Below are 57,671 nucleotides of genomic sequence, written 5' to 3' on the forward strand. Positions count from 1 at the left end.
TGTCCGGGGGCGGTTTTTCTGATCAGTAGGTCGTGGTTTGGCCTGGGCTGATCAGTTTGTTTTCTGGTGGTGGTAGCGCTTCAAGCCCTGGTGTGACGACTGGGTGCCAGGGGAGATGAGCGCGTGGCTGCGTGCTGAGCTGCCATTTGGTCAGGTCGAGTGAGCGTTGGTCAGCTGTGGTCAGTTTGCCCGAGTGGTGATCAGTATCGTTGAGTGTTCTTATGCGCTGGTTGTGGTGTTGATGTTGGCCCAGTACGGGGTGGTGTCCGTGCCTCGTGGAGTCCGGTCGCAGAGCGGACCGGGGCTGTGGCCACCGTCGTGAGGTACCTCAAGGCTGTAGGAATCACGGCCAGATCCGCTCGCAAGGTCGCCATGGCTCTCAAGTACCTGCTCCTGGACCCGGCCACCGCGGGGAAGATTGCCGTTCTGTTGCATAGCGGGGTGGGCTACCGCCGAAACGATGTGGTGGCCCGCTCCGCATACTGATGCGTTCTCGCTGTGGCAGGACACCAACCGTCAAAGGATGGAGTGCAGATGGATGTGGGATCGGTGCTCGGGAGCATAGGCCGAGCGGCGGCAGGGGCGGGCCGACTGGTGTGGGCAGTGGTGACCGCGCCGACCACGGGAACCGAGTATGACGTCCGGTCCAAGATCGACAGTCTTGTGGAGAAGATCGAGAACGAGGTGCCGGAGGAGCTGCGGGACCGGGCATGGGGTCTGGTTCTGGATGGGCTGTACGGGGTACCTCAGGAGATCGATCAGTTGGTGGAGGGACGACAGACGCCCGATGACGAGGAGGCCGGGGGTACGTCGGCCAAGAACTGACGTCGGGAACCGGCGAGCCGGAAGGGCAGGCGTGCCGATCCGATGCTGGTGCGTGCGGAGAGTTGCGTGCGGCAGATGGCTCAGGTGATCACGGCGGAGGATCCAGACAGCGGTCGTGCGTGCGCAGGGCCATGAAAGAGGCGGGCGGGACTGGGGCTGGCGGAGCCGAACGGCATGGCCGGACGGCACTCGGTCTGGAACCTGTTCTCTGCCAGGCAGAAGCTCTTGCCCGTCGCCAACAAACGAGCTACCTCCCCGCCCGAAGGCTGCACTGGAGCGAAGGCAGCAATGGCCGGGTTCGGTCCGCACGGCGTCGCGGTGACGGACCGGACCGCCGCCAGTTCTACCCTGAACCGCCCGGCCCCTGAGGTAGACCTGTCGGAGACGACCCCCACGTAACAGCAGTGGTGGAGCGCCCTCGGTAGCCACGTCGCGTCGGTCAGGCCGGGCGGTCTGCTTCGCCAGCGCAGCGAGCGCCGGTCTTGGCACGCTGTTCGGCTGGCCAGAAGGGGGCGGGTCACAGGCTGTCGGCCCATGTCGGGACGGGGAGGCTGTGGACGTCGCCGAGTGCGATACGGAGCGGACTGAGGAGGCGGTGGGCGAGGCTGGGGGAGAGGTCTTCGAGGGCGAGGGCCGTGGCGGCGAAGCACACGGTTTTCTGTTCGTCTGAAAAGTTCCGTACGCGCTTGCCGTGGATGCGGGCTGCTCGGCCCAGTGCTGCTTCTGTGTGCTTGATCAGTGTGTTCTTCAGCGTGGCTCGGTCGGTGGTCCTGGCGAGGTCCTGGGCCTCGTACCACGCTGGATCTTCGCGATCGGTCGGCCACGCCTTGTTGTAGGAGCGGCGCAGGGTGAGGACTTCGTCCCACGTCAGCTTCTCCAGTCGGGTGAGCAGTGCTGCCGTTGTTCGTCCTTGAGGACCCAGCGCCCACCAGGCCGGTACTCGGAACCAAATTCTTTGGCCCCACGTTCGTCCGGAGCGTTCCTCGTCGTCGTTCGGGACGAGACTGACAATCCACAGCCCGAATGGAATCTCGGTCGCGAAGGGCAAGTAGTTGGCACCTGATGCATGTGGTGCCGCGCGGTGCCATGGCTGCTTGCGGCGCCGCAAAGGCACGCCGGGTGTTTCCTCGATGAGGATGCTGCGGCGGTCCCGCAGGGCGGCGGCGTAGTCGGCAGGGTCGTCGTCGAAGCCACGGCCTGAGGGGCGTGTGACCTTCCATCCCCAGTCGGCCGGCAGACGGTTCGGATCCACTCTCGCGACTGTCCAGTCCTCCCATCCAAGACCAGGCATCTTCTCCTCCTCCGTGACGATGGTGAGGCCCCACAAGGAGCACCTCCGGGGCGTGCGCGGGCGCAAGGGAGTTGCTTATGCACCGAAGGTGACGCTGGGCGTAAGTGCGTGGAAGAGCTCAGTAGCGGAAGCCGAAGAGTCCGCCGGTGGGGGAGTCGGTCAGGACGGTTTCGAGGGTGTACGGCTCGGCGTCGAAGCCCAGGCGGGTGGCTTTGGCGAGGTCGTCGGTGTTGAGGGTGGCGATGTACTGCATGTTCTCTTCGCGGGTGACGTCTGCGGCGAGTTGCAGTGCGGCTCTGAGTTGCCGGTCGTCGACGCCGTCGTACAAGTGGCTGTCGTGGATGAGGAAGTCTGGGCCGCGTCCGTGTCGGTGGGCGAGGACAGCAAGGGTGAGGTCGAAGCAGAAGATGACCATGTTGCCGATGCCGCGGCTGTTGTCGCTGTCGATGCGAGGAGTGATCGTCAGGCTCTCGCGTCCGGCCTGGATGGCCAAGAAGGCCTCGCAGGGCCCGTTGTTGCGGCTCGGTTGAGGGTGAGCAAGGCAAGGGGCTACGAGCTGGGCATTGCTCACTTTGGTGGGCGCATCCTTTAGGTGGAGGTTTGCCGTAGGTGGCCTTAACTTTCCTTAGAAAGGACTCGCTTGAAGATCCGTTGGTCTGTGATTCGTGCCCCGCTAGTCGATGCGGCCTGTGTTACTCACATTGAGCGAACGCTGCGCACCTTTACCGAGCCGCCGGTGTACGTGGTCGAATCCGTGGCTGGAGAGACTGCTTCGGGGGGCTTTCGTGACCGAAGTCCACAGAGTTGGCGGCCAGCGTCTACTGCTCGCCGGAGGCGCCATCCGGCGGCTTCCAGCAGCCGGACATCTCCAGGAGTGACGTTGTCACCTGAGCAGGTTTGGCGCTCCGTCCGATACCGGTCCTGACGAACCATGCCACCGCATGCAGAGGCTGGCATCGCCGCTGACAGTACTGACCGCCGTTGCCGGGACGCAGGCACCGGTGAATGGGCAGGAATCACCTGCGCCCGGCAGGGTCTGTCCGCCAAGGTGGCCAGAGACGCCGCCGGCCCCCGACGGTCGCATAGCGCGGGAACGGAGAGAGCCAGCCACGTGGGAACTGGACAGCGCGGAGGGCCACCGGGGACGGGTGGGAGTGCTGCTGGCAGATGGAACGGTGCCCGGCCCGGTGTACTACGACACCGGGAGCGGCGCCACCATCCAAAAGTCCACGCAGTGATATTCGTACGACGGGACACTCGGCGCGTCTCTTGCGGACCGCATGAGGGCGGCCTGTGCCTGCGGCTGGTACGGCGAGGCTACCTATCTGATCGACTGGGACCTGGCCGGCCGCTATGAGGCGCATGAGTACGACACCAGCGGCCCGCTGGAGGACTGGGCAGAGCACGCCCGCGAGACTGGAGCGGATCGTTGCCTGCAAAGCCCCTACTTTGCGCGGGCCGCCACTGGAACCTTCACTTGGGAAGAGATCGCTCGCTCCCTGGTCAGCACTGGCAAAGCCCTCGATGACCGTCTGCGCCGCTACGACCGGCGGCGCTACTGACCAGCCCGCAGGCAGGGGACCCGGCAGCTCTTCCGATGTGCGTCGGTTGCGCCGCTACCCCAAGGGGGCGCTCGTGGTCCTTGAACGGCGCGTTGCTCCGGTCTGACCGATCTGGTGGAGGACGGGCGGTGGGCAGGAAGGGCGAGCAGCGCGTGGGCCGGCCGGAGGCGCGGCCCCGCGGTGTTCGGGCGCGGTCGTCGGCGCCGGGCGTTGAAGCCGTCCCTGTCGCTGCCCGAGTACGCCACGACCGCCGACGAAGGACGATCTATCCGCCAGGCACCCCGCACGCTCTAACCGAATCGGAGCATGTCGGTGTGGCGGCGGCGTGCTGTTTCACGCAGCAGAGGTATGAGCTCGTGCCGGGTCCGACCCAGGGTCTTGATCCGGTGGCAGTTGGGGCACAGGGCAATCATGTCTACAGCCTCGTCGTCCCCCGTAGCGGCAAGGCCCCCGATGTGGTCGACGTCGAGGAGCGGATCGCCGGCGTCACTGACATCGCCGGGCTCGCCAGGGTTGGCACACTGCGGGTTCTCACACCGGCCGTTGCTGCGGAGAATGACGGCACGGCGTGCCTCCGTGATGCGGACCGGCGCGTCGCTTGCCTTGCGGCGACGGCCTCGTGCCTTGGCGAGCTTGTTCTGCGCCGTTTCCACGAGCTGTCGGTACACCCTGGAGCGGTCCGTGTCCGACATGGGCTTCTTCTGCAGCGGGAGGGCGGTGGCATCCGGGGCGGGCGCGGCGGATTCGGGCTTGTGAGTCCGTGGGTCGGGGCCGAAGTCGATGGGGTAGCCAAAGTGCACGCCCGCGACATCTGTGGGTATCGGCGGTTTCGGAGTCTGATGCCGGGGAGCTGCCGACTGTGTCGGAGCCGCTGTGGAGCGGACGGCTGTGCGCTGAGAGGAGCGCGGCTTGAGCAGGGCTCGCCGCGAACGCAGGTACGCATCGACGGCGTCGGCGTTGTGCTGGGCTCCCTGGCGGGAGCGGTATTGCAGGGAACGGACGTGTTCGCGGACAGTGCGGTCTCGCCAGAAGCCGGAGTCGTCGGCGCCGATCGCGTGGCGCAGTCGCGGTGACTCTCGTACGGCATCGGCCTGTCGGCGGTGGTGCAGCAGCTCCCAGTCGGCGCCGTCACGTCCGCCAGGAAAGTACACGTTCTCCGGCACGAGGGCATCGACCGCGTGCTGTGACCAGCCGGCAGCCACCAGCATCTCGGCCGTGAGCCACTGCTGACCGAGCTCGCTCGGCCTGGCCGGGAGAAGAAAGGTCTGACGGCTGCGACCACTGGCTGTCTTCACAGGTTGCGGTTGCTGCCGGCGGCGGCGATGGGCGGCGCCGGGAGTGTCCCGCCGCGCCTGGGGAAGATTGCGTTCCTGAAGCGAGCGGATACGTCTACGAGCTTCAGCACTCTTGAAGTACTTGGCGAACTCGCCTTTGCCAACCCGTGGCCCAAGGACGGGGTCGGCCAGGACAGCGCAGACCTGCCCCCGGTGATACCGGACCAAGCCGGTGTCCAGCACATCGGGGACGAGGGCGTCGATAGGTGCTTGGCGCCAGCCCATCAACCGCAAGTCCTCACCACTGAGCCACTTGATTTCAGCTGGAGGTGGCGAGACGTACGCCCTGTCGAAACGGGCACCGCTCAGCTTGCGACGTTCAGCCACAGCAGCCGTCCTCGGCTCTGCCGGCAGTACGGAGTATCGGGTGCAGGCTACTCAAGGACGAACTCCTTGGGGGAGAGGGAGACTGAAGGGGCGTGACCCGGACTGGTCCACACTCCTTCACAAGGATGCAGGGTCAGTTGCAGTGGAGACAGTGCTGCCCAAGATGCAGCTCGTCTCGTTCAGTTGATCACCACTTGGCAGTGCTCTAACTGATCGTTTCAGGATGAGGTTCGGAGCCGTCGCAAGCAGATGATGCTGCGAGCGAGTTGAAGCAGGCCGAGGTGGGGATCTGCGCGTATCTCGTAGCGGGTCCGCAGGCGCTTGACCTGGTGGAGCCAGGCGAAGGTCCGCTCCACGACCCAGCGCATCTTGCCCAGCCCCGAGCCGTGCGGGACACCTCGACGGGTGATCTTCGGGGTGATGCCCCGGGCCCGCAGGATGCGCCGGTACTTGTCGTAGCCGCGGTCGGCGAACAGCCGTCGGGGCCGGTGACGAGGCCGGCCGACCAGGCCGCGGATGCGGGTAATCACGTCCAGCAGTGGCGTCAGCTGGGTGACGTCGTGCCTGTTTCCGCCGGTCAAAGTGACGGCGAGAGGGGTTCCGTGTCGGTCGACGATCAGGTGGTGCTTGCTCCCCGGCCGGGCGCGGTCGACCGGCGAAGGTCCGGTGTGAGCCCCCCTTTCAAGGCCCTGATGTGCGAGCCGTCGATCGCGCAGTCGTCCATGTCCAGCAGACCGGCCTTGCGTAGTTCGGCCAGGAGGACTTCGTGCAGGCGGGGCCAGACGCCGGCCTCGGTCCAGTCCCGCAGCCACCGCCAGGCCGTCACCCCGCTGCAGCGGGTCCGCTCGAAAGGTCCGGGCCCGCGTCGAGCACGCCTTCGCCCGCATGAAGCACCACAAGACCCTCCGAGACTGCCGGCAGCGCGGCACGGGCCTCCATCACGCGGTCCAGGCCGTCGCAAACCTGCACAACCTCGCCCTCGCCACATGATCAGACAAGCCGCACCCCCGCTCTGACCTGCCTGATCACAGCCCTCTGCAACACGCTTTAGGCCAGGATGTCGACGCGTTCCGAGCACGCCCGCTGGATGGCCAGCAGGTCAGCGCGCGCAGGGCCGGCGCTTGCGCCGCCGACGGCGGCCCGCACCTTCTCCTCGATCCCAGCGACCACCTCGTCGGTGAGGAACGGCAGGCCGACGCGGCGGTAGCCGGTGTCCACGGGAGTGGACAGCCCGAGCTTGACCGCGTCCCAGGTCCGCAGGACCGCCATCTGCTCGTCGCCGTGACCACCACCCGCCTCCCGCTCGCCGCGCAGCCGGAGGATCCAGGGCTTCGACCTGCTCGCCGTGGTGCGGCTACGCGCCCGGTCAAGCTCGTCGAGATCTCTCAACAGGGTCTGCGTGCCGGTGTGGATCTGCGTACACAGCTTCCGCGCCCGGGCGAACGTCTTGTGGGTGACCACCGCCGCGCCCACCACGAGCGTCAGGCCGGTGGAGATCAGCGGCACCGGGTGCGTGGCGACAAACCGTGCCCCCAGGAAGGCCACCACGGCGAAGATGCCGGTCACGTTCGCCAGCACCCGGAAGATAGCCGCCCGCTGGATACGGCTTGTCAGCCGCTCCAGGACGTGGTCCTTCGGCTCGGCGATCCGCGACAGGATCGTCAGCGCGATGTAGATCAGCGACAGCGACAGCGCGGCCTGCCGGTAGTTGACCGGCTGCGCCGTGCCGTCGATAACCTTGACCAGACCGACGATCGGGCCGGGCACCGCGAGGCTCCCGACCATGGACAAGATCACGAAGATCTTGAGGACACCCTCACGTAGATGGTTCGCCTTCAGGTAGCGGGTCAAGGCCGGCATCCCTGAGATCGCCACCACCCATCCGCCGAGGAAAACGAATTGCCCCACCCCTCGCCGGCCGTCTCGGAAGAGCACGTCGCCGTAGACGATGATCGCGAATCCGAGAGGGAGCAGAGCGAGTCTCCAGTGGGTGCGCACCGTGCGGACCATTGTCATGAGCCCACTGTGTGATGCTGCACCGGCCGACCGTGCTGATTTGAGGTATCCCAGAGGGTTCCGGCCACGTACGACCGTCGCTTCACATACCTGCCCGCCCCAGTCTCAGCCCGCCGCCGGTCCCTGTTGGGATGTATGCCTTGCCGCAGCGTCCCCTTTCCGCTCCGTTTGTAGTACAGCCGGTACCCGCAGGTGCTTCTGCTGAGCGGGTACAGCGTCAGCGTCCCGGCTTAACCGGTGCGTTGCCGGATTCTTCCTCCCCGGCCGGGACGGCGCGGGTGGCTGCGGTCTGGGCGCTGAGCGGACCGCTGCGGTAAAGGATCACGGTGATCAGCAGGCCGGCGGCGAAGAACGCGGCCGACCGCCAGGAGGCGGTGTCGTGCGCGGCGTAGGTGCTGGTCAGGTCGAGGGCGGTCAGCCAGGCAATCGCGGCCGCCACGAGTGCCATGCCGAGCGGCACGATCGGGCGGGGGCCGAAGCGCGGGACGAGCACGTTCTGGGCGGTCATCGAGGTGGCCACCATCATCGCAACCATGGTGCTGGTCTGCAGGGGAGTGTCAGTTGGACGTCGTCATTTAAGTGTCAGTGGCACAAGCCCGGTGACCTGGCGGTTGGCGCTGACGCGTGGTGCTCATCTGCTTCTGACATGACTGACGATGGGGCATGTCGCTCTCGTGCAGACTGCTATAGCGGTTGCTGGGTTTGCGCTGGTCAGTGGCGTTATCTGCCTGGAGTGTCGGAGTCCGGCCAGAGGGCCGCGACGCGTTCCTCCATGGAGGAGATGAGGATCCGTTCCGGACGGCCTGCGAAGAGGTAGAAGAGTGATTCCGGAACGTAGCCCGGGCGGCGGAACCAGTTGCGGACCCGTTCGCCGCGTCCCTGATCATCTGCGATCTCGCCGAGGACTTGTTCTGTGTCCTGGTAGATGTGGGCACCGCGCAGCCGCCCGGCCGATCTGCTGATCATGAATTCCTGTAGTGGGGCCAGCCCGCCGCCCGGGCCGGGGGTCCGTCCCCAACTGCTGAGCGACGGTGTGGACATGAGGATGTCGTTGACGGTGTTAGTGGTCTGGGTGTGATGCCACACCTCCAACAGTGTGGCGTGACGTCCTTGGTTGATGAGGTGGTCGGCGAGATTAGTCAGCAGGCGGCCGGTCAGCATCATGTTGCGGCGCACGTCCACGGGCACTTGCGTGCCCAGTACGGCCAGTGCGCCCTCGCGCAGCAGGAGATCGGCGATGGAGACGGCGCTGGATCCCCGGGGAGCGACGTGACATGCGCTGAGCACGATGACGGGTGGAGTGTGCTGCAGGCCGAGTTCGACGTGCGGCTCGTCGCCGATGACGATGGCCGCCGTGTTGGCAACGAGGGTGCCGTGCGCGCTGATGATCAGCAGGTCTGGTGTGTGCTCGCTGACAGCCTCGCGCAGGGCATCCAGGGAGAGCGTCTGCACCGCGTGGATACTCAGCCCCTTGACGTCTTTCAGGGTGTCCTGAGTGATCCGCCAACCGTCTCGTGAGATTCGGCCCACCGGGTCGCTGGCGGGGATGCACTCCGCCACCAGGACACGGATGCGGTTCTTCCACTCGACACCGACGGCGACGGCACCGGCCTTCTGTACGGTGCGGGTCAGCGGCAGCAGCGGCTCGTACGTCAGGGGCAGGCGCGCCGCCAGCGGGGCGGTGTCGCCCGGCAGGGTGGCAAGGCCCAGCGGGAAGTTGGAGAACACCGTGAGCATCGATGCCCGGCTGATGGCCTCCATCACCGGTTCGGTGAACAAGGGCCTGACGACAGCGTTGAGGCGGCTGAGCAGTTTCTCCACCGAGCGGGGGCGGTCCGCGGCAGAGTCTCGGAAGTGCTTTTCCAGATCGGCCAGCAGCGTGAACGCGCTGGGGGGAACGGAGGGCATCATCAGTCCCAGGCTGTCGTTGGCGACGGCCCGGTGGGTCAGCGTGTACTCGATGGCCGCCCGTTCGACTTGGGCATCATCGCGTTCACCGATCTCGGTCGACCAGGTGTCGCCGGCGTCCAGGGCCGCGAGCGGGCGGACGCGGGCTTTGCGCAGCTGAGGGGGGTAGGCGCCGCGTATGTATGCGGGCGCGACTCCGGGCAGCGCCACTGCAACCGGCAGCCGCAGTCGTGCCTTCTCCTCAATGACCGTCTGTCCAAAGACCGGTTCGGCTTCTTCGATAGTCAGTCCCTGACGCTCCAGTCGGGCGGTGGCCGCGACGAGCGTGTGCCCCTGCAGGGTGCGATGAAGCAGCGTACGTGGTTCCTCATCGGCGGGCGCATCGATGTCCCAGCCCATCCGGCGAGCCATGAGACGCCAGGGCAGGTCCAACGCGGCCAGGTCCAGCCGACGGCTGAGAGCGACCTTCCCCGCCAGCGGAGGGACGTCGGGGTATATTCGCTCCTGGATGGCCTGCCAGTGTTCTTCGAGACTCGCGTCTCCCAGAGACGAGAAGGAGGCGACGGGGAGCTCGACCCCCAGCGCGACCGCTCCCCGTGCGGTCCGCTCGACGAGCTCGTCCGGGCACAACGCCAGCATCGGCCGCCACCACGGTGCCAGAGCCAGGCTGTCGAGCGCGGTGACGGGAACGGGCATCACGTGATGTCCCATCGCCAGCTGCTGCAGCCCCTTCAGCTTCCATGCTTCAAGGTCGACCAGGTCTCCTCGTGACTGCGGCAGATGCAGGCAGTACCACAACCCGGGCAACGCCCGGGCTACGTCGCGTGCCAGTGCGTGAGGGATGGCGAATTGATCGGGGTCCTCAAGCGGTGCGTCGATGACCGGCGAGGTTTCTGAGGGAGCCGTGCCGTCCTCCGGGTCGAACACCACGAGGTAGAGCAGATGTCTGTCGGCATCCGGGGGTTAAGGGGCTGGTGTCGTCACTCCTAGAGCCTAGTGCTGTGCAAGGGCTCCCGGGGTTCACCTATCCGCCTGCGGCATCCTCCAAGGAGGGCACCTCCGGTCGGAGGTCCTCCGTCGATAGCGAGGTAGGTGCCTCCGTCGTCCGCGAGCAGGGTGAAACTGCGGCCCTCAGGTCGTCCAGCGCCCATGCGGACCCGGCGGCGCGAACATAAGAGGCCGTCGTCTTCGCTGCCACCCGCTCTCTGACCGAGGCCGCCCGAGCCGTACAGCGGCACGACGAGCGGATCATCTGGGGAGTCGGCATCCATCCCGGACTCGTCCGCAGCCACACCGGCTTCGACCCCGACACCTTCGCCCAGCTGATCGCCCGCACCCTCTGGTCAGCGAGATCGGGCTCGACGGCAAGAGCCGCGTCCCGATGGACCGCCAAAGGCCACCCTCCGCCGCGTCCTCGACGTCCTCACCCGCACCCCGCGCATCGCCAACATCCGCAGCTACGCCGCCTGCGGGCAGGTGCTGGAGGAACTGGAACGGGCCCGGCGCCCGGCATGGTCCTCCACTGGTGGCTCGGCGACCTGGCTCTGACTACCCGTGCCGTCAGCCTCGGCTGCTACTTCTCTCTTAACGCCTCCGCCGTACGCAAGACCGCGCTGCTGGAGGCCATCCCCCTCGACCGTGTCCTGACCGAGACCGACCACCCTTTCGGTGACTGCAGCTCCGGCCGACCGCTGCCCGGCAACGTCGCCCTCGCGGAGCAGGCACTCGCACGCCACCACCGGACGACACCCGAGAGCATCCGCCCGATCGTGTGGCGCAACCTGGCCAAGCTTGTACGCGACACCCGTTGCGCAGCTCAGCTGACGCGTCCGGTCTTACCTCGCTTCACTCCCGCCGCAATGACCCAACCCGTGCCGCCTCGCGTGACGGGTTTTTTCCCGGAAGCCTTACACCGGGGGTGGCGTCACCAGCTTAGAGGCGCGGGGGTCGATGTCCGCTGCATAGCTCAGGGTTGGTAGATCGTGGTTGTCCAGGCCGTTCATTTCAACGGCGACACGGCTGAGGAGGTGAGCGGCATGGACGGACTGGCCGTCGGCGATGGCGGCGTAGAACCGAGCGGCGTAGGTGATGGCGTCGACGTCACCGATGGAGGCGGGCATTGCGATGACGAAGGGGATGGCGGCGACGAGTTGGGTGATTTGGATTTCAGAGAGGGAGGAGTTGAGCAGCACGATCAGCGGCTTGTCGTCGACGGCCGCGATGGCCCGTGCGAGGGCATCGGCGCTGGCGATGGCGTGCCCGTGAAAAAGGTCCGCGCCCTGCTCGTTGGCGCTATGGCTAGAGAGGTGCACGACGTGCGGGCGGAACCGGCTGAGCGCGTCCAGCAACATGTCGGTGGTCGGAGCCGGGTGGGCTTCGAGCTCGATGAGGTCGCGGTGCGTGGCACTTTGCACGGCCGCACGGATCCTCTGCTGTTCCCGCGCGATACGCAGGTCGCCGTCCGAGGTGGCCCCCAGCAGCAGCACTCGCAGTTTCTCCGGGTTTGGAGCCCGAAGCTTCTTCGGCGCGCTGCGTACCTCTGCCTCGGCTGTCGACAGACGACTCTCCTTCCTGGCCTGACTGGCAGGAGCACGACGCTCGGCCTGCTCCGCCTTGGCGAGCTTTGCGGCCAGGTCCGCCGCTTCCCTGCCGTACCTGGCGGCCTTTGTACTCCAGATACTTGCATCGCGAGCGGCTTTGTTCGCTTCGGCGTCGTGCCGCTGCGCGCTGTGCAGTCTGGCCGACTGGATGCCGACGCTGGTCGTCCTGGCCGCGGCCGACCGATCTCTTGTGGCTTTTGCTCGCCGGTCGGCTTCCTTTGTTCGGAATTCGCTGACCTTCTTCTCCGCGTCGGCGAGGGCCTGGTGTTTCGTGGCCAGTCGATTCCGGTAGGAGCTGGCCGTTGTGGGGGTGTTCTTGCGTGCAGAACCGGCCGCGAGCGCTCTTCCCAGTTCCTCGGTGGATCCCTCGTATAGCCAGCCGGCTTCGGGATCCGGTCGAGCACTCGGCTTGAGCGGTACAAACCGGTCCTTCAGGGCCGGATCCAGCATCTCCGCCATCAGGACGCGCAGGGTGTTGGACACGGCGAAGTGCACGGGTGAGTCGGCGAAAAGCTCCGCCTGGTGCACCTGCTCCCTGAAGAACGTGTTGCTGGCAAGCCGGACGGCCTGCGACACGGCTTCACCGACAAGACCCCGGCGCGTGTCCGCCACCTCTCCAAAGGAGGCCCCGACCTCGATCGTCACATCGTGCTGCGCGGCGACGGCGGTCTGCAGTTCGGCCAACACGCGGCCCATGTCCTGCACGGGCGTCGGGCCGTCGAGCTTCGCCAGCAGATCTACTCTCCGATCAGCCACCACTGGTTCCTCGGCGACTACACCGTCGATACCTGCGCGGCGCATGATCGCGGTCAGGGAATCCCTGATGCTATGCGTCAACTCCAGTTCCAGGTGGGGAGCGTCTGTGTCGCTCCGACCGCTGACAGCGTGCACTTCGACGGCGAGGCATACGGCATTTGGTGCGGTCGAGGAATCGTCGGGCGGCCCGCTTCCTATGTCCTCCAGCTCGTACGGCGTCGTCATGTGTGTCGCCAGTGTCCGGCGGAAGCCCTGGTCCTGGAGGAGGAGCGCAGCAGGCAAGGCCATGAGCTGGGGACGCTGGGGATGCCGTCGGGTGACCATTCCCGCGAAGACGCCGTCGCAGGACACCAGTGCGCCCGGCGACGTCGCCAATGCGCCTGCTGTGAAGGGCTCTGTGCCTTCGATGATGAGGGTCACGTCAGTAGGCCGTGCCTGCCCGCTCAGCTCAGTTGGTTCGCCCGACCGCCCGAAGCCAGCGACGCGTACGGATGACATGAGTCCTTTGGGCAGGCGCCCCCACCTCAATCGGAGCGGCAGGAGCCGCTCCCAGTCATCGCTGTCGAGGATGTTCTCGTCCGTAAGCATCAGGGCGGCGTCCACCCCCTGCCCCTTCCACATGGTTCGAAAGGTGATCTCCGTGCCGCTCGGGCCTACGACTCGCGGCCGCGACCCCGCGGCATCCGCCATGTGGGCGCACGTCAGCACGAGACGGGGGGTCAGCATGATGCCGGCTTCGATGTCTGGGGCTGTGCTGTTCGTCGCTCTCACCATGACGACACGCGGGGACTGATCGAACGCCCGTGACTGGTTCATGGTTGGGGGGTCGGACGCCGGGTCGGTGTCCGTAGCCAGATCCGCAACCGGCGCCGCCAGCTGCTCCGCGGACGGCTGTTCCTCGCCTACCTGGTTGCCGTCTGCCGGGTCAGTGGCGCTGCCGTGGACCTGCTCTCTGAGGCTGTTGGTGACGAGAATCTTGGCCTTCTCGTCAAGGGTGATCATGAAACCGTCGTTGAGCCGAGTGGAGCCGTGCTCAAGATGGTCGAGCAGCTGGCTGGCCGTCAGATCCGTCATGGCCCGGAACTGGGAGTCGAGGCGGACCTCCTTGCGGTGGTGCCCGATGAAGTCGAGCACGGTGAGTGCGGGCTTGCCCGGGAAGGGTGGAAGGCCGACACTCAGCTGCCGCAGGAGCCGAGTGGCACTGGACGGTGGCCGCAGCAGGAGCAGGGTGTCCACCTCAGGAATGTGGACGCCTTCGCTGAGCGCATTGACGCAGAAGACGATCTGCAAGCCGCCGCTCCTGAGAGAGGAAAGCGTCTCCTGGCGCGTTGCCAGACGGTCCCTCGCCGTGAGAGCAGCGGCACGAAGGCCGGCGTCATGGAAGCGCCGAGTCATGAATTCGGCGTGTGCCACGGACTCACAAAAGCCCACGGCCCGCATGACCCTCACGTCGGGAACCGTGTCCCGGACAGCGTGGATGACCAGTCTCGCCCGCGCGTCGTCACCAGTCAGCAGGTCGTTCAGCGAAGCCCGGTCGTACCGTCCCCCCTTCCAGTCCAGCCCTTGAAGGTCGGTGCCGTCCGCAAAGCCAAAGTAGTGGACGGGAGACAGCACACCAGTCGCCAAGGCGTCCGGAAGACGCATCTCCGCAGCGATACGACCTTCGAAGAACACCTCGTGGATGCCGGGGCCGTTCGTTCGTTCGGGAGCCGCTGAGAGGACGAGCAACTCCCTCGGCGCGAAGCGCTCCAGGATGTTGGCGAACGGCCGGGTTCCTATGGCGTGGGAGTCGATGACGATCACATCGAAGTGATCAGGTCTCAGCTGGTCCATGACTCGGTCGAGGGACTGCCACGTGGCGAACACGTGATGGCCCCGCTCGAGATTCCCCGCGCCGTACAGGAACTCTCCGAACTGCGGGTTTGAGAGGACGCCTTGGTAGGTCGGGCGTGCCTGGTCCACTGCTTCTACCGAACCCGCGACGAAGAGCAGACTCAGGTCTTGCTGGTGCTGCTCGCACAGGTGCTGGTAGTCGAAGGCGGCCATAGTGGTCTTGCCGGTGCCGGGAGGAGCGACGAGGAGATTACGGTGCCGGTCGTGGAGTTCGCGCTCGGCGTTCAGACGGTCAAGCATGTGGCGCTGGTGGGCACGCAACATGAGCGCCCCGTCGAACTGAGGTTCGTGCGGCGCGACTTCCACGTCTGGTGCAGGCTCGGGGGGATCGTCCGGCATTGCTGGGGCGGGGGTCTGCTGGGCGTCGTCCTTCTGGCCATCGCCGGACCGGGCCGCGAAGCCGGACAGGGCGTCGGGACCGGAGTAGGGCTCGGTGGACTCGACGCCCAGGAGACGCGCTGTTGCCGCAGCCGCTCGGGCGACGGGCCGCAGCCCGGTGGGCAGCATCTCCTGGCTTGTGGGTGAGTGAAGTGCGGCGACGATTCCGTGCGGGGCCTGAGGGTGAGCCTTGAGGTGGTCGGTGAGGGCGAAGTGGGCGTCCCAAGCCTGGTCGCGGCTCAGCAGTCCGCGCAGGTGTTCCGCCGCAGCCGGGTGCAACCGGTACACGATGTCTGCCCTCTCGTGCCGTGTTGCCGTGAGCAGTCCGGCGGTGAGGAACTCTGCGGTGTCGGCCAGGGCGGCGTCGGGGACGATGCGCTCACGGATCACGTCGAGAACGGGGAGGGTGAACACGTCGAGTGATGAGGCGGCGATCGCCAGCCGGACGGCGGGGGAGTGCAGGTTGTCCGTGAAGGCCTGGGCCGCGGCCGTGACGCGTGCATCGGTCGTCGGCGCATCGGGCGAGGCGGCGCTTGGCCGTGGACTGCGGTTTCTGGGGGGCACTCGCCCTGATGCCGGGACGAGGACGACTTCGCAGCCACTGGGGTCGGTACGCATCACGGCGTGCGCCCAGGCGAGGATCTGGTGGGCATCTATCTGCAGTACGGGCAGCGCCTGCCAGGGCTGCGTCCCTGGGGCGTCATTGCGGAAGAGGCGGGGACGGCGGTAGGCGAGGAGCCGTCCGGGGGATGCCGGGACCGAGGCGGTTGCGGTGGTCCGGGGCAGGTCGAGGCCGGAGCGTTGCCAGAGGCGTTTGGGAAGTGGGTTGATCAGGGCCACGGGTGCCGTCCGCCCCCACGTGTGGAGCGTCTGCCACAGCTTGCTTCGACGCCAGGCGGGAGCCGCGCAGTCGGAGACGACGAGCAGGAGCCGATGGGCGGGCTGGCTGTGGTGGGGATCGGACGGGTCTATGGGCAGAAGCCGGCCGTGCTGGTCGCGCAGTACGGGTTCGGCCTGCGGTGGATGCTCGAGGTGCCACACGCGGATGCTGCGGAAGGCGGACAGAGTGCGCAGCATCTGGGTGAGGGCGAGTGAGGTCTCGTCCCAGACAGCCATGGAGGTGCCGCGATCCACGACCACGACAACCTCCAGCCAGGGCTCTGAGGCAGGCGCGAGCTGGGGGACGAGCACACCGGTACGTGTGTAGTGGTCGACGGTGGCGTCCAGGTCGAGGCGCTGGTGAACCCGGGATGGCCGAAAGCGGCGCAGCGGGCGCAGGGCACGGCCGATGCCGAGAGCGTTCGGCAGGGCCGGGGCGCGGCCGATGCTCAAAAGGCTGCCGGGGATCGAGTGGCTGCTGCTGTCGTCCTTCAACCAGATCGAGGCAACCCCTGAAGCGCCTGCGTCCGAACCGGGTCCAGGAGCCGGCGGGTCATCGCCGGAGTCATCGGTGTCCGCGTCGGGCTGCAGGGGCGCATCGGCGGGTGGCCCTTCGGCGGCCGAGGGCGGACCGGCGGGAATGTCTCCCATCCGGCTGGCGCCGGATCTGGCGGCGGCGAGAACAAGAGCGTCGAGGGCCTCCCGGATGTCCCCCTCCGCACTGGCGTTGATGTCGTCCAGGCCGACACGGGCCAGGGCGGCCAGCAGCTGTGCGGCCCGGTTCTCAGCCACGCCCGAGCCCTTGGAAGAGCAACTCCTGCAGCCGTGTTCGCTGCCCGTCGTCCTGGATGCGGTCGCCGCGCAGGAGGTGGACGGCGCTCAGCAACTGATCGACGGCGAGGTTCTCACCGCGGTTCAGCCGGTCCACGAAAGCGGTCACCAGAGTGTGGGTGGTGTCTTCTTCGACCTTTTCCAGGTGGGCCTCGACGACATTGGTGAGAGTCGAGACCGTGAGCGCGGGCATGTCGAAGCGCACACAGCGCCGCAGGAAGGGGGCGGGGAAGCCGCGCTCGCCGTTGCTGGTGAGGACGATGACCGGGAACTCCTCGCACTCCACCAGGCCGTTTTTGACGTCATGCCGGATACCGGGGTCGGCGGTGCGGACGGTGACCTGCCTTCTCGAATGCCGGGCCAGTTCGGGAATCTCAAAACGCCCGCGTTCCAGAACGTCGAGGAGGTCGCTCGGCAGGTCCAGATCGCTCTTGTCGATCTCGTCGATCAGCAGGGCGCGGGGGAGAGGGCCGGGCAGCAGGGCTGTGCCGAGAGGGCCGAGTTGGACGAAGTCCCCGATGTCGTCGCGTGCGGCACGGCTGGCGAGGCGCGCGGCCCGTCCGCGCTTGGACACGGCGGGACGATCGACGGCGCGGAGGTTGTAGGCGTGGATGCGGCCCAGGGCGTCGTAGCGGTAGAGCGCGTCGGCGAGGGTGCTGCGGGAGGTGATGTGCCAGCGCAGCACACTCCCGAGCCCGAGTTCGGCGGCGATCTGCTCGATGACGGAGGACTTCCCGGAGCCGGCCGGCCCGGTCAGCAGCAGAGGCCGGCGCAGATGGAGCGCGGCGTTGACCGCGTCGACCAGTTCGGGATCCGCGCGGTAGGTGCTCGCCGGGGACGGTGACTGCACTGCGTCGGCCACGCCTGCCGTGCCCGTCGGCGCGCGCCACGGAGGCGGGGGAGGAAGCCTCTGAGGCAGCTCAGGAATGCTTCCCGTACCCGTGTAGTACGGCGTCCAGTTCATGCCTGCTCCTTCGGCGTTACATCTTGCGGGGCGACGACCGCCCGGCCGGCGCGCCGTTGGCAGAAGTCCTGCCAGTGCGCGTCGTGCCATGTCGTACGGATATCAGCCAGATGACCAGGAACGCCCTCCAGCTGCTCCTGGAAAGCGCGCAGGAGTTTCTCCGGCAGCGAGTCCCAATGTTCCGCGACCTCATCCTGCAAGGCCCGTGCGTCGCAGACGCTCCCACGCCGGGGCCAGATCAAGGCCGGGGTATGGATGAGGAGTTCCTCCAGCATGAGGTCGAAATCCTTCTCCGGCAGGGCGCCCACTCCCCATACGCAATCGCCCGCACGACGACGGCCGAGCAGCTCCTGCAGCTTCTCGATGCTGCTGAGGTCGTCCAAGCCGAGCCACGAGGGGCCGCAGCGGGCCTTGCTCTGCAAGGAGGACAGCAAGCGGCTGCCGGCGTCCAGCATCTCGTCGAGGAGGACATCGGACGGGGGCGTCAACAGACCCGACCAGCGGGTCGTGACGTCGTAGTCGACGCCCAGCATGCGTCTGCCGCGGACCACTTTCCACTCCTCCGGAGGGGAATCCAGAAGCAGGGACGTCGGGACCGACACATCGACCGCCACCAGCCGCTCGCCCGCGGCCGTCAGCCAGGACAACGCCCACAGGCGGCCCTCATCCAGCGCGGACACCAGGGCACCCGGCACCGGCCCGGGCTCGCACGGGAACTCTGCGGTGTGCACCACGGCCGAGCCGAACAGAAGCGAGGCCTCCACCCGGACGACGTCCTCACCACCGTCGTCGGCGGCCACCAGAACCAGGCGGGGTGTGGCCGCGCGCAGTTCGATCAGTCGGCTGTTCAGAGCAGAGCTCGCACCCGATCTGGTCGCCCAGACGGCCAGCTGCTGTGGAAGGACCTCACCGGGACTGATCAGGTGGGCAAGGGCGGCGACGAAATGCACCAGCGTCCGGCTCTGTCCCGCAGGGGCGACGGCCGACTGGCACAGGACCGCGTACTCCACCATGTCACGCAGGGAAGGGCAGGGCAGTCGTACCACCACCTCCAGCGGGAACCCGGCACGCACCGCCGCCTTGCGGAGCAAGTCATCGGTCAGGGCGTCCCCGAAGGTCTCCTCGAGGACGGTGACGGCTACAGCGCAGACAGCCAGGTCACGCTTGAACTCCATCACCCGTTGGACCGCGGGGTGGCCAAGGCGTTCCGGTTCCAGGCCGCCGAGCCAGTCCTTCAGCTGGTCCTGGCTGTTGATGCCTTGCGTGCCGTGCAGTCGGCTGAGCAGCTTGTGTAGCCTCTCGCACGCCAGAAGACCGAGAGAGCCGGTGGAGCGTCGGCCTGCGGCCCGGACGTTGTGGGCCAGCCACAGCGAGTCACCGGACATGGCGGCGCCGTCGAACATGAAGCCGCCAGGCTCCTGGGTGTGGATACGGCTGCGCAGTTCCTTGATCAGCTGGTCGTCGACGGTCAGGAAGTCGCCAGCAATGGGCAACCCGTTCTCCAGCAGCTCGGCGAGCTGGACACTCAGGTTCATGTCCCAGGCCGGCAGGTGGGCGGAGGCGGCGAACAAAAGCGACAGACGCAGACCGCCCTGCTGAAGCCCCGCCGTCGCGGACTGCGCATCCGGAAGGGCGGCGGCCGCGTGGCAGGTGTCGATGACGGCTATCAGACCACTGGGTCCGGTCTCATTCGTCACCGTGCCGATCATGGAGGGCACGTGCAGCTGGTGGATCGCTCCGTCCTGGGCGCTGCCCGAGGTGACGAAGTACAACGGGCCACCGTAGCCCCCCATTCCGTGGCCCAACAGCGCCAGGATCAGGGGGCCGCCGTCGTCCTTGGCCCGGCCGACGGCGGTAGCGAGGGCCTTTTCGACAGCCGTTTTGCCCAGGGCGGTGCCCACTAGCAGGGACCCTGCATCACCCTCACCGCGGTCGCGGCAGGCACCGAGATCCGGGTCCACCAGCGCCCGGTGCAGGCGGCGCGCCGCGTCTTCCAGGCCCGGCAGTTCCTCCGCGCCCTGGCACTGAGCTCCGACCACCAGCACATGGCGGGACACCAACGATGTGACAGCGCCTGTCATGGCACAAGAGCCTTGATGATCGGCCCGGCCACCTCCCCGTGCTCCAGATACTTGGTTGCCGTATGGGTCCACGCCCCAGTGGACTTCACGGCCGCGGTCTGCGCCCTCACCCCTCGGCCGCTTGGCGCGATCCAGTCCGCCAACCGGGGACGCCCGACCACAATGTCGTTCCGGTCCCAGAAGTTGAGCCACGCCCCCACCTCTTCCGGGCAGGACGGCGGCCGCGGCACCAGACGCTGCAGGACCACGCCGCCGAGCGCGAGAGGGGAGCCGAGCGTCACCCACAGTGCGACCGGGCCCCGGTATTCATGCAGGGCTTCGTAGGCCACGACCGTGCCCAGGGAATGCGAGACCACGACGAGCGGACGGGCGGGATCCAGTCCCTCCAGCACCCGGGAGCGGACGGCCGCGCCCAGAGCAGCTCTGTCACCGCGCCGACTCAAGTACCGCGCAACCTGAGAGAGATGCAACGCGAACGCCTGACCGTTCGCCCATTGCGCGCTCTGGCGAAGACCAGGCAGCTGCACCAGCGTCGTGGTCACCCAGACCAGCCGCCGTGCGAACGCGCCCGCCCCCTGCGCCTGGCTGCCGGATGAGAGCCCCTCGAGCTGGTGCCGGGCCTGCTCGATGAGCCGGGCGTCGCGCGTACCGGTATCCGGTGGGAACTGCTCGGCAAGCTCATCCACCATCGCCTCCAGCAAGCCGGCAAGCACCTGCTCCTCGAACAGGTCCAACTCCTCGCCCAGCGCGCCTCCTTGGGCTCCCTTGGTGGTGAACAGATCGCTGTAGTCGGCGAAACGCACATCCGCCAGCCAGCCTTTGGTAAGCGCCGAGATCAGTTCCGGCTGTCCGGCCGCCCGCACGCCGGTGGCCAACGCCTTCAGCCATTGCCGTTGTTCCGTCTCCGCGTTCCGGAGTCCGCCGATTCCGTGAACGAGCACGAGTTGCGGATGCGCCGTCGCCACCATGAGCCTCCCCCGGGCCTTACTGTGCGAAGGCCATCCTGCCCTGTGGAGAGCCAAGGACGGTACTTGAAGCGCCGAACACGGCCGCGGCGCTCGCGAACATCGCACCGCTCTCCCGCACCCAGACACCTAGTCAACTACAACCCAGTCAGCGGGCGTTGACGACCGAAAGCAAGGACGGCCCCGGTCCCTGGTCCACGGTTGTCCGGCCAACGGTCGGGCACACGCAGGAAGACGGATTCGCCAGCCGGCGAGCAACCTCCGAGACGGTGCACGCTCTGGACGGTTTCGGGTCAACCCGATCTTCATGGGCCCTGAGCAGGGACAGACGTTCTGTCCGCCGATCCCGAGCCGTCGGCGTCCTGCTCCACCCCCTTCCCGGCCCGTGCCCCCGGCACGGCCGGCTGGGCATCCCCGAGGTGTGGTCGTCGTCGTGGTCGTCCTGGTTCTGGCCGGTCTGGTGGTCGGCAACCGGCCCGTCCCGGCCGCGCTGGTGGTCGCCGCCGCCGTCGCTGACCTGATTGCCGGCCGCCGCCCGACCCAGACCGCGACGCCCTGCGTGTGACGCTGGCGCGGCCGAGGAACGCGCGAGGGTGGACCTTCGACGGACTCGCCGACCGCAGCGGCCTGGCCCGGCGCACGCTCATCGACCTCGAACACGGCCGCGACGTCGGCACCGTCACCACCTGGCACGCCCTTGCACACGCCTTCGACGTCCCCATCGAGCACCTGCTCGACCCGCTCTGCGACGACCACACCCCACCCGGATCCAAGGGCGCCTGACCCGGCCGCGCCGGGCTTGGCGCGCGGCGCGATTAATCCGAACCGGCGAACGCATTCAGAACGCACGTGCGTTACATGGTGCCGGTATTCGATACTGCTGGGCCGCCCGGGGGACTGGCCTACCACCGCGCCGCCCCCGAGGCGTGCCACCTGGCACGGCCCTCGCCATGCGCCCCAACTCCACCCACACCGGCTGCCACTGGGACGGCAGCGCCCGCACCGTGCCGGCACGCCGCCCGCTGCGGGTGGCCGCCACCAGCCCCGGTCGTCTGCTGCGCGCCGGCCAGACCGGCCGCTGCCGCCGCTGCGGCAACCGCATCGACCTCTACCCGCGGGGCCGACGGGCGGCCCATCGCCCTGCATCCCGCCGAAGTGTCCACCGCCCACGTCGCCGCCTCCTGCCGCTGGCACCTGAGTTCCGGCATCGCCCACCCACACGGCGACGGCAGCGCCTGGTGCCGCATTCCGCACGCCGTGTTCTGCCCGCAGCGCACGCCCGTCTGTCGGATCAGCCTGCCGGCCCTCACGTCGGTGCGCCGCCAACTTGTCGTACGAACCCGCCGCCTGATCGACACCGGTGCCTTCACTCCCGTGTTCCTCCCCGCCCGTGAAGCGCCCGCCGGAACCGGCCGCCTCGTCGTGCGGATGCTGCTGGGCCACTACCTCGCCGAAGGCCCCGTAGAGACCATCCGCTGTGTGGCCCAGACCAGCCACCGACACCGCTGCCCCCGTCCCGTCCTGGCCCCGGACGCCCCGCCCGGATCATGGAGGCTGCTGCCGATTGGTCAGCTTCTGCAGATCAACGGTGGTTTCGGGTAGCCAAGCCCATGAGGCAAGGCTCACGGGCACTTCCGGCTGGCGACGGCGCCTGCGTAGGCGGCCCAGTCCTCGGCGGATGCCTGCTGTCGCATCCAGCGGGGTCAGCCGAGGGGGGTGTCAGTGCTGTACGCCATCATCGGCGCATGACCGCTGCCGCCTCGCCGAAAGCCAGGGCTACTTCAACTGTTGAGCCGCCACGCACAGGTGTGCTTGCTCTTCCGAAACCGCTTGTCGGTCTGTGCCGGGCAGATCAGTACGAGCGTCAGAAGAAGTTCTGGCAGGAGCTCACGCAGCAGTGGCGTGCTGAGGTTGCCGCTTCGCTGGAACAGGTACGCGCGAAGATCGAGAAGCAGAACGCTGTCAACCGGGAGCTCCGGGACAACATCCTCAGTGCCATGCAGGCTGCCCCTGATCCGCGCGAGCTGTCGGTGGCCGACGTCATGGTGCTGAATAACCAGTGGGCGGACAGGACGGATGCCGCGCGCGTGGGCGTGCGGGATGCAACCGACAGAAGATGGCGCTGCACTGTGGAACCGGGACACGGATCGTGGATGGCTTCGCCGAAGGACCGCAGCCGCACCGACCGGCCCAGCATGTGCCCGAAGTGCTCCGGCGCGGCGCCGCGGCCAGGAGAGCGACCCGCCCTCGAGCGATCCGTGGCCGCCATTTCCGCGCTGGCCGCTGAACTCCACCCCGACTCTGGTGCGCCAGAGGAGATCAGCTACGGCAGCAACAAGCCGGTGACCTGGTGGCATCAGGTTCCTGCCGTTCGGCCTGGAACCGGAGAATGGTACTGGGCGACCCATGTTTGGGAGCAGCCCCCCAAGAGCCGCACCAGCCTGCGGAGCAGGAACGGGAAAGCGGCTGGGATCAACGGCTGCCCGGTCTGCAATGCCGACCAAGCCGACGCCTCCAACAGCCTGGCTGCGTGGTATCCGGAGCTTGCGGAGCAATGGGTGCGTGGCCCGGCGAGCAGGAACACGCACAACACCACCGTCGGGTCCAAGATCGAGGTGACGTGGCGCTGTACGTCCTCACAAGGGGAGCATGAGGACTGGCCGGCACCGCCCAACCGCCGCACCGCGAAGGCGCTGCGGTCCGGCTGTCTGAAGTGCAGCAAGAACGTCTCCGCCAAGGCGCTGGCGCTCTACCACGAGCTGCGTACCCACCTGCCCGCCTTGGAGCTCGAGGCGCCGATTCCACTCGACCCAGTGCCCGGCAAACGGTACCGCGGCGTGCGGGTCGACATGTGGGAAGAGGCATTGCAACTCGTTGTGGAGTTCGACGGCTGGAAGACCCACGGCCCTGAGTCCTGGCGCGACCGCGCAGCCGACGACCGCCTGAAGACCGAGCGTCTGGCCGCCGCCTGCCAGACGGTGATCCGGGTCCGCGAAGACCTTGACCCGGTTGGACCTCACGATGTCGTTGTCGGCTCAGGCTGGAGCGCGTGGAAGGTAGCCGCCGCAGTCCTGCAGCGTGTTCAGCAGCTTGGCCTGCACCCCCTGCCCGGCCTCGCCAGCTACCTGGAGCATGGCACGGAGACAGCGGCGGCCGATGTGGAGAAGGCTCTGCTAGGGATGCCATACCGCCCCCGCCAGTTTCCCAAGGCATCGAAAGCGCCCGCTGAACCACGGCAACTGAAGGCCACCGAGCCACCTGCGGACAGCTGGCTGACACCGATGGGCCCCCCATACGCCAATCCGAAGAAGCGAGCCGGATCATTGCGGGACTACCAGTGCAGGTGCAAGACGGTCGTCACCGGGCTTCCGCAGGCCGAGGTTACTCGCGGGAACACCAAGAGTTGCGGATGCCGGCAAGATGCGTCCCGTGCGGTCCCGCGAGGCCGGGTAGATCGGGAGCTGACCCAGGCGGCTCGCCAATGGGCGCGGAAGGCGGGAACCGAGGTCAGGGAAAATGGCCCGTTGGACGCTCGAGTCCTGGCTTCCTACCAGCTCCACGCTGTCGGCATGGCGAGTTTCCTCGGCGACGACAATCTCATTCCCGAGGGCGCCGTACGTGGATGGGTCGATGATGAGGAGATCACACTCGGTGCACGCGGACGTCTGCCCCGGCACACCTGGCTCGGCTACGCGGCTTCTGTACTGGCCCAGCTTGCGAAGGCTCCGGACGAGGACGCGTAGGACATGGTGGACGACCCGAACCAACCGTTGCTTCAGTTGCGGTAGCCACGCTTGAAGTCTGCCTCGTGCCGACAATCTCCTTCTTCGAAGATGTCGATGCGGCATAGGGTCCGTCACCAACAGCACATGGGATCGGGTACCCGCCCGCCTCCTCAGGGTGCCGGACGCGTAAGCCAGTCGGTGAGGCGCGTGCGGACATTCGGAACGGGCAATGGCGTGTGCAGTCGCCCCGCTCGGGCTGCTCTTCGATGTCAGGCGTGTCCGGGAGGCAAGGGCGAGCTCGGGGCGGTGGGGTGAGTGTTGATCCAGGAGAGGCCGCCGAGGTCGAGGTGGTGGCGGGCGCGGGTGACGGCGACGTAGGCGAGGCGGGCGTCGGTGTCGCTGACGGGCTCGGGGATGGGGCGTCCTTGGCTGTCGTGCTGGTTGGTGTCCCTGGGCGGGGGAAAGTCGTCGGCAATTCGGATGGTGGGCCATTCGCGGCCTTTGGCGGTGTGGGCGGTGGAGACGGTGACGTCGGCGTGGGTCTCGTCAGTGAGTTGATCGACTGCGGTGAGGATGGCGTCGGGGCCGTGAGTGTCGACGAGGTCGACGAAGGGTTGGAGGTCGCGTCCGGCGGGGTCGTGCGCGGCGTAGTCCTGCAACTCTCCCCAGGAGGCGAAGAGTACGAGTTCGGGGTGGGAGGTGCGGCGGCCGCCCTTCAGGTCGCGGGCCGCGAGGGCGAGTGCGGCGAGTTGCCGGCCGCCGCGGGTGAGGGCGACGCGGTGGCCAGCAGTGAGCAGGCGCATGACTTCGGCCATGGCGCCGATGTTGGTGCGGCACAGCACTGCGTCCGGCCGTTTGAGGCTGCCGGTGTCGGTGGGGATGGTGTCGGTGCCGGTCAGGCGGATGGGGGCGTCGGCCAGCGTGAGCCACCGGTTGGCCTCCTCGGCGATCGCAGGGCCGAAGCGGAAGGAGCGGGTCAGGGTCAGGGGAGTGGCGTCGAAGCCGGTCATCACGTCCCGGGCGCCGCGCCAGCCGTAGATGGCCTGGGCGGAGTCGCCGACCATGACGAGCTGGGCATGGCGGCGCTGGGCGGTGAAGACCTCCTCGAGGACGGGATTGGTGTCCTGGGCTTCGTCGAGGAGGAGGAAGTCGGCGTCGATGGTCGGCTCAGTCAGAGCCCACATCTTCAGGTAGTGGTCGTGTTCGAAGCGGACCACACCTGTCTCGGGGTTGTGCAGGTCGGCCCAGGCCTTGAGGGCGAACGGCAGGACCTCGTGGGCGAGCTGGGCGTGTTCGCCGGAGGTGTTCAGGCCGCGCAGGTGCGGTACGTGATGGCGGGCCAGGGTGCGGTCGGCGGAGTGGCAGTAGCGGGTGACCGTGCGCAGCACAGTGTGGGAGAGCGTCCGGGGGCTGATCTCGTGATCGCCGATGCGCAGGGGGCGGGTGATGCCGAGTGCCTGGCCGGTCTTCCATGCCTGTTGGCGGGGGCTGTTGAGCCGGCTTGTGTAGCGGTGGCCGAGGGCGGCGTAGGCCGTGGCGTGGGCGGTCTTGCACACCACCGTGCGCGGGAAGCGGGCGGCGGCATCGCGCGCGATGTCCTTGTTGAAGGCGAGATAGCGGCCGCGGCTGAGGGTGCTGGCGGCGAGCAGGGTGAGCGTGCTGGTCTTTCCCGTCCCGGCGCCGGCCTGCAGGACGAGATGGTGACCGGCCCGGAAGGTGTCGACGGCGTGGGCCTGTTCGTCGGTGGGCGTGTGCAACAAGGGCTCCGCGGAAGATGAAGAGGATCAGGAGCGCCTGCAGCCGCTGCGTCGGGAGCGGCACGGCAGACGGGGTTACGGCGCTGTGCGGGCGGGATGGTGCCGGCGGCTGTGCAGGAGGCCGGCCACGCAGGCCAGGACTTCTTCGGGCTGGTGGTCGGCGAGCAGACTCTCGAGTCGGACCTCCAGGCGCCGGGGCGCGTTCCTGCTCGTCCCGGGCCAGGGCCGCGGTCACCCGCCGCCGCAGCAGCTCCTGGGGACGCTGCCCCAGGACGGCCGCAGTCTGGCGCAGGGCCCCCACGGCGGCGTGGTCCAGGGCGACGTTGAGAGGACCTGGCCGTGTCGGTCGGGGTAGTGCGTGGTCAGGACGTGGATCGGCAGGCGTGCGCCCAGCTGGCGCCGCAGCGCGTACAAGGCGCCACTGGGACTGCGGGCGCTGCAGACCGCCATCAGCCGGGTGCGGTCCGCACTCGCGGCCAGGCGCACACCGCAGCGCGCCTGGCGGAGTTCACCGGGAGCGGCGGGCTGGGTCAACAGGATCTCGACGGCGTGGTGCGACGTCACGGCCGGGCCGCCTGCCGTGCGCGGTCCGCAGGCCGGGGGCGTCGGGTAGTGGTGGGCAGGCGGGTGTGGATGTGCTCGTGGTGGCGCAGCGGGTCGAAGGGCTCCCAATCGGCCACCGCCACGTCGGCGGCCGTAGGTGCGGCGGCGTGCTGCGGGCAGCGCTGCGCGCGCCAGCGCAGCTGCTCGGCGTAGGGGACACGGTTGAGGTCGTAGACCGCCATGGCCTGAGCGGGCAGGGCCAGTTGACCGCTTGATGCGGTGGCCGGGACCAGCGCCCAGGCGCCGGCCGGAGCGCCGGGGGTGAGCAGCGGGCTGGTGCAGCGATCGCGGCGCCGGGTCTGCGCGACGCACTGGATCTCCTCCACCGGCCGGGAGGCGAGGTAGCGGAGATACAGCAGCTGCACGATGGGCCGGGCCGGTCGGCAGACGGCCTGCTGGGACGCAGGGCCGTCCGGCGAAGCCGGGGGAGGGGTGAAGACGCCGGCGTCGATCAGACGGCGGGTATTCACGGCCAGAGACCGGCGCAGTCCGGCGAGTTCAGGGGGAGTGGGGGGAATGTCCCGGGCGGGGCAGACGACGGCGTGCGGCAGACGACACCAGCTGCTGCCGTCTCCGGCCGGGTGGGCCACGCCGGAGCTTACGTGCCAGCGGCACACGGCGGGCACTCGGGCGGCTGGCAGTTCCTGGGGATGGAGACGGACGGCCCGCTCAGTACTGCGGTGATACCACTCGATCCGGTTGCCGCAGTCGCGGCACTGGCCGCTTTGGCCGCAGCGCAGCAGTCGGCTGACGCCGTCGGGGCAGATTTGCAGGGAGCGGCGCACGCGGTGGGCGAGGACCGGGCTGCCGTCCCAGCGGCGGGGGGCGGGAGGTGTGGAGCGCATGCGCGCGAACCTGCCAGCCAACACGCCGCATTTACGGCAGCGCTGCCGCCGGGTCACCTACCTGGCCGCACGCAGTGCAACGGGGGTGCGAAAAGCCGATTGTGTGTTCGAGGTCGCCTCGCTGGTTTGAGTGATCCGCGGCGGCCGCTCGGACCGGGTATCAGCCTTCGCTCGGCCCAGGCAGGTCGTGCCCGCGGCACAGCGTGCTGAAGAGGTCGTCGAGCGGGGTGTCCAGGGCGTGAGCAAGGGCGTGCCAGGTCTTCAAGGTGCCGATGGTGCGCCCCTGCTCGATTTCGATGAGAGTGCGCCTGGCCAGGCCGCTGCGGGCGGCAAGTTCGTCATAGGTCCATCCGCGCACGGCCCGCAGGCGCGCTAGTTCCAAGCGCAGCGCGTTGAGGTCCGGATCGGGCGGCAAGATCGTCACCCGTCCATCCGACGGGGCAGACCCCTGCCCTGTCAGTGCAGACCTCTGCCCTAATTCTGCAGGTCGCGGCGCCAGCGATAGGGCAGAGATCTGCCCTATGGTGAGTGGCCGCCCACAGCCCCTGATGGGCCCGGCGCGCAAGCACAGGGAGGAACACGCGCCCATGAGGCAGCGCACAACATGCCCGGCGACGCCACGCGCCTGGACCGTGGAACTGCGCTCGCACCCCGGCGGGCTCGTCCTGGTCTGCCCGCAATGCCCGCACGCCAGCGGACAGGTCGCCGCGGCCTCCGCCCGCTCGGCCGCCCTCACCCACCTCGCACGCCACGCACGCAGCGACATCCTCCCGCCCCACCTGAGGATCTGCCAGTGCCATGAGCGCGGCTGCCGCTGGCACCCCCGTCACCGCGGTTGCGACGGCCCCATCCGCCTTCTCCTCGCCTGTGAACGCGGCGGACGAGTATGGCGACTCGCCGACGCCTGCAGTACCTGCGCCGCCGCGACCGCCCAGGCCGCCGTCGTGCCCGACACCACCCCCGCCCGCACGTCGCCGCAACCGTCCACCGCTCGGAGGCGAAAGCGGCGCGCCAGAGGCCCGGGTGAGCGGGCCCGCGTACGCGAAATGCTCAACTACCTGGCGGCCGCACTTCCGCCAGGTGTCTCGCCCGCCGCACGCCTGCTCGCTCTGCAGTGCGCCCTGCGCATGAACGCCACCATGCACGTCCGGCTGCCCCAGGGCATCCCGCGCAGCCTCCGTCTCAACGGCCCCGGCCCGTGGCACGAGTTGGAGCGCGCGCGATGGCTGCGTATCGCCCACGCATGCTCCGCCGGCGAGGTCGTCGCAGAACTGCTCGACATCACAGTGCTCGGCCAGGCCCCAGCCCGCCCCGACCGTGTGCAGGCCGCGGACTGGGCGCTGCGCGCTGGCTCCCCGGCCGGGGCAGAGGCTACTGGGCCACTGCTTCAACTAGCCGTTGTCTACCTCGCGGCACATACCGATCCCGAAACTGGCTCCGGCCTGACCGAACTCGACCAGATGACGCGCGCCTGCGGAACGCACCCCACGGAGCTGCCCGACATGCTCGACCGGCTGGCCCGGACCGGACTGGTCAGGTCATGGCAGGCCTGCCCGGACTCCGGGGACCTGCACTGGACCTGCCGGTGGGCCGATCCTCAGGCCGCGCGCCTGGCCGTCGCGAGGTAGGCGAACAGTTGCTCCTTGGTCACCGGGATAGCGGGCTACGCGGGACGGGGGCAAGCGGCCATTCGCTGCGCGGACTCGCGTCGACCGCGTCGAAGCCGGGCTCTTCGTAGAGACCGGCGACGAACTCGGCAGCTTCGAGAGGGGCGCTGGCGCAGGTGAGCGCGCGGCGGTTCGGCGAGCCGGCGGGCGCTCCGTCCGCGCTTCCGACCAGGTAGAGCTCGACGGAGGTGCCGCCGCGGCGTGCGCGCCCGGCCAGCTGCATGAGCCCGACGAGGATGGCCGCCAGGACCTCAGCCTTGAGGACCCGCAGGTCGGTGCGCAGCGGCAACTCCCGCTGGCGGACCGAGGCGGTTGCGCTGAGGGGCGAGCATGCCGGCGGGATTGGCGCTGACGGTGCCAGCGGCGATGCCGCAGGCGTTGATACTCGCGTACATGGCGGCCGGCTCGACGCGAGGCCCCGCTCCAGCGAGACGGACGATAGAGACCTCGGCGAGCCCGATGCGCCTGACACACGCTCACTGCTGCGGCTGCGGCTGCGGCTGCGGCTGGGGCTGGGGCTGGGGATGGATAAAGACAAGTTTTGTGGTTTCCAGGCCCTTTGAGCCCGGTAGCGGTCATGCTGGTCCAGGGACGCGCGTGATGCGGGGGTGGAGGGGGACTTGCCGGATCAGCCTGACTTGTTCTCCGTGCAGCAGGAGGACGACGCGGAGGGTCTAGAACACATACCGCCATTCGTGGCACCGGTCGCTGCTGCACCGAGCGCAGTGACACGCGATCCGGTGGCACTGCGCATCGCCGAGGCCGTCCGGGACGTGTTCGGCGACTTCGGCTCCGAACACGGCCTGAGCCGCGGGGAGATAGCCCAGGCCTGCGCCGCGGTGGCCTCCGCCGACGAGTTCGATTCAAGATTCCGGATCTTCATCAAACTTCGTCTGCTGGAGTCGCTGCACGGCAAGTCATACGACCAGCGGTATGTGTTCAACCCGACCAGCGGTGCCGCACTGCTGGTGTACGAGCGCCTGGGGGAGGCCGGCGGTGTCCAGGAGATCACCATGCTGCTGGACCGGGCCCGCGAAGGCCTTCTGAACGGCTCCCTGACCGAGGAACAACTGGCCGCCAAGATCGCCCAGGCCCGGCGGAGCCTTGCGAACTACACCAACCACCTGCTGCGGCTGGTGCGCACCAGGCCCATCGAAGAACTGCTCGGCCAACGTCACCACCACGCCCACACCACATCGCTCGAGGAAGCGAAACACCTCGTCCATGCCGTCGCCGAGCAGTACCCCGCACTGCGTTCCGGCGGCACCCGCCTGATCCGGGAAGCCCTGCGCTACACAGGAGCCGTCCACGAGTTCCACGACCGGCTCATGCAACAAGCCACCACCCGGCGCGACTTCAGCATGCTCCTACCCGAGCAGTACCTGACTGCGGCCCTTCGCTCCTCCACGGAAACGCTCGCGCAGGTGTTCGCCACGACCGTCTTCGATCCGCCCCACGTCCAGATCACCACGGGCCAGATCCTCACCGCTGCAGCCGACCACCAGCCCCCGCCGCCGCGGCAGCGCCTGCCGCGCCCCCCGACGCAGCCGCCCGGCCCGGATCCGGTCGAGACTGCACGCGCCAAAGCCGCGCTCGCACGGCAGCGGCGAGAGGCCACCGTGACCCTACTCATGGCCGGAAAGGACGAAGCCGACGTCACCGCCCGCCTGCGTGCCCTGCCCTGGCAGGCAGCGGTCAAGCACCTGGTCGACATGCTGCGCGCCGCAGCCGACCCCGCTATCCCGCTCATGCTCGACATCTCCCGCGAGGTCATCGTGGACGCCGCAGGGCCGGTCACCTACGCCTCGCCGGTGACCGTGTACCGCATTCCCGACAGCCCACAAGACATAAACGACGACACCGAAGCCGCACCGCAGAGCCCCCATGAGTGACCCCTACCTGCTGGCACGGGCCCGAGCCCTGCGCACGGTCCCTGTCCCGGCGGACCGCGCAGAACTCACCCAGCTGCGCTGCGCCGCCGACGATGTGGAGCGCCGGCTGGTCGATGTCGTCACCCCCGACGGGACCCAGGAGCTGATGACCGGCTGGGCTCCCGATGTGGAACCGGCAAGTGGCGCGCTGGGCGACAACGACGTCCACCGAACCGCCTCGACCGTCCGCCTGCTCACGCTGGCCTGCTGCATCCGCCACTGCTGGCCTGACCCCAGCCAGCCGCTATACCCGGGACAACCCGCCGCACAGCAGGACGTCCTCGCCGCCCTGACTCCTCTCCAGGACACCCTCGCGCCCCGCGACGGGGCGGCCGTGCTGGGGCAGACCGGGCACTTCCTGACGGCCCTGCGGTTCCTGCGCGCATGCGGACACCTCGCGGCAGACGGCGGCGACGGCATGATCCGCCTCGGACCCATGGTCGCGCTGTGGTCCGAGCGCGATGTGGCCGAACTGCGCAACGGTTACGACATCCTGCCCGCTCCGAGGAAGAAGTGAGCCCGTGGACGTACCGGCACTGCAAGCCCTGTCCCACAACCGGCGGGCCGACGTCCGAGCGGCGGTCTGCGCCGTGGAGACCGCCGTGATCCCCGTACCGTCCCTCCACTTCCGTGCCCTCGCCGAGATTTCGCTGCGCATCGTGGTGGAACAGGTTCTGGCCGCATCCGGACGCACCCTGCTCGCGGTCGGCGGCGGCTACCTCTCCGGTTACACCGACGAGATCAGACAACGTCTGGCGCACGAAGGAATCGGAGTCCTGCCGCGAGACGACCGCGCCGTCCTCACCTTGATCCTTCTGTTCAGCGTCGCCATTCCCCGAGCGTCCGGCACCGCCCTGCCCGAGCAGCTGTGGACCCAGGGCACCCCCGTGCCCAGGGACCAGCTCAAGGGCTGCCAGGTGTCCGACGTCGTTCTCACCAGCGCGCTGCAGCGCCTCACCGACGCCGACCTGGTCCGGCGGACCAGAACGGGCTACGTCCTGGGCCACCAGTTTCTGCGGCTGACGGCGGCTGTGGGCGCCGAACTGTTCGAACAGCTGATCCTGCTCGCCGATCCCGACAGCGCTCTCTCCGAATCGATCCGCCGGCGCCGCGCCCACCCCACCGCGCCGACGGCCACTGCTCTTGATCACGAGGAGCACGACAGATCATGACCACCCCGCCCACCTCCGACCCGTCCCGGGGCATCGTCGGCGACCGCCAGCTCATCGCTGTCCAGGCCTTCGACATCGCCCGGCTCACGGCACACGCCGTCCCGATCATCCCGGAGACCTTCATCGCCGTCTCCGGTCTCGGCCCCAAAGACGACTCGAACGGCTCCGGCAAGACCAGCTTCCTCATCGCGGTCTCCCTGCTGCTGGCCGATCCGCAGTGGCGCCTGGAGACCAACGGGGGTCGGCACGCCAGCGGCATCCTGTTCCGCCCCGACGCAGCAGGCGTCGACCAGGCTCACCAGGCTTCCCCTGTCACCCACGGCTACATCGTCGGCGTCTTCGCCCACCCCGACGAACCGGCCGCGAACCCCCTGACCGTATGGGTCCGCATCGCGACCACCACCCCCTACCTGCAGGCCAACTGGACCGAAGGCCTGCACGTCGCCGACGCCCCCACCGATCACGAGCGCAGCATCCAGGCCGACGCCCTGTGGCGCGAACTGGGCACCCGCCAGCTCCTGTCCGCCCGCGCCATGGCCGAGAAGCTCTACGGCACCGCCCCGCGCTGCCTCACCTACCTCGACACCGCCCTGCGCCCGCCCGTGCCCTCACTGCTCAGCCAGCAGCTGACCGAGATGGAGCCCCAAGACATCGGCCGGTCCCTGATCGCCCTGTCAGGCATGACCCCCCTGCTGGAGGAGGAAGACGACCTGCGCGGCCAGGCCCTGCAGCATCGGATCAGCCTCGAGAAGGCCCAGGCCGAGCACACCCAGGCACTGCTCGCCGAAGAACAGGTGATGAGCGGTGTGCGCGCCCGCGAGACCGCCCGCCTCGCCCTCCAGCGCGGCCACGAGGCATGGCACCGCTACCTCGCGGCCTCCTACCGCGACGCCCACCACAGTGACCAGCGCGTTGCCGCGCTCATGGAGGAAGAGCAGCAGGCCGCCGAGAAAGCCGCGGTCCTCGTGCAGGACGCCGAGGACCGTCTGAACTTGCTCGGGTCCGCCGAAGAACTCGCCACCCAAAAAGGCGCAGCCCACCAGGCATGGTCCGACGCACAACAACTTGTCGGCGAACTGTCCAGGAAAATGACGGAGTTGACTACGCAACAGGCGATGCTGCGGAACCGGCGGGCCACCCTGCTGCCTGCGGTGCAGGGCTGGGACGGCAGCGACTGCACCGCCACTGCCGCCCGCCTGGACCAACGCCAACGCGAGCACGCCAAGGCAGAGCTGCAATGCGACGAGGCCGAGAGCGCCCTCACCCATGCCCGCACCCACCTGCACGACGTCGAGCAGGGCCGCAGCGGTCAAGCCGGCCGCGCCATCGATCTGCTGGGCGAACACCGCATCCGTGCGCACGGCCTGCTCGACCAGCTCAACGTAGACGAGGGCGTACGCCCGGAGTGGGAACCGCGCCTTGCCCCCTGGCAGGACGCGATCGTCGTCGAACCCGAGCACGAAGACACAGCCCGGCGCCTGCTGCATGCCGCTCTGCCCGGCGCCCAGATCATCTCCTCCGACACCGGGCAGAAAGCCCTGCCCGAGGGCATTCACAGCACCCTGAACGTGACCCGCTTCCTCGCCACCCTCCAACAGCGCCTGATTCCCTTGTCCGACGGCTTGGCCGTCCGCGACCAGGCACTGGCGCTGACCGTGACGGGCGGCTTCCCCACCGCCCTGGCCGGACGCAAAGCCCAACTCCGACAGGCCCGCGCCAACCTCGCAGCCGCAGAACAAGCCTGCACCGAGGCCACCGAAGCCATGACCGCGGCCACCGCTGCCCTCACCCTGGCCCAGACCCTGCACGCAGCCGCCCAGGCGGCTGAAGAACTCGCACACCTTGGCACCCAGGAGAACGACCTCCAGGCCAAGATCGACGACCTTGCCAGCCGCTCCGCCAACGCCGCTCGCGACGAGCAGGAGTTCCAGCAGGTCTGGCAGGAGGCCGTGGCCCGGCACGCCTCCCACAAGCAGCTCCTCACCAGCGCAAAGCTCACCCTGGAAGCGGCCAGCAAGGCGCTCAAGGAACGCCAGCGCAACCTGGCCGCCCTCGAACGCCAGCGCGAGCAGGTCGCCGCCGCCCAGTGGCAGCAACAGTGGGGCGCAACCCTCGAAGACGCCACCCGCCTCCTGGACCAGACATCGGACCAGACCCGTTCCTCCCGGTCGGCAGCCCTGCGCCGACAATCGGAAGACCAACTGCGCCGGGCCTACGAGCACTACGGCGTTGACGGCACCTCAGGCGCGGACGTCAGCCAAGACCTCCGCACGGGCCAGGAAATGATGCAGTCCTTCGCCGACACCGATCCCGCCGGCCTCCCCTCCCTCACCTTCGCCGACGTAGCAGCCCCGCTGGACAACCGCCTCGCCGGCCATCGGGACCAAGACGAGGTCGCCGCAGCGCGCATCACCCACGACCAGCACGCCCGGCAGCAGGCCATCGCAGAACTCACCGATGGCGTCACCACCAGCGCCCGCAACCTGGAAACCCTCCAGGACATGATCGAAAAGCACCTCGACGGCCTCTTCGCTCAGATCAGCGCCGCATTCCACGACCTCGACCTGCGCAGCGACGGCCACGGAGCCAAACTCGAGCACATCAGCATCCGTCCCCAGGGCGCCGGGGACTGGCAGTGGCAGGTCATCCCACGATGGAAACGCTCCCGCAGCGGCGGATACGTCTCCTACCGAGAAAACGCCAACAGCGCCCAGGTCAAGGTGCACGCCATCCTGCTCGTCCTCGCGGCGCTCCTGGCCGACTCTCACACCCAGGGCAGAGTCCTGATCCTGGACGAACTCGGCAACAGCCTCGGAGAAGTCAACCGCAAGGACATGCTCGCTGCCCTACGCGACGTCGCACGCGACCAGCACCTGACCATCCTCGGCACCTGCCAGGACAGCGTCCTCGCCGACGCCGCCGACGTCTGTGGGGAACTGCTGTGGTTCGTCCACGCATCAGCAGCCGACATCATCAACCAGCCCACCAGCGCATGGGCCTTCGACAGCAACGGCGCCCGCACCCAACTCACCGAAGACTGGATCACCGCAGGACGCGCCCATGCCTGACCTCACTCCCCGACCTCCTCTCCTCATCGGCGAGGCACACGGCCGCGAGACCGTTCCCCTGCGCAACCTGCCGCCAGGCATCACAGCCGTCACACTGCCGCGGATCACCAAGGACAGCGACGACACCATCCACGTGCGCGTCCCCCGAGACCGCCGACGACGCGTCAGCCCCCGGCAGGTCGACCTTGTCGCCGACCACCCCGTCAGCCCCTACGACCCGCCACCCACCCTGACTACCCGACAACTGATCAAAGTCCTGCAGACCAAGACCGCCAAACGCTGGCCCACCATCCAGGCCGACCTCGGCGACAACGCCTGGCAGATCGTGGCCGACCTCATCCGCTGTGGCGCCGTCATCCTGCGCTGCGACGTCGTCAACGCCACCGGCTACAGTCCGCGCTCATGGACCCTGACCCGGTCATGGGCCGAACTCGCCGAGGACAAACTCGCCGAACTCCAGGGCCGCCAGCATCCTGAGGACCTGCACCGCGAGCTCCTCGACATCATGTCCGGCATCCCTGAGCTCGCCCATGAGCACGCTCTGCTGGCCACGACGCCGCCCGGCCGGGTCCTGAAGATCCCCGAAGGCACCGCCACCAGGGCCGAGGACTGGCGCGTATACGAGATCGCCATCCGGGCCGCCGGCGTCTGGTGGCCCGCTCAAGGCGCACCACGCAAGATCACCGCGAAGGAGCTCGCCGGACGCAGCCTGCGCGACACCAAGAGCGCCTGGACCCCCGCCCGGCAGCAGGCCTTCTCCAACCTGATCGGCATCCCCTTCGATCAGGCCGTCGACAAGGCCGACACCGAACTACGCATCCGCGGCCCCCTGCAGTGGCGCGTCGGTACCGTTATCGCCGACGCGGCAGCCTGCCGCCCCTGGCTCGCGCTTCCCGCCCGCGGTGTCCGCGCCCTCGGCATGATCTCCTGCGACGCCCGAGGCGTCTTCCTGGTCGAGAACGAGGACACCTTCGAACAGGTCTGCAAGATCCCGGAGATCGCCGACACCTGGCTGTGCATCTGGGGCAAGGGCTATGCGACCGACGGCCTGGCCGAATTCCTCCGCGGCCTCGACGGCCTGCCCCTCGCGGCATGGGGCGACCTCGACGCCCACGGCATCCGCATCATCGGCAACCTCGCCGACCGCATCGGGCGGCCCGTCACACCCGTCGCGATGACCGTCGACCTCTACCGGGGCGGCACCAAGTACCGCCAGGAGCCCACGAAACTGAAGGAGAACCGCAAGCTCGCCGCCCAGCTGGCGTGCGACGGCATCGAGGCCCTGCGCGACCTGGCCGAAGAGATCGCCCGGACCGACGGGCACGGCTGCGAACAGGAGACGCTCTACGACGAAGTCCTCCCCGCACTCCCCGGTCTGCTAAAAGCCGTGCACGTGTCCGGCAGCTCCTGACCTCCCAGAAGCGGGCAGCGGCCAGCAGGTCGGTTCGGGCCGGGCGTGCCCGGCTCCAGCCTTCCTGCTCCAGCCGGTGGCCTGCTGCGAACACGGCATCAACACCCTGCCGCGTCTTTGGCGCAGGGCGAGTGCCTCGCTGCGCACGGCTCAAGGGACGAGGATGCCAGCGAGCAGGGACAAGTCGAGCTGAGGCAGACGTCCGGCGTGCGCGCGCAGATGCCGGGCTTCGGCCAGCATGACAGGGGAGAACACGCTCTCCCTGGGCGAGCAGGCCATCAGACGGTGGTGGGCGCGGGCCCCGGCCAGCAGCGGGCGTGCCCAGGCAGGCACGGCATGCAAAGGGCAGTGCCGATGGCCGACCCCGTGGAGCTTGATGACGCAGACGTCACCGGAGATGTCGAGGTCGCGGGTGAAGCGCAGGCTGCCCAGACCGGCCCGTGTGAAGGCCAGTACGCTTAGAGCTCCGGCGATGAGCGGGTGCGCGAGAGCGGCCAGAGCGGCGGCCTCCTCGGACGCGATCTCGATGGCAGGGGCGGCCTGGTCCAGCTGCGCCGTGGCCAACGCACCGGCGCAAGGGTGAGCCCGCCGCCCGGGCCTCGTCGACGCGGCCCTGGTCCCGCGCGGCTGCGGGGTGGGTGACTGCCCCGTAGCCGTCGCCGCCGCTCCCGTGATCGCCGGGGGAGCGGGAGGGAAGGAGGGGCGCGCGGGTATCGGTCCCGGCTCGGCGAGGAGCGCCTTGAACTGGGTCCGGCCGCTGATGCGGCGCTCCACGCGGGCCAGCGTCGGCGGCAGTCCGCGCGGGGCCTTCTGCCACAGCAGGGTCAGCTGAGCCCCCGTCGACTCGCGCCAGGCGAGCAGTTGGTCGATGCGCCGAATGGTCAGCAGATGGGCCCGGGGGACCACAACGTGCCGCACCCCCATTGCGACGCCCCAGGCAGCCGCGGCGAGCCAGGCAGCGTTCACCGAGTCCAGCCACACATCGGGGGAGTCGGGCCCGGGGGCCAGCCGCTTGCCCAGCGCATACAGCATGTCGTGCGCCAGCGCGGCCGGGCTGGAGCTGGCCGGCGTCGGCTGCACGGTGATGCGGCCTTCCCCGGGACGGTGGGCCTGCAGCGCCGCCCGCGTGTAGAACAGGTCGTCCCGCTCGTCCACCACGATCGTCACGTCGCTGTACGCCACTGCCACAACCCTCTCCCGGCCGCGCGCCGCCACACCGTCCCGGACCGCCAGGCGCCAGGCCGGTCCGTACGGCGCACGGTTGCTGGCGGCGGCCCGGGCTTGCCGGGCCGCCGCGCCTGCGTGGGCGTTGCTACATGCCGCCGAGCTTGCTGTACACCCAGTTGACGAGGTCCTGCTTGACCTCGGTCAGCCCCTTCTTTTTCATGCCGTTGAGCATGTGCTTGGTGATGGTGGCCCAGTTGCGGAAGTTGCCGTGGGCCGCGGCCCGGTCGATGTTGCGGATCATCTGCGGGTCCACCCCGGTCCACAGGGGGTGGAACGCCGGCAGTGTGCCGACGACTTCGGCCTCGGGCATGCGCGTGAACTTCTGCCAGATGAAGATCCGTGACGCCAGCATCGGTTCACGCTTGAGGACCTTGTAGCAGCCATCGCCGCCGGCGAAGATCACCGCGATGTCGGTGTTGCGGTCGTCCCACAGGTGGCGCCAGTACTCGAACGAACTGCGGCCCATCCACTGGGCCTCGTCGCACACCAGCACCCGGAACGTCTGCGACAGCGTCTCCTTCAGGAGCGTGTCGAATTCGATCGGCCGGGTCGGCGGTTCCCCGGGCAGCCCCAGGGCGTGAAACAGTCCGTGGCGGATGTCGCGGGGGGTCGGCCCCGAGCGCAGCTCCAGGCGGTAGGTGTTGTCGGGGGCGATCTTGCGCAGCGCCGAGTTCACCGACATCGTCTTGCCGTATCCGGCCGCTCCGTAGGCGACCATCATGGCCTTGGCATCGATCGTCGCCTGGACGTCGTCCAGGGTCGTCATGAGCGCGTCGGTGGCCACCAGGTGCGCATCGAGGCGGTGGAAGTGGTCCTCGTCCTCTGCGGGCAGCCTGCCGTAGTCCATGTCACCGCTCACGCGTTCTCCTCAGGGGTGTCGTCCTCCGGCTCGTCCGCGGCCGGTGGGATCGGGCGGGCCCAGCCGTCCGGGACGGGCTGGTGCGGGATGTAGCCGGGATCGGCCCGCCGCAAGTCCGTGGCAGCCGAGTCGGCAAGTTCTGCCTCGGCCTCCGCCTCGGTCAGCGCACCCAGACGCTCGGGCGGGGCGGCGGTGGTGACGGCCTCGAAGCGCTCGCGGCGCAGCCGTGCCGCGGCCTTCATGTCCGCGCGAAGCCGCCGCGCCTTCGCGGTGCGGGCGCTGCGGACCTTACGGACCTGCTCCTCGCTGGCCGCCTCGGCCAGAACGGCGCTGCCCAGGTGTACGCCGTCCAGGCCGAAGACCTCGATGGTCAGGTCGTGGTGGGGCAGGTGGCGCACCGCGACACGGACACCGGCCTGGCCGACCATCCAGGGGGCGATGTAGTGGCGGTTGCGCCACCGCACGCCCTGCGTGGTGATGGTGCGGGTGCGGCCGTCGTCCTCGAGTCCGAAATGGGCCAGCTGTTCGGCGGGAACGTCATGCAGGGGAGTGGGATCGCACGACCACGCCTGCATCGGGGTACGGCCGCCCAGCGCCCTGGGCTGGTGCTCGGTGTTCCACCAGTGCACCCACTTCAGCAGCAGTTCCACGAACGCCTCGAAGGAGAGCGCGGGCTCGTCCGGATCCGCGGTACGCCCGCCGGTGAGCGTCTGCCGGTGCACGTAGCGCGGCATGGAGACGAACAGCATGTCCTCGACCGCGCCGTTGAGCGCTTCGATGGTGCCCTTCAGATGCGGGCTGTAGGCGGGAAGATCGACGACGGGCACGGCGAAGGCGCCCAGGGCCGAGGCCACGGTGGCACACAGGAACTCCTTGCCGCGGTCCACCCGGATCAGGCCCGGCAGGCCGCCGGCCGGCCCGAAGGGCTCGGTACGGTCCAGGGCCATCCGCAGGGCCGCCAGCACCGCATCCGCGCTGGGTGCATGGGGCGTCACAGCCACCCCCGTGATGACTTTGGTGTGGCAGTCGATGAACCAGGTCACCCAGGGCTGCACGAGCTGGTCCTCGAGCAGCACCCGCACGGGCACGGACTTGTGGTCGCCCTCCCAGGCGGCGTTGCGGTGCGCGGGAGGACGCTGTGCGAACACGTCGAAGGCCCGCCGGGCGGCCTCCCCCTTGGCGAGCCCGGCCCGCTCCCCGGGCGTCAGGTCCCGGCGCAGCGCCCGGTGGATCGTCGACAGTGACGGGGCCGCAGGCATGCGGGGATCGTCCAGGGCCCGCTGCTTGAGCTCGCGGTGGACGGCGGAGGCGTTGCCTCCCCACAGCACCAGCAGCCGCCGGATCTCGGGGGTGACGCTGAACCGTGTCCGGGATGCCGCGTCGACGTGGCCGGTGGCGCGCGCGGTGGCGACCCACCGCCACACCGCCCGCTCCGAGCGGCCCACGGCCGTGGCGACCAGCTTCACGTGTGCGCTGGTCAGCTCGCCGCTCTGGTCCAGCGACAGCAACCGCGGCAGCGCGGCCAGCCGCCCCGAGCGGGCGGTGAACACCGCTTTGCCGGCACCCTGCGTGCCGGCAGAAGAGTCATTCATGCGGTCTGCTCCTTAAATGGATACGAAGCGCGGAAGGCTACAAGTGCCGCGCTTCCGCAGGGCGTTGGCGGTGTCCGGTCAGGACGGTGCGGGCGGCCCCTGGGCCGTCGCCAGGGCTGTGAGGCGGCGTCATGCCAGGGGAGGCGGGCACTGCCCAGCCGTCAGCCAGCGCCGGGTGCGAGCATCAGCACCTTCGCCAGGAAGGGGGCGTGTTCCTCACAGCCCGGCTGCCCGAGGAGCACTCGTGCGCCGGGATACCGGGGAGGACCCGGCCCGGCCGCCCTGCTGCGGCGCCGTCGGGTGGACGGCTGCGGTCGGCGCTGAGCCAGTTCTTGTCAGCGCCGGCCGCAGGCATGCAGGGGCGCCCTGTGATGCGCCGGGAAGGAAGTACCGGGCCTGCCGGTCACCGCAACGCGGAGCCACCGGCGCCCGAAGAGGCTGTTCGGGGACTGGGAGATGGGCTCCTCGGCGACTGTGGTGGCCGGTTTGGTACTGCTCAGGTGTTTTCCAGCAGGCGCTGGATCCCGTCGTGGATGGCTGCGGTGCGTTGTTGCGGTGTGAGCCAGGCGGCCGTGGAGCCCTGGCCGGTTTTGTTGATAAGTAGGACGTTGTCGACGACCTCGGCCACCGGGAACAGGTGGCTGATGAGGATGACCCTCTTGTCCTGGGCCACGCTGTCGCTCAGGACGGCGAGGGTGTCGCCCAGGCGGATGTTGTCCAGAGAGCCGAAACCTTCGTCCAGGAACAGGCTTTCCAGCTTGTTGTGGCTGGTGTTGTGGAGTTCGACGAGCGCCAGCGCCAGCGCGAGGGAGCTCTGGAAGGTCTCTCCGCCGGAGAGGGTCTCCGGGTCGCGCGCGTGATTGGTGGCGCGTTCAAGGATCTGGAAGTCATCGGTGAATGCGTAGTCACCCATGGAGATCTGCCGGAGGATCCTGCTGCCGTGCCTGAGCAGCGCATGGGTGCGCTGATCGGTGAGATAGGTGAGGAACTTCCCGTCGGTGAGCTGGTCGCTCACGCTCTTCCACACCGCGGCCTGCCGGCTGGCGGCTTCGAGGGCGGAGCCCAGCGCGTCGGCGTAGGGGATTTGGGACTGTGCGGTGCGCAGATCGGCCTTGGCCGTCTCGTGCGCGCCTTCGGCTTGGATGGTCTTGCGGCTGAGCGGGTCGAGGACGGCGGGGGCGAGCAGGTCGCTCTTCTCGGGCACCGGGAAGCCGGGGTCCGGGTCCGTCTCGTCGGCGGTGGCGCCGGCTTGGCGGATCAGCTCCTTCTCGAATGCGCGGACCTCGTCATCGGCGTGCTGAGCGGCCTGCCCGAGAGTGCCGGTCAGACGCTGATGCAGCGAGGTGAGGGCCATGCAGTAGGTGTCGACGGCGGCCAGGTCGCCTGCGTCCGGAACGGGAGGCAGGTCGGGGGACGCCTCGGCCTCGAGAAGACCTGTGGCATCGGTGGCCGTGTCCGCCCAGCGCTCCAGCTGTTTGATGAGCTTGCGTGTGGGGGTCTCGACGGTGCGCCGGCGGCGTGCGTCCAGGGCCTGCAGGTTTTCGCTGTGCAGCGTGAGGGCCTTCTGGGCGTCGTCACGCTCCAGTGTCCTTTGCTCGAGCCGTTCGAGGCGCTGGCCGGCCGCCTCCTTAGCGGAGGCGATGTCCTGCAGGGAGGGCAGTTGTGATGGGGAGGGCTGGGCGGGGCGGATGGAGGGCGGCAGTTCGCTGACCTCCGTCAGCACACTCGCCAGCTCGGTCTCGTACTGCAGCCGGGTCTTGTCCAGCCGTTTGCGTTCACGCTGCAGGCGGCCGCGCTGACGCTTGAGCTCGGCCCGGGCCGCCTCGTTCTCGGCCTGCGCCGCCCCCAACTGCGCCTGGGCGCTTGTGTGGGCCGCGAGGGCCTCACCCTCTGCGTCGCGCAGCGGCTGGGTAAGTGCTTTGACCGCACGGGTGATCTGCGCCCGGCTTACTGGTTCGCCCTCGGCGAGGGCATGCACCTGAGCCGTCGTCTGCCGGCCCAGCGCGTCCAGGGCGGTGGCCGTGGCGGGAGCACCGGCCGGGTGTACCGCATCCACCAGCTCCTGCACCTGGAGCAGCGCCGCGTCCATGCGCTCGCGGGCGGCCAGGTGTCCGCGGCGGTGCTTTTCGACCTTCCGCTCGGTTCCCTTCAGCTGGGCGGCCGCTTCAGCCTTGGCCTCCACCGCCGCTTCGACGGCGTTCGAGCGTGTGGTGACCTTGCGTTTGGCCTGAGTAAGTGCCTTGCCGTCCAACAGCGGCGGGGGAGCGAAGTCGCTGGGGACGGGCTGGGTGCACACCGTGCAGGCGTCCCCGGGTGCCAGACCGGCACCCGCCGCGTGGGCCGCCTCCCTGCGCTGCAGCGCTGCGAGGTCGTCCTGGGCCGCTTCCAGAGCGCCGCGCAGCTTCTTCAGCTCGCTCTCCAGGCCGGCGCTGTGGCCGCGCTGTTCCTCCACCGTCTCGAGCGTCGTGCGCTGTGTCTGCAGATGCCCGGCCGCGGCGTTGGCCTCCTGCAGCGCTGCCCGGACGGCCTCCTGGACCTGGTCGGTGTGCGTGCGCGCCTCGCTCACCATGCGCTCGGCCCGGCCGGCGGCCTCGACGAGGGCCGCGTTGCGCTGCTCGTGCTCTTCCAGTTCCTGTCGTGCCTGCGTGTGCTCCTGTTCGTGCTCGTCGTGCTGAAGCTGCTCCTGCTTCAGCCGCTGTTCGACGGCGTCCAGGCCGGCTGCACGCTCCGGCAGGCGGGACAGGACAGCGAACGCGCTGGACAGGGAGCGGAGCGTGTCACCGGCCTGTGCGGCCGTATCCAGCGCGCCCTGCGCCGCCTCCAGCTTCGCGGCCAAGTCGCGTCCGGTGGTCTCCTGCTCTGCTGCCTCGGTATCGAGTTCCCTCTTCTTCCGCGCCAGCGCGGCCATCGTGATGCTCGAATCCGCAACAGCGCGCTCACGCAGCAGCCGCGCCGCTTTGTCCAAGCCCGTCTTGCGGTGCTTGTGCTCGACGGCCCGGCTCTGGGCCGCGCGCAGCGCATCCAGTCGCTCGCGCCGGCGGGCCGCGATACCCCGGGTGCGTTCCAGATCCAGCAGCGCCTGGGAAGCGGCAGCATGAGGATCCGGCAGGAGAAGCGCACGGGCCCTGGTTCCCTCGGTGATCTGCGTATTCAGGCGCTCCAGTCGCACGCCGGCCCGTTTGCGTACACGCTCGAGCTCGTTGATGCCGAAGATGTGCCGCAGGATGTCGGCACGCATGGCCCTGGGGGCCTTGAGGAGGGCGTCGAACTTCCCCTGGCGCAGCAGGACCGTGCTGACAAAGCCGTCCCAGTCCAGCCCGATGATCCGGGTCACCGCCTGCGTCACCGCGGACTTGCCGTCGACCCGCAAGTCGGCGCTGTCATCGGCCAGGGGCTCGAGCACGGCCTGCGGCCCCTTCTTGCCTTCCGCATGCAGGGTGCGGCGCACACTCCACTCGCGGCCGTTCGCCGAGAACTCGAACGCCACGTCCATGCTGGGGCATCCCTTGCCGATCAGCTCGTAGGCGGCCTTGGGGTCCTTGGACCACGAACACGTCCCGTACAGGGCGAAGATGATCGCCTCGAGGATGGTGGACTTGCCCACGCCGGTGTTGCCCAGGATGGCGAGCAGGCGCTTGCCGGTGAAGTCGATGCTGCAGGTGCCGGCGTAGCTGCGCACGCCCGTGAGGGTGAGCTGCAAGGGCTTCACGACGCCTCCTTCCAGGGATTTTCCAGCGCGGCGCGCAGCTGTTCCTCGGCCGGGACCGGGGTCAGCGTCTCGTCGTCGAGTTCGTTGAGCAGGTGGAGGAAGGCTGTGACGGTCGACTCCGCGGCATCTGCGTCCACTCCCTCACGGGCCAGGTAGGCCCGGAACGCGTCGGGGAGTTCCGGCTCATCGCCCAGGTCACCGTCCAGGACGGCGCCGGCGGCATCTTCCCGGGCCGGGGCCGGGTTGATGAGGATCGCGTTCGGGACGATCTCGGCGATCTTCTGGCTGAGGAGCCCGTCGGGCTCCTCGCCGGTGATCACCGGTTTGAGGAAGGTCCCGTCGTACTGGTCGGCCGCGGCCTTCAGTTCCTCGAGGGGTCCGGTGAAGTGGGTCAGCCGCCGGCCGCTGGAGAGCCGGCGCGGCAGCACCCGCACCGGCCGCCCCGGGTCGGCGTCGACGATCACGACGCTCTTGGTCTCGTCGGCTTCACCGAAGTCCATGGCCAGCGGGCTGCCCGCGTAGCGGGCGGCGAACTTCAGGCCCTCGATGGCCTGCGGGCGGTGGATGTGTCCGAGAGCGGCGTATGACACCACCGGAAGATCTTCGGGAGGGGTCTCGAAGGCCTCGTCCACGGCCCGTTCGCTCGGGGAGGTCCTGGCGCCTTTGACGAACACGTGGGCCGTGAACAGCAGAATGTCCCGGTCGGGGTCGTACCCCTCGTGCAAGGCCTCCGTCAGTTCCCCCTGCAGGCCGCGCATCGCCTCGGCGTAGTCGGCATACGTCGTGCCGGAGGTGGAATCGCGCCGCCAGAACCGGTTCGGGTGCACGAAGGGCAGGACAGCCAGCCGGATGCGCTGCTCACCGCCGCAGGCCTCGAAGGTCATCACGCCCCCGTCGTGTGCCGGGCGGAGCCGGTCGACGAAGAACAGGCCCCGGCCGCAGGAGGGACCGCTCACGAAGTGGAGGAACTCCAGGTAGTGGGGGGAGTCGTGGTTGCCGGCCACGACCACGGTGGGGGCGATGGCGGCGAGTTCGCGCAGGGCGCGCATTGCGCGGAACATGTCCCGGACGGTGGGACGGGAGGAGTGGAACAGATCGCCGCTGTGGACGATCAGGTCCGGCTGGCTCTCCCGGGCGATGGCCACAATCTCGGCCAGGACTGCATCGAAGTCCTCATCGCGTGGATGCCCGTGCAGGATGTGGCCCAGATGCCAGTCGGAGGTGTGGAGCAGTCTGCTCATGCCTTCATGCGCCCTTCTGGAAGCGAGGCGTAGGAGGGCACCGGTGGTGCCTTATGAGCCCGGGACTGTACACCAAAATAACTGGAGCAAAACTGGGCGTCCCGAGTGACTGCTAGCATCCCGGCATGGACGAGCATCTGATCGCTCTCGAGGAGCGCATGCAGCAACTGCAGGAGGCGGTCCGGCAGGCGCTCACGCAACACGATACTTGCCAAGTGCGCCTTCTGGGTGCGGAATTGACACGCACTCAACATGCCTGGGATGTTCTGTGCGGGCTCAGTGCCGCCCCGGACGCGGTCCGGCCGGAGTCCGCGCCGACGGTCACCGAACCCCACCGGGACGCACCCCTGCGCGACCGGGCCCCTCACATGCCGCTCTTCGCAAATACCTGGAGTAAAACTGGAAGCCCCGAGTGACTGCTAGCATGCGGGTATGGACGAGCATCTGGTCGCACTCGAGAAGCGCATGCAACAGCTGCAAGAGGCGCTCCGGCAGGCGCTCACACAACAGGACAACGCCCAAGTGAACGTCCTGGGTGAGGAGCTGACACGCACCCGGCACGCCTGGAACGTGCTGTGCGGGCTCAGCGATGTCCCGGAGGTGGCCCAGCCGGAGGTCCAGCCAGAGATCCGGCCCGAGCCCGCGCTGGCAGTCGTCGAGCCGAACCAGGGCGTGCCCGTACGCGACCAGGTCCACCAGGCGCTGGCCCTCCTCACCGTCCCCGCCTCGCCCAAACTGCTCAGCCAGGTCCACCAGGCGTTCTTCTCCAGCCCGCTGAACACGGCACGCATGACCACCCTGCGCCGCGACGAGGAACGCTCCTTCCGCTCCGCCCCCTACGGCCGCGCCTACTACATCTGCCCCGCGCTGACCTCCGACCTTCTCTCACCGGCCCGCGCGCTGCTCGCCCTGAGCACCTGGCCACTGGAGCAGCGCCTGGTGGGACCGCTCACCCAGCGCGTCCACTTCCTCACATCGGCCCTGCGGCTCGCGGACGCCGCCGAACACCTCGCCGGCGAGGCCGGGATGCCGCAGCCCGTCCAACAGCTCCTGCTGCACTACAGCCGCAACATCCACGGCGACACCCCCCGGGGCCCGCTCGACCTGGACGCGCTGCGCCGGGCCGCCGCAGCGGAACTGGCGATCCACGCCGACGACGACGCCGACACCCGCGCCGAAGCGGCCCAGCGGGCACGCCAGCAACTCGGCGACGCGGAGCAGATCTTCGGCAATATCCTGCGCAACACCGCCCGACTGCGCCGTACTTCGTAAACCCACCCCTGCAACCAGCACAGCTGTGCCCTGTCCCGCCAAGGAAAACAGTGAGCTTGCTCGACGCACGACTGGGCGCATTGCGCGGAACCGCCCCGCCCATCCCGCACAACGCACGCACCCTGGCGGCGCTGACCGCCAACCCGAGCTGCGACCGCCGCTCCCTGCTGGACGCGGCCGGCATCGACAAAGACGCCCTCGCCGCCCATCTGGACCTCCCGCGGCCGCTGAGAAAATCCCAGCTCGCCCTCGACTACGGCATCGCCTTCGAGCGCAAGGTCACCGCCCAGGCCGGAGCCCCCCTGGTGCCGCTGCTCCGCAAAGCCCTGGGCCTGACCCTGCCCGAGGTGTCCTACGAGGACGTCAACAGCGTCGGCAGCGATGACGACAAGTCTTCCCCGCAACTACGCCACGCCCGCACCCGCTCCCTCATCCTCAGCGCAGCACACCGCAGGTCGGACCCCCGCACCCTGCTCGACCACCCCGTACTGCGTCTGACCGTCGCCGGCCACCAGGTCTACCTCGAGCCCGACGTCATCGCCTTCCAGCTCGACGGGGTCTTCCACGTCGTTGAGATCAAATCCTTCCCCGTCATCCACGGACAGCCCGACCCCGTCAAGGCCACCGCAGCACTGACCCAGGCCGCCGCCTACGTCCTGGCTCTGCGGGAACTCCTCGCCGGCGACGGCCTCCCGCCAGACCGTGTCTCCGACACCGTGATCCTGGTCAACCCGCGCAACTTCACCCGCCACCCCACCGCCACGCCCTTCAGCGCGCACAAGCAGATCAAGAACCTGAGCCGCCACCTCGGCAGGCTGAGGCGCCTGCCCGGACTGCTGGACAACCTTCCCCCGGGCACCACCTTCGACCTGGCGCCCGGCCCCGACCAGAGACCGACCCGGCCCCGCGGTGAACTCGTTGCCGCACTCGTCACCGTGCGGCCGCACTACACCCCTGGCTGCCGCCACCACTGCGACCTGTCCTTTCACTGCCGCACCGAGGCCCTCAACCAGGGCAGGACCGCTGCCCTGGGCACCTCAGTCCGCGACGACCTCGCGGGAATCGACACCATCGCCAAAGCCCTGGACCTCGCTGACGGACGCATGCACCCCTCACGGGACCAGCAAGACATCACCCAGGCCCTGCGCCACGCACAGCGCATCCACGCAGACCTCCACACGGACACCGCATGATCCAGCTCACCTCCCTCCTTCGGATGCGCGCCGCCCACACCGGCAACGCCCAACGCGCCAGCCAACTGCGCCACCTCCACCTCAGCGACCAGCCGCTGATGCTGCTGGCGCTGAAGCAAACCGGCCCCGCCGCACGACCGCTGGCCGTCATGCTGGGCACCGACCCGCACCGCCCCCAGCTCCTGGTCGCGCCGCCCTCGGGCAGCACCGGCCCCATGCTCGCTGCCCTGGCAGACACGGTCACCGCCTACATCAACGCCTGCCAGCGGCACCGCGAACACCTGCCCGCCACCAACAACAAGCCGGCACGCTGGCGCTACACCGACGCCCCCCAGATCCTCGTCCCCAACCCCCAGACCGTGCAGCACCTGAAAGACCTCGGAGACGACCTGAGGTTCCGCAGCGTCGACGACCAGGCTCCCGGCTCCCGGGCCGTCCAGTGCCTGGGACACTGGCTCACCTATCTCACCGACCGCGCCGACCTCCCCGGCTCAGCCGCCCTCATCCCCATGACCAGTTTCCTCGGCATGCACTGGATCAGCGGCCAAAGCCCCCTCGAGGACGAGGACCTGGCCACCCTGCTGGCCTGGATCGACCCGCCCCGCCACGCAGCCTCGGGACGCGACGCCGCACTGGAGGCAGAAGACCCGGCCACCCACCGTCCGGCGGGACCAGCCACCGACGCCCCCTTCGACAACGACCACCTGGCGCCCCTGTTCGACGCCTATGCCCGCGCCCGCCGCCGGGCCTTGGACCAGGAGCAGCCCCGCACCCTGCAAGAACTCGACCGTCTGCTGGCCACCTACCTGCAGCCCACCTGGGATTTGATGTGGCAGGCCTACACGCTCCTGCAGGCCCTCCCCGAAGCCAAGAGCACTGCACGCCGCTGGGACCACGAACGCACCTTATTCACCGACGAATGCACCTACCTGACCCAGGACGGACGCCCCCGTCCGGCCCGCGACAATGCCGTTGCCGCCGCCGTCCGCCTGGCCCGCATGGAACACGCAGCCGTCGCCTTCGCCGCCGAACGCACCGCCGAAGACCCCTTCGTACGGGCAGAACTGCGCACCACCGGCAAAGCCTTCGGCGGCACCGTCACCACCATCGACGCGGAACACACCCTGCGCGGCCCCAGTGGACGTACCCAATGGCGGCCCCGGCTCACCGTGTCCACCCCGGACCCCGTGCCGATGGAACCCGGTCAGCTCCTGGCCTGCCACACCTACCGCAGCGCCCGCTACAAGATCTGCGAGGTCACCCCGGCCGACGGCGACACTCTCGTCGAACTTGAGATCACCGCCGGCATGGGCACCATGGACCGCCCCAACCACGCCGTCCTGCCCGACGCCGGCGCCTTCCTCGTATTCACCATCGCACCCGCCCCCTACCGGATGCCTGAATTCCCCGCACGAGAGCAGACACCCTGGACCCACGGCGGGCCTCCCGCCGACCAGCCGGACCACAGCAACGAGGGCGAGGGCGAGGAAGAACAGTGACACCGCCTCACCGGCAGTCGCCGCAGCAGCAGATGGACCAGGCCGCCCGCGCCGTCCTGGAGCAACTGCCCACGCTCACCCACCGCGGACTCGTCGTGGACTCCCCGCCCGGCGCTGGCAAATCCACCCTGGTCGCCCGAGCCGCCGACACCCTCGCGCAATCCAGCACCCCCTGCCCCGTCATCGCCCAGACCAACAGCCAGGTCGACCACCTCGTGCGGCGATTCGCCCGGCACCACCCGCACCTGAGAACCGCCCGGCTCACCGCAACGGATTACACAGTCCCGCACGACCTGCAGGCACATCCCGGCATCCGCATCGGCACCCGCATCGAAGCCCTCGAAAAGACGGCCGACGTCATCGTGGGAACCGCCATGAAATGGGCCACGGTCACCGACCGCCGATGGCCATGGGCGATCATCGACGAGGCCTACCAGATGCGCTCCGACACGCTTTTGTGGACCGCCGGCATCTTCGAACGGGCCCTCTTCGTCGGAGACCCCGGCCAACTCGACCCCTTTTCCGAGGTCGCAACCGACCGCTTCCAAGGCCTGTCCCACGACCCCATGAACAGCGCGGTCGCCGTCCTGCTCGCCAACAACCGCGACCTGCCCGTCCACTCACTGCCCGTGTCCTGGCGCCTGCCGCCCTCAGCCGTCCCCCCGATCAGCAACGCCTTCTACCCCTCCACGACCTTCCACGCCGGAAGCAGTGAAGCCGACCGAACCCTCACGTTCTCCCCTCTCGACATCCGCACCCCCACCGACGAGGTCATCGAGCACGCCGCCCGAACCGGATGGGCACTGTTCGAACTACCGGCCCGCATCACCGGCCAGCGCGACATCGAAGCCTTCCAGACCACCCTCGGCATCGCCGACCGGCTGCTGACCCGACGCGCCATCACCACCTGCGAGGAAACCCCCCAGGGGCACGCCCTGCAGCCCGGTGACATCGCCATCGGCACCGCCCACCGCAGCCAGGCTCACGACATCCGCGCGCTCCTGGCCCGCCACTACCCCCAACTGCACGGCGTCACCGTCGACACCGCCAACCGGCTCCAAGGCTGCGAATTCCGCGTCACCATCGTCCTGCACCCCCTCTCCGGCCGCGGCGACGCCTCCACCTTCCACCTGGAAGCCGGCCGCCTGTGCGTCCTCACCTCACGCCACCGCCACGCCTGCATCGTCGTGGCCCGCGCCGGCATCGCCGAACTCCTCGACGCCCACCCCTCCAACGATCCCGCACACCCCGGAGCCGCCTCCAAGGTCGCCGACGGCTGGGAGGCTAATCACGCAGTCCTCGCCCACCTGACCCAGCACACCATCTACGCTCAGGCACAGCCCCGTCGCTGGCGCGGATGAATAGGTCGCCGCACGCCTGCCACATGAAGGCGGGTTGATGGGAGCGTCGTCGCTGGGGCGCCCTCAGTCCTCGTCGTCGAGGGTGTCGTCGGCTGATTCGTGGTGGACGTTGACGCCGGCTCGGCAGCGCGCGGCGCCGATCGTGTCGTGCAGCCGGGCGAACAGGTCGGGCCGGATGAGTAGATCAGCTCCCGCGACCGCGGGCAGGAGTGGTTCGTAGTTTCCGTCGTGGACGAGGCGGCCGTGCCACTGGCGGCAGATCATTGCCTCACCGGTGGCGTCGCTGAGGCTGAACCCGCAGATTCCCTCTGTGGGTTCAAGGCCGAGTGCGGCCACGACGCTGGCTGCGGGTGCGAGTACGTAGACGGGCAGGCCGAGGCCGCTCAGGGTGCGAGGGCGAGGCGTATCGATCAGGCCAGCGGTTCCAGCGTCAGTGAGGGCCGTCAAGGCCTGGTCTGCGGCACTGATGTGCTCGGCTGCTAACTCGGTTGTAAGGCCGAGTCCCAGGCGCCGCCACGGGCTGGTCCACAGCTGCCAGGGGGCCTGGCAGGCGGGTAGTGTGCCGGGCGGCGGGTCGTCGTCGAGGGCCTCCAGGCCGACGGCGATCTGCAGTTGGCGGGCGGGCTGATCCGGGTATCGGCGTGCAGGAGTGCGCTGCCGCTCGAACAAGCCGATCTGCACCCAGCCCTCGTGCGGACCTTCATCCACGCGAGCAAAGGCCATGGCGTTTCCCGGCAGGGACCGCAGGCCCGCGACCGAAGCGAAGCCGGAAGGCGGCCAGGGCTTGTCCGCTTGATGGCTCTCACTGAACCACGGTGCTGGATCAAGCGACCACGCCAGGGCCTCGGGACGAGTCAGAGGGCGGGGAATGCGGGCGAATTCGGCACGCAGGGCCGCGCGGGGGTCATCGCGCAGTCGCGCGGCCGCGCCGCGTTCGAAATTCTGGGCGTTGCCGAGATGTCCCGCTTGGGCAAGCGCGGCACGCAGGCCGGCGGCAGCGCGTTGCAGGGCGTCTTCGGCGGCGGCCTGGTCGGCGAGATAGGCGTCGGGAAGCTGGCTGCGGCGTCCATTGGTCAGAAGGTCCAGCTGCATGCGCATGAGCGTCTCGACGTCCGGAAGAGCATCGATCACGAGATCGATGACGGTCTCGCGGAGCCCGGCCGGACTGCCGGCGGCGTTTAGGCGGTCGCCCAGGTAGTGGTCGACGAGGTGGGTTGCGAACTCCCGAGGGTTGTTCATGCGCTGTCCTCGCTGGGGGAGAGGGCGGCGGCGATGGCGCGTGCGAGTGTCGGATGAGCTGCCGTTGCCGCAGGGGCGGGCGCCTGGTGGCCAGCGCGGGCCAGGATGGCGGACGCATCGGCACGGACGGACAGCACGTCACTGCCGCACAGCGTGACGAGCTGTTCGAGAAGGGCGGCATCCAGAGGTCCGTCGGGCAGGTGTCCTTGTAGGACGGTCAGGAGCCAGGTCGGGGGGCCAGCTCCGAGGTCGAAGGAGAGGACGCGTGCCAGGGCTGCCTGCGCCTGGCCGGAACGGCTGGCCAGCAGAACCGTCGCTGCGATCAGGGCGCGGCGCTTGTCGCCGCGTTCGGGCAGGGCAATCGTGGCCAACGCAAGTTCGCACAGTGCGGTGTCGATGTCGTGCTGGGTCGCCTGCTCCGGCACCGGGTGGTAGGCACCCTGGCCGAGACGGGCACGGCCCGGCAGACGGTGGGCGATGACGCCATACGCCGCATCCCAGCAGGCGAAAGCGCTGACAGCCGGGGGTGAAGCGAGCGGGGGCTGAACAGCGAACGCCGAGACCAGGGCCAGGCTGACACCGATAGTGCGGCTGTAGGACGCCTCGGCGACGGCCTGGGCCACCTGGTCTGCGAGGTTGCGGGCTGCGGTGGCCGGGTCCGCGTAGTGCGCCTGCTGCCACAGATCCAGCCGGTCATTGCCGCCGAAGGAACGCCATCCGCCGCCGCCTCGCATCTTGGTGTAGGCGAGCATGCCCGCCGTGGCGGCGAGAGGGCCGAAAACACCAGGATCGCTGTCCTGGCGCAAGCGGAGCCCCGAGGCGAGGTCGGCCAGCAGCTCAAGAGGGTTGGAGGCGTTCATCTCGTCGGCGATCCGGTGCAGGAACTGGGCGGCTGCGTCTGCTCCCTGACCGTCGATGACCTCCAAGAGCCGCCACCCGACCGCATTGGCCAGGGCATCCCTCGACCACCGTGGGCCCGAGGGGGCATCGTATGCCTTGCTGGTGCGGTCACGGACCGCAGCAAGCGCGCCAGCAGCACCTACGGGCAGCGTCGGGCGCTGCTGGGCGTGCAGATACGCGGCTGTGGTGGGGTGCTTCTCGGGGCCGAACCAGTCACGTGAGGTGTTGTTGGGCACGGGGCGGGGCGCCCAGGGCAAGCCGCCCTCACCGCCACAACGCTGTGCTGCTGTGCGCAGCGCAGAAGTGGGCTCGTCCCCGGCAGCCTGCGATGCGGCGATCAGTGTCTGGTCGTCGTAGGTGGAGGTGATTGCATTGGCCAGCACCGGCAGGAGACGCGATGCGCGGGCCGCGTCGTCGCCGGGCAGGTCAGCAAGCCTGGTGAGCAGAGCAACGTCCTGCCGGATACTGCGGCCATCGGGTCCAGCGGCGATGCGGAGCGCGGCCAGGACGACGGGGTCGGCCGTGTCAGCCTGCGTGGCCAGCAGCTGCCGGTGGGCCGCGCTTACCCGGCCATCGGGCAGCCCGGACTCGGCCAGCAGCACCTGGGCGCCCAACTGCGCGGCACCCCGCGGATCCAGGCGCGCAAGGGAACGCCACCACTCCTGCGGCGTTCCCGCCGTGCCCCGCCCGTCGGTGCAGTCCGCGACGAGATGGACAAGAGGCTGCGTACGCGCCAGACGCACCTGCGCCTGGACGGGATCGGCCTGCATGAGCTGAGGCAGCGGATCCAGCAGCTCCTCGATGGTGATGTCCTTGTGACCGCCATAGGCCCCCATGTAGCGGGCGGCACGCTCCCAGCACCGCTGCGCCTCGTGCGGGTCGTCGCAGGCGAGACTCACACGGGCCATCTCAAGCTCGAAGTCGGCGTCCTCCGCATACAGAGCACGGCGCTCGGCTTGCGCTCCGCGCAACGTGCGCATGAGCTCGTGCACGACGTCGGCCCCTGCCTGACCGACGCTCCCGGCGAGCAGGGACACCAGCTCCGTGGTGATCAGCGGGCCGGTTCCGGCCATGCCCATGAGAGAGGTGGTGGTGCCCTCGCTGACGGCTTGCAGGAAGGCGATGCCCACAGCGACATCATCGCCGCGCAGCAGGGCGACGGCGTCGTGCAACACCTGCCGCACCTGCCGGTGGATGTCCGCAAGATCGCAAGCCCGGGGGCTGCCCGTGAACGCGTTTGCATGCTGGGCAAGTTGTTCGAGCGCGACACGCACGGTGGCAGTCGCGGTTTCGGCTGTGAGGATGCCCGCCTCGACGTCGCGGTGCAGGCCGACGGTGGCAAGGGTGAAGCGCAGCCAGGCACGGTAGAAGCCATCGCCGTCCAGGAGGGGGAGCAGTCGGGCGGGCGCCTGCGGATCGGCTGCATGGGCCACGGCCAGCAGTGTCAGCCACCTGTTCACCGGGCCGGACAGGCCACTGGCACGATCGGTCAGTACATCCTGTGTTGCTTTCGCGAGAACCGCGGCGATGTCCCCGGAAAAGAGCTCCTCGGCAAGGTCCGACACTGCCACACCATGGCGGAGCAGGCGCCGCGGGTCGCACGGCCCGCTGGCCCAGGCCGCGGTGGCCAGCGTGCGGGCAGACGGCAGCGCGCCGCCCGCCGTGCCATGGGCGTCCGCAAGGTGCAGCAAAAGGGCCGCGCGCCGGTCGGGCTGCTCGATGAGCTCCGCGCTCTCGAGCAACGGGTCTGGACCCAGACAGTCCAACAGCACACCCAGCGCATCCTCAGGCGAGGTCAGAGCCTCCTGGTCGAGGAACCGGGCGACCCGCTGCGCGAGCGTACGCGGGGCCTGCCCGAGCTCGACATCGTCAGCAGCCCGGGCTGGCAACCGGATCCGTCCGCGCAACTCCGCCAGGAACACCGACTCATCGCTCTCGGATCCGTAGTGGACACGCTCATCCTTGCGTGCCTTGTCCCAGGCCGTGAGGTACGCCTCCCACGGGGCGGCACAGCCGGCCCGGTCGACCGCCGCACACAGCTGCAGGCCCCACCGCGCCGCCAACGTGGTCGCACCCTCGTACATCAGGCTTGCCGCCACGCGGTCGGCTCCCACCAGCGCCACCAGCACATCCGCATACGGCACCAGGGAACCTGGCAGGCCTTCGTCCTCATACGTCGCCCGCGCCCGGCTCAGTTCGACGCAGCGCACCAGTGTGGGCCAGTCGTTGCGGACCGCCGCACGCCGCGCGGCAACGGTCAGAGTGTGGACGATGGCCTGAGGCGGCTGCAGCCCGGCAATCGCGCGGGTGAGGAAATCGGGTTCGATTAGCAGAGCGAGTTCGTCATCGCGCCCCAGTGCGGCCAGCAGTTCGGGCAGGTGCCGGAACGCGCGGGGATCGGTGAAGAAGCCCCGTTGGGACAACCAGTCGGCGGCCTGGGACCGGACCTGATCGACCCACGTGTCGTCGCCATCGACCCGGCGGATGAAGCGGCTGAAGCTCTCATGATGGATCTTCAGTCCGCCGATGCCCGGCTGTTGCGCGACGATTGGTGCCACGCTGTTCAGCGCGGCACCGAGTTGCATTCCGGGCAGCGGGAAAATTTCCTCGAGCTCCGATGCACTCACAGCGAAGTCGCAGACTGCGAGCATGCTGACAGCAGAGCGCTGTCCGGGGGTCAGACCGGCCAGCAGATAGGCGTAGTAGTCGTCGAGGTCGTGCGCCGACGACGGCACCGTCCGCAACCTTTCCAGAGGATCGCCGGCACCATCCGGCGCCGGCGCCGCTCCCAGGCCCGGGGCAGGACCAATGGCCTGCCGGCACAAATACGTGGCGTACAGGGCGTTGCCTCGAGAGCGCTCCTCGATCAGTGCGACCGCGGTCCTCGCCCGCGCAGCGGGATCGAGCCCCTCACCGGCAGGGGAGGACGCCAGGGCCGTCAGCACGCCCAGGCGGTCCGCCAGAGCATGCAGTTCGGCGCGGTTGAGCGGGGCAACGGTGAGACGGGAGGCACCGGCGTCGACGGCCTCGAGGTGAGGGCCGGGCTGACTGGCCAGGACGAGCACGACACCGGGCGGCAGTTCCAGGGCGGAGAGGTCCGTGACCAGAGAGGCCGCCGGGTCCACCCGCGGACGAAAGGCGCTGCCGGTGGTGGATCCAAGAACCCGGCTGACATGGTCGATACCGTCCACGATCAGCGCGATCGGCCGGTCCGGTGCCAGGCCGCGCGCGGCAGTGACCGCGGCCGTGAGGGTCTCCGGCGTGGCCGCGTAGCGTGGCCTGACCTGCGCCAGCGCCTCTGGAACGGCCGTCCCCAGCTGCTTCAGCAGGCTGCCGATCACGACCTCGGTCAGCACACGCTGCTCACGGTCGATGTCCGCGGCACCGAGCCAGCAGTGATGCCTCACCGCCAGCCATGTCTCCCGCAGCGCATCCCCGAGCTGCTCACACAACCACGACTTGCCGATGCCGGGAGCGCCGGTGACCACCACGACACCCCCCTGCTGCGCAGCGTCCTTCACGGCCGCGACCACGCCCGTGAGCACCGTAGGACGTCTCACCTCTGTGGCACGGTCCACGGGGTGCCCCTCACGGACCGCTCCGAAGTCGACTTCCAGACTCAGACGAGGAAGCAGGTCCTCGACCATCACGGTCCCCGCCCGGCTGCGCGCCGCTTTGGCCGCCTCGATCAGGGCCAGCGCCACCTCCTCGGGTGTGCGATGCCGGTTCGGCGGCCGTCCGGCACCGAGTTCTTCGGTGATGCGGTGCAGCAAGGCCGCCTCGGCTGGCCCGGGCTCGCGGATGTTGAGCGAACACGCCGGAAGATCCGTGTCGACGACCAGGGATGCGCAAGCGCGGTTGAGCAGGTCATCACTGACCTGGGCGAGCATCTCCTTCCACGGAGCGTGTGCACGCAGCGCAGCGGCGTCGAAACGGAACCGTTTGCTGCTCAGGCCGTGCAGTGCAGGCCCGGGATCGGTGCTGGCGTGGACCGGGCGCAGCACCCGGGTCAGCTCGGGATCCTCCGGCTGCATGTCGCGCACCACGAGGCGGTGCGAGGAACCCGGATCCGAGGTGAAGTCGTGGTCCATGGAGGAGAAGAGCAGATCCAGGCGTAGGCCTCGCTTGTCCTTTGTAAAACTCTCCAGCGACAACGCGCGGTCATAATCCGTGTGCTTAATCTGCAGCCGCTCGCGGCTGCCGGTGCTCCACTCGCACGTGATGTCATCGAATCGGTCGCCGGTGAACATCTTTGTGTCGACCAGCAGGGAATTCGCACGTCCCACCGCCAGGTCCACCAGTCGCAGCGCGGTGAGCAGGTCCTGGTAAGCGTAGCCAAGGTGTGTCGGGCGCAGCCCCATGCTCACCTCCAGCGTGCCTTGCTCACTTGGCACCCCCCATGGTGCGCGTCGCGGTCACTCTAACCTCCCTGACGTACCGGGACGGAACGGACACCCAAGGAGAGATCGTGTGCGCAAGATCCAGCTGGCGCAGGAACACCTGGAAGGTTGGGCACCAGCAGCGGCTCTCGCACGCGAGATCGACGGCGGCGGCGGCCGCACTTACCTGGTCGTCGACGGCTTCGCGTACCAGACAGGGGGCGTCAGGCTTCGACGTCGATGCCGTAGTCGGTGGCCAGGCCCGCCAGCCCGGTGTCGTAGCCCTGCCCGACGGCACGGGCCTTCCATCCGGTCGTGTGGCGATAGAGCTCCACCGCGATGGTGACGGTCTCACCCGAGGAGAAGGGGTCAGGTGTGAAGGCCAGTTGGGTGCGGGAGGGCTGGGTGATG

The 57,671-nt window shown here is 68.9% G+C and carries 41 protein-coding genes and 3 pseudogenes (1 of these 44 running past the window's edge); 20 read left to right on the forward strand and 24 right to left on the reverse strand.

What is annotated here, in order from left to right:
• Positions 1-534 precede the first annotated feature (534 nt).
• A complete protein-coding gene (locus tag ADL08_RS18415) occupies positions 535-825 on the forward strand; it encodes a hypothetical protein (RefSeq protein WP_234352186.1) in 291 nt (96 codons plus the stop codon).
• 517 nt (positions 826-1,342) lie between these two features.
• Here the strand turns inward: ADL08_RS18415 and ADL08_RS18420 are convergent.
• Positions 1,343-2,077: a hypothetical protein gene (locus ADL08_RS18420; RefSeq protein WP_234352181.1), complete on the reverse strand. Its 735-nt coding sequence runs from the start codon at positions 2,075-2,077 to the stop codon at positions 1,343-1,345.
• A gap of 157 nt (positions 2,078-2,234) precedes the next feature.
• Entirely contained in the window at positions 2,235-2,609 is a 375-nt protein-coding gene (locus ADL08_RS18425) for a DUF2326 domain-containing protein (protein WP_053644292.1), read from the reverse strand.
• Positions 2,610-3,396: 787 nt separating this feature from the next.
• On the opposite strand from ADL08_RS18425, the gene ADL08_RS18430 reads away from it, so the two are divergent.
• Positions 3,397-3,678: a hypothetical protein gene (locus ADL08_RS18430; protein ID WP_053644294.1), complete on the forward strand. Its 282-nt coding sequence runs from the start codon at positions 3,397-3,399 to the stop codon at positions 3,676-3,678.
• Between the two features lie 290 nt (positions 3,679-3,968).
• Here ADL08_RS18430 and ADL08_RS37220 read toward each other — a convergent pair whose 3' ends face one another.
• Together ADL08_RS37220 and ADL08_RS18440 are read right to left on the reverse strand one after the other, a co-directional pair.
• Positions 3,969-5,339: an HNH endonuclease signature motif containing protein gene (locus ADL08_RS37220; protein WP_159043088.1), complete on the reverse strand. Its 1,371-nt coding sequence runs from the start codon at positions 5,337-5,339 to the stop codon at positions 3,969-3,971.
• Between the two features lie 218 nt (positions 5,340-5,557).
• Positions 5,558-6,177: pseudogene (locus tag ADL08_RS18440) on the reverse strand (IS5 family transposase); the annotation flags it as partial.
• 2 nt (positions 6,178-6,179) lie between these two features.
• Between ADL08_RS18440 and ADL08_RS38260 the strand changes: the two are divergent.
• Positions 6,180-6,329: pseudogene (locus ADL08_RS38260) on the forward strand (IS5/IS1182 family transposase); the annotation flags it as partial.
• Positions 6,330-6,386: 57 nt separating this feature from the next.
• Here the strand turns inward: ADL08_RS38260 and ADL08_RS18445 are convergent.
• The 3 genes from ADL08_RS18445 to ADL08_RS18455 all read right to left on the reverse strand — a co-directional run bounded on the left by ADL08_RS18445 (position 6,387) and on the right by ADL08_RS18455 (position 10,193).
• The gene (locus tag ADL08_RS18445; RefSeq protein WP_159043089.1) at positions 6,387-7,355 is read right to left on the reverse strand and encodes a hypothetical protein; all 969 of its coding nucleotides are present in this window, start codon (positions 7,353-7,355) and stop codon (positions 6,387-6,389) included.
• 217 nt (positions 7,356-7,572) lie between these two features.
• Positions 7,573-7,881: a hypothetical protein gene (locus ADL08_RS18450; protein WP_053669239.1), complete on the reverse strand. Its 309-nt coding sequence runs from the start codon at positions 7,879-7,881 to the stop codon at positions 7,573-7,575.
• A 194-nt stretch (positions 7,882-8,075) separates the two neighbouring features.
• Positions 8,076-10,193 carry a CHAT domain-containing protein gene (locus ADL08_RS18455; RefSeq protein ID WP_053644302.1) on the reverse strand — a complete coding sequence of 706 codons (2,118 nt, stop codon included), beginning with the start codon at positions 10,191-10,193 and terminating at the stop codon, positions 8,076-8,078.
• 581 nt (positions 10,194-10,774) lie between these two features.
• On the opposite strand from ADL08_RS18455, the gene ADL08_RS39230 reads away from it, so the two are divergent.
• Complete coding sequence (locus tag ADL08_RS39230) at positions 10,775-11,242, forward strand: TatD family hydrolase (RefSeq protein WP_199837034.1); 468 nt, start codon at positions 10,775-10,777, stop codon at positions 11,240-11,242.
• Here ADL08_RS39230 and ADL08_RS35710 read toward each other — a convergent pair.
• From ADL08_RS35710 to ADL08_RS18475, 4 genes are read right to left on the reverse strand one after another with little or no spacing between them, the layout of a single operon-like run.
• A complete protein-coding gene (locus ADL08_RS35710) occupies positions 11,171-16,561 on the reverse strand; it encodes a DEAD/DEAH box helicase (protein WP_078968245.1) in 5,391 nt (1,796 codons plus the stop codon). The two genes, ADL08_RS39230 and ADL08_RS35710, sit on opposite strands and share 72 nt — an antisense overlap.
• Positions 16,554-17,564: an AAA family ATPase gene (locus tag ADL08_RS18465; RefSeq protein ID WP_053644304.1), complete on the reverse strand. Its 1,011-nt coding sequence runs from the start codon at positions 17,562-17,564 to the stop codon at positions 16,554-16,556. Before ADL08_RS18465 ends, ADL08_RS35710 begins: the two co-directional genes overlap by 8 nt.
• Positions 17,561-19,645 carry a hypothetical protein gene (locus ADL08_RS18470; RefSeq protein WP_053669241.1) on the reverse strand — a complete coding sequence of 695 codons (2,085 nt, stop codon included), beginning with the start codon at positions 19,643-19,645 and terminating at the stop codon, positions 17,561-17,563. Before ADL08_RS18470 ends, ADL08_RS18465 begins: the two co-directional genes overlap by 4 nt.
• Positions 19,642-20,613 carry a hypothetical protein gene (locus tag ADL08_RS18475; protein WP_053644308.1) on the reverse strand — a complete coding sequence of 324 codons (972 nt, stop codon included), beginning with the start codon at positions 20,611-20,613 and terminating at the stop codon, positions 19,642-19,644. The genes ADL08_RS18470 and ADL08_RS18475 overlap by 4 nt, the downstream gene beginning before the upstream one ends.
• Before the next feature lie 430 nt (positions 20,614-21,043).
• Between ADL08_RS18475 and ADL08_RS38770 the strand changes: the two genes are divergently transcribed.
• The 4 genes and pseudogenes from ADL08_RS38770 to ADL08_RS37225 all read left to right on the forward strand — a co-directional run bounded on the left by ADL08_RS38770 (position 21,044) and on the right by ADL08_RS37225 (position 24,353).
• The gene (locus ADL08_RS38770; protein ID WP_267889576.1) at positions 21,044-21,175 is read left to right on the forward strand and encodes a hypothetical protein; all 132 of its coding nucleotides are present in this window, start codon (positions 21,044-21,046) and stop codon (positions 21,173-21,175) included.
• Positions 21,166-21,393 (forward strand): helix-turn-helix transcriptional regulator, encoded by a 228-nt coding sequence (locus ADL08_RS18485; protein ID WP_053644310.1) that lies wholly within the window; start codon positions 21,166-21,168, stop codon positions 21,391-21,393. The genes ADL08_RS38770 and ADL08_RS18485 overlap by 10 nt, the downstream gene beginning before the upstream one ends.
• Positions 21,394-21,560: 167 nt before the next feature.
• A pseudogene (locus ADL08_RS18490) lies at positions 21,561-22,212 on the forward strand (DUF6083 domain-containing protein).
• A gap of 143 nt (positions 22,213-22,355) precedes the next feature.
• Positions 22,356-24,353 carry a zinc-ribbon domain-containing protein gene (locus tag ADL08_RS37225; protein WP_159043090.1) on the forward strand — a complete coding sequence of 666 codons (1,998 nt, stop codon included), beginning with the start codon at positions 22,356-22,358 and terminating at the stop codon, positions 24,351-24,353.
• Between the two features lie 251 nt (positions 24,354-24,604).
• Here ADL08_RS37225 and ADL08_RS18500 read toward each other — a convergent pair whose 3' ends face one another.
• The 3 genes from ADL08_RS18500 to ADL08_RS18510 all read right to left on the reverse strand — a co-directional run bounded on the left by ADL08_RS18500 (position 24,605) and on the right by ADL08_RS18510 (position 27,540).
• Positions 24,605-26,092: a UvrD-helicase domain-containing protein gene (locus tag ADL08_RS18500; RefSeq protein ID WP_053644313.1), complete on the reverse strand. Its 1,488-nt coding sequence runs from the start codon at positions 26,090-26,092 to the stop codon at positions 24,605-24,607.
• A 231-nt stretch (positions 26,093-26,323) separates the two neighbouring features.
• Positions 26,324-26,656, reverse strand: a complete 333-nt coding sequence (locus ADL08_RS18505; RefSeq protein ID WP_234352182.1) for a hypothetical protein — start codon at positions 26,654-26,656, stop codon at positions 26,324-26,326.
• Positions 26,653-27,540 carry a DUF6083 domain-containing protein gene (locus ADL08_RS18510; RefSeq protein ID WP_078968247.1) on the reverse strand — a complete coding sequence of 296 codons (888 nt, stop codon included), beginning with the start codon at positions 27,538-27,540 and terminating at the stop codon, positions 26,653-26,655. The genes ADL08_RS18505 and ADL08_RS18510 overlap by 4 nt, the downstream gene beginning before the upstream one ends.
• On the opposite strand from ADL08_RS18510, the gene ADL08_RS38775 reads away from it, so the two are divergent.
• On the forward strand, positions 27,539-27,670 hold the full coding sequence (locus ADL08_RS38775) for a hypothetical protein (protein ID WP_267889577.1): 132 nt from the start codon (positions 27,539-27,541) through the stop codon (positions 27,668-27,670). The two genes, ADL08_RS18510 and ADL08_RS38775, sit on opposite strands and share 2 nt — an antisense overlap.
• Before the next feature lie 30 nt (positions 27,671-27,700).
• On the opposite strand, the gene ADL08_RS18515 is transcribed toward ADL08_RS38775, so the two are convergent.
• Complete coding sequence (locus ADL08_RS18515; protein ID WP_053644315.1) at positions 27,701-27,964, reverse strand: helix-turn-helix transcriptional regulator; 264 nt, start codon at positions 27,962-27,964, stop codon at positions 27,701-27,703.
• Between the two features lie 622 nt (positions 27,965-28,586).
• Between ADL08_RS18515 and ADL08_RS39010 the strand changes: the two genes are divergently transcribed.
• Positions 28,587-29,168 (forward strand): hypothetical protein, encoded by a 582-nt coding sequence (locus ADL08_RS39010; RefSeq protein WP_324610441.1) that lies wholly within the window; start codon positions 28,587-28,589, stop codon positions 29,166-29,168.
• A gap of 19 nt (positions 29,169-29,187) precedes the next feature.
• Here the strand turns inward: ADL08_RS39010 and ADL08_RS18525 are convergent, their stop codons facing one another.
• Positions 29,188-29,496 carry a hypothetical protein gene (locus tag ADL08_RS18525; RefSeq protein ID WP_053644319.1) on the reverse strand — a complete coding sequence of 103 codons (309 nt, stop codon included), beginning with the start codon at positions 29,494-29,496 and terminating at the stop codon, positions 29,188-29,190.
• A gap of 451 nt (positions 29,497-29,947) precedes the next feature.
• On the opposite strand from ADL08_RS18525, the gene ADL08_RS18535 reads away from it, so the two are divergent.
• The 5 genes from ADL08_RS18535 to ADL08_RS18555 are packed head-to-tail and all read left to right on the forward strand — an operon-like array spanning position 29,948 to position 36,789.
• Positions 29,948-31,099 carry a hypothetical protein gene (locus ADL08_RS18535; RefSeq protein WP_234352183.1) on the forward strand — a complete coding sequence of 384 codons (1,152 nt, stop codon included), beginning with the start codon at positions 29,948-29,950 and terminating at the stop codon, positions 31,097-31,099.
• A complete protein-coding gene (locus tag ADL08_RS18540) occupies positions 31,092-31,655 on the forward strand; it encodes a hypothetical protein (RefSeq protein ID WP_053644326.1) in 564 nt (187 codons plus the stop codon). Before ADL08_RS18535 ends, ADL08_RS18540 begins: the two co-directional genes overlap by 8 nt.
• A 4-nt stretch (positions 31,656-31,659) precedes the next feature.
• Positions 31,660-32,310 (forward strand): hypothetical protein, encoded by a 651-nt coding sequence (locus tag ADL08_RS18545; RefSeq protein ID WP_234352184.1) that lies wholly within the window; start codon positions 31,660-31,662, stop codon positions 32,308-32,310.
• Positions 32,307-35,378 carry a hypothetical protein gene (locus tag ADL08_RS18550; RefSeq protein ID WP_053644330.1) on the forward strand — a complete coding sequence of 1,024 codons (3,072 nt, stop codon included), beginning with the start codon at positions 32,307-32,309 and terminating at the stop codon, positions 35,376-35,378. Before ADL08_RS18545 ends, ADL08_RS18550 begins: the two co-directional genes overlap by 4 nt.
• Entirely contained in the window at positions 35,371-36,789 is a 1,419-nt protein-coding gene (locus ADL08_RS18555) for a Wadjet anti-phage system protein JetD domain-containing protein (RefSeq protein ID WP_053644332.1), read from the forward strand. The genes ADL08_RS18550 and ADL08_RS18555 overlap by 8 nt, the downstream gene beginning before the upstream one ends.
• A gap of 150 nt (positions 36,790-36,939) precedes the next feature.
• On the opposite strand, the gene ADL08_RS18560 is transcribed toward ADL08_RS18555, so the two are convergent.
• The 5 genes from ADL08_RS18560 to ADL08_RS18580 form a co-directional block, all read right to left on the reverse strand.
• On the reverse strand, positions 36,940-37,971 hold the full coding sequence (locus tag ADL08_RS18560; RefSeq protein WP_159043091.1) for a hypothetical protein: 1,032 nt from the start codon (positions 37,969-37,971) through the stop codon (positions 36,940-36,942).
• Between the two features lie 130 nt (positions 37,972-38,101).
• A complete protein-coding gene (locus tag ADL08_RS18565; RefSeq protein ID WP_078968246.1) occupies positions 38,102-38,875 on the reverse strand; it encodes an ATP-binding protein in 774 nt (257 codons plus the stop codon).
• Positions 38,872-40,467 carry a Mu transposase C-terminal domain-containing protein gene (locus tag ADL08_RS18570; RefSeq protein ID WP_202530112.1) on the reverse strand — a complete coding sequence of 532 codons (1,596 nt, stop codon included), beginning with the start codon at positions 40,465-40,467 and terminating at the stop codon, positions 38,872-38,874. Before ADL08_RS18570 ends, ADL08_RS18565 begins: the two co-directional genes overlap by 4 nt.
• A gap of 496 nt (positions 40,468-40,963) precedes the next feature.
• A complete protein-coding gene (locus ADL08_RS18575) occupies positions 40,964-44,176 on the reverse strand; it encodes an AAA family ATPase (RefSeq protein WP_053644339.1) in 3,213 nt (1,070 codons plus the stop codon).
• Positions 44,173-45,417 carry a metallophosphoesterase family protein gene (locus ADL08_RS18580; protein ID WP_063885313.1) on the reverse strand — a complete coding sequence of 415 codons (1,245 nt, stop codon included), beginning with the start codon at positions 45,415-45,417 and terminating at the stop codon, positions 44,173-44,175. Before ADL08_RS18580 ends, ADL08_RS18575 begins: the two co-directional genes overlap by 4 nt.
• 125 nt (positions 45,418-45,542) lie before the next feature.
• On the opposite strand from ADL08_RS18580, the gene ADL08_RS18585 reads away from it, so the two are divergent.
• From ADL08_RS18585 to ADL08_RS18605, 5 genes are read left to right on the forward strand one after another with little or no spacing between them, the layout of a single operon-like run.
• Positions 45,543-45,833 (forward strand): hypothetical protein, encoded by a 291-nt coding sequence (locus tag ADL08_RS18585; protein WP_053644343.1) that lies wholly within the window; start codon positions 45,543-45,545, stop codon positions 45,831-45,833.
• A 16-nt stretch (positions 45,834-45,849) separates the two neighbouring features.
• Positions 45,850-46,689: a hypothetical protein gene (locus ADL08_RS18590; protein ID WP_053644345.1), complete on the forward strand. Its 840-nt coding sequence runs from the start codon at positions 45,850-45,852 to the stop codon at positions 46,687-46,689.
• A 56-nt stretch (positions 46,690-46,745) separates the two neighbouring features.
• Positions 46,746-47,882, forward strand: a complete 1,137-nt coding sequence (locus ADL08_RS18595; RefSeq protein WP_199837035.1) for a hypothetical protein — start codon at positions 46,746-46,748, stop codon at positions 47,880-47,882.
• A complete protein-coding gene (locus tag ADL08_RS18600) occupies positions 47,879-49,381 on the forward strand; it encodes a hypothetical protein (RefSeq protein ID WP_053644349.1) in 1,503 nt (500 codons plus the stop codon). The genes ADL08_RS18595 and ADL08_RS18600 overlap by 4 nt, the downstream gene beginning before the upstream one ends.
• Entirely contained in the window at positions 49,378-50,742 is a 1,365-nt protein-coding gene (locus tag ADL08_RS18605; protein WP_199837036.1) for an ATP-binding protein, read from the forward strand. Before ADL08_RS18600 ends, ADL08_RS18605 begins: the two co-directional genes overlap by 4 nt.
• A gap of 63 nt (positions 50,743-50,805) precedes the next feature.
• On the opposite strand, the gene ADL08_RS37230 is transcribed toward ADL08_RS18605, so the two are convergent.
• The 3 genes from ADL08_RS37230 to ADL08_RS18625 form a co-directional block, all read right to left on the reverse strand.
• Positions 50,806-51,981: a hypothetical protein gene (locus ADL08_RS37230; protein ID WP_146610753.1), complete on the reverse strand. Its 1,176-nt coding sequence runs from the start codon at positions 51,979-51,981 to the stop codon at positions 50,806-50,808.
• Positions 51,978-57,242, reverse strand: coding sequence for an AAA family ATPase (locus ADL08_RS18620; RefSeq protein WP_053644355.1), 5,265 nt, complete (start codon positions 57,240-57,242; stop codon positions 51,978-51,980). Before ADL08_RS18620 ends, ADL08_RS37230 begins: the two co-directional genes overlap by 4 nt.
• A 242-nt stretch (positions 57,243-57,484) precedes the next feature.
• A protein-coding gene (locus tag ADL08_RS18625; RefSeq protein ID WP_053644357.1) for a TerD family protein crosses the window boundary here: on the reverse strand, positions 57,485-57,671 show its final stretch. The gene runs 2,534 nt beyond the window's last position; 187 of the gene's 2,721 nt are visible here — the last part of the coding sequence; the start codon falls outside the window, past its right edge — the gene reads right to left on this strand; it ends in the stop codon at positions 57,485-57,487.

Source organism: Streptomyces sp. NRRL F-6492 (assembly GCF_001280125.1).
Classification (GTDB): domain Bacteria; phylum Actinomycetota; class Actinomycetes; order Streptomycetales; family Streptomycetaceae; genus Streptomyces.

Bases quoted from the DNA above. Each gene is read 5' to 3' on its own strand.
- ADL08_RS18555 (WP_053644332.1), top strand. From the start codon at position 35,371: ATGCCTGACCTCACTCCCCGACCTCCTCTCCTCATCGGCGAGGCACAC.
- ADL08_RS18590 (WP_053644345.1), top strand. From the start codon at position 45,850: ATGGACGAGCATCTGGTCGCACTCGAGAAGCGCATGCAACAGCTGCAA.
- ADL08_RS18570 (WP_202530112.1), bottom strand. From the start codon at position 40,467: ATGAATGACTCTTCTGCCGGCACGCAGGGTGCCGGCAAAGCGGTGTTC.
- ADL08_RS18510 (WP_078968247.1), bottom strand. From the start codon at position 27,540: ATGCGCTCCACACCTCCCGCCCCCCGCCGCTGGGACGGCAGCCCGGTC.
- ADL08_RS18465 (WP_053644304.1), bottom strand. From the start codon at position 17,564: ATGAACTGGACGCCGTACTACACGGGTACGGGAAGCATTCCTGAGCTG.
- ADL08_RS18450 (WP_053669239.1), bottom strand. From the start codon at position 7,881: ATGATGGTGGCCACCTCGATGACCGCCCAGAACGTGCTCGTCCCGCGC.
- ADL08_RS18470 (WP_053669241.1), bottom strand. From the start codon at position 19,645: ATGACAGGCGCTGTCACATCGTTGGTGTCCCGCCATGTGCTGGTGGTC.
- ADL08_RS38775 (WP_267889577.1), top strand. From the start codon at position 27,539: ATGCGCGCGAACCTGCCAGCCAACACGCCGCATTTACGGCAGCGCTGC.
- ADL08_RS39230 (WP_199837034.1), top strand. From the start codon at position 10,775: ATGGTCCTCCACTGGTGGCTCGGCGACCTGGCTCTGACTACCCGTGCC.
- ADL08_RS18540 (WP_053644326.1), top strand. From the start codon at position 31,092: ATGAGTGACCCCTACCTGCTGGCACGGGCCCGAGCCCTGCGCACGGTC.
- ADL08_RS18620 (WP_053644355.1), bottom strand. From the start codon at position 57,242: ATGGGGCTGCGCCCGACACACCTTGGCTACGCTTACCAGGACCTGCTC.
- ADL08_RS39010 (WP_324610441.1), top strand. From the start codon at position 28,587: ATGCTCAACTACCTGGCGGCCGCACTTCCGCCAGGTGTCTCGCCCGCC.
- ADL08_RS18475 (WP_053644308.1), bottom strand. From the start codon at position 20,613: ATGGTGGCGACGGCGCATCCGCAACTCGTGCTCGTTCACGGAATCGGC.
- ADL08_RS37225 (WP_159043090.1), top strand. From the start codon at position 22,356: ATGACCGCTGCCGCCTCGCCGAAAGCCAGGGCTACTTCAACTGTTGAG.
- ADL08_RS18600 (WP_053644349.1), top strand. From the start codon at position 47,879: ATGATCCAGCTCACCTCCCTCCTTCGGATGCGCGCCGCCCACACCGGC.
- ADL08_RS18585 (WP_053644343.1), top strand. From the start codon at position 45,543: ATGGACGAGCATCTGATCGCTCTCGAGGAGCGCATGCAGCAACTGCAG.
- ADL08_RS18445 (WP_159043089.1), bottom strand. From the start codon at position 7,355: ATGACAATGGTCCGCACGGTGCGCACCCACTGGAGACTCGCTCTGCTC.
- ADL08_RS18550 (WP_053644330.1), top strand. From the start codon at position 32,307: ATGACCACCCCGCCCACCTCCGACCCGTCCCGGGGCATCGTCGGCGAC.
- ADL08_RS18430 (WP_053644294.1), top strand. From the start codon at position 3,397: ATGAGGGCGGCCTGTGCCTGCGGCTGGTACGGCGAGGCTACCTATCTG.
- ADL08_RS18580 (WP_063885313.1), bottom strand. From the start codon at position 45,417: ATGAGCAGACTGCTCCACACCTCCGACTGGCATCTGGGCCACATCCTG.
- ADL08_RS18415 (WP_234352186.1), top strand. From the start codon at position 535: ATGGATGTGGGATCGGTGCTCGGGAGCATAGGCCGAGCGGCGGCAGGG.
- ADL08_RS37230 (WP_146610753.1), bottom strand. From the start codon at position 51,981: ATGAACAACCCTCGGGAGTTCGCAACCCACCTCGTCGACCACTACCTG.